Here is a 57,671-nt window from a genome sequence, read left to right as displayed (position 1 = left end):
GGGTCGCAGCGGCTTTTTCAAACTCAGCTTTGAAGTTGTCCACGGAACCGAAGTCACGCTCGATAGCGGCTTTCAGGTCGCCCTGCAGGGTGGTGCCAGTTTTCAGGCCTTTCCAGAACAGGCTGTGGTTAGCGTGACCACCTGCGTTGTTACGCAGTACGGTTTTTTTGTCGGCTGGCAGCTGGTCAAGTTTGGTGATCAGCTCTTCAACCGGCAGGTTAGCGAACTCTGGCAGGCTTTCCAGCGCAGCGTTCGCGTTGTTCACGTAAGTCTGGTGGTGTTTAGTGTGATGGATTTCCATCGTCTGCTTGTCGAAATGCGGTTCCAGTGCGTCATAGGCATACGGCAGGGATGGCAGTGTATAACTCATAATCCTCTCCATTAGTGTCGGGCGGCACAGCTGTTAATGCCGCGTAAGCAGTTGGTTCATTATAGTTAATTAAATGATATTGAAAATGATTATCAATGCCGCACTCTTTGTGTGGTTATTAATTTATTATAAATGACTGAATGACGGGGCGATCATGCCGCCTTGCGGCTGCGCTGGCGCCACTGGACCGGCGTCATGCCCACTTCGCGGTTGAACACCACGGAGAAGTAGTTACTGTCCTCAAAACCGCAGCGCATCGCCACCTCACTCACCATCAGTTCCGTGTGCTGCAACAGGTATTGTGCGTGGCAGATCCGCAGCTGGCGCAGGTAATGATTAACCGTCATACCGGTCTGCGTGCGGAACTGCTGACGCAATGCCCGCTCGCTGCACTGCTCCTGCTCGCAGAACTTCTCCAGCACAAAGCTGCGGTTCAGGCTGCCCGCCAGAGCGGTGATGAGTTTGTCGAGCAGGGCTTCCTGCTCATTCGCTGAAGGGTGATCGGTGGCGTAACGAAAGCGCTTAAGCGTCATCACCAGCTGCGCGAAAAGGAGTTCAGACATTGAGTTAGCAAGGGGATCACTCTTCTGGCTCTCTTGCTCCAGTTGGGCAATCACCTGTCGAACCTGAGTCATGCCGTTACTGCTCAGTCGCCAGTGCGGTTCGCCGCGCGCCTCAGTAAAACGCGGAATAGCCGCCGCCCAGTCGACGTTGAGCTTCAGCCTTTCAGGGCAGTAGATAACGTTCTGCAACACCAGGTCGTTAACAGAAGCGTAGGAGTGTTTATCTTCGGCGCGAATGTAAAACAGGTCACCGCGGGTGATGCGATAAGGACGGTCATTAAGCACGTGAAGCCCGTTGCCTCGCCAGACCAAAACCATTTCGCAAAACTCATGGGTATGCTCGGCAAAGACATTTTGCGGGTAGCGATCCGCCACGGCAACGGCCTGGTCGGCACCGGCAAAAAAGTCGGCTTTGCGGAGGATCAACTGAGCGGCCACGGTACACCTCAACGACTAATAACCGCTTATTATCGGCCATTTACGCTGAAAAAACGGTGATTTTCCTCGCGTTACTGAAGCGGCGTATCCCGGCCCTGGCGAATGTCGCGCGGGGACCAGTTAAATTCCCGGCGAAATAGCGTTGAAAAATGGTTACTGTCGCCGAAACCGCAGCGATAAGCGATATCTGTCACGCTCTCATCGGTGTGGCGCAACAGATGACGCGCCTTAATCAGGCGTAAACGGTTGAGATAGCGCTGTGGCGTTGACCCGGTGTGCTGTTTCAGCTGGCGATGCAGGGTGCGCAGCGAAAGCGAAAAGTTATCTGCCAGCGTTTCCCAGCACACATCTTCGGCAAAATGGTCTTCCAGCCACGCCATCAGCTGATTAAGACGCTCATCGTTATTGCCCGCCTTTTCCATCAGGCTGCTACGGCGCAGCAGGACCAGCAGCTGCATAAACAGCAACTCATAACTGGCGATCGCATGGGTATCCCCGCCAGCGTCCATCCTCTCCATCTGGCTTACCAACTGCCTCACCTGCTGTAAGGTGGACTGGTTAACACGCCAGTGCGACGGATAATGGCCGTCCTGCTCCTGCGGCAACAGCTTATTCAGTCCCGACAGAAACTGGAACGCCTCTGGCGAACGGTAGAGAACATTGGTCAGGCAGAGGTTGTCGGTATGTTCATATAAATGCCGATCATGATCGCGCACAAAGCAGACGGTACCGCCGCTAATGGTATAGGGCTGGCCGTTGAATACGTGTATGCCGGTGCCGTGTTCCACAATCACAATCTCATGAAAATCATGATGGTGTTCTGGAAACGCCGCCTGAGGAAGCCGTGGCTCGATCGCGACTGGCGAACCTCCAGAAGGGAAAAAATCCACGCTGTGCAGTACGGTCATAACGGCCCCTACGAATGAGAAATGTTCTCAAAATAGTAATTAAGCCCCTGCGAACTCACCTTAAATTTTTGACAGCAAAGTGCGCAAAGCCTGTCGGTTTTTTAAGAAACGCGCGGAAAGATCGGGAAATGCGGTCAGGGTCACATCTCCTGAATTCCCGGGGATAACTGGAAACTGTGAACTCTCTCACGTTCACCTTCGCTTTCTTGCCAGCTGCCGATTTTGCCTGTCAGTGGCAAGAAGGTCTGTTTTTCTTCCCTTTCTTACACTCTCCGCTAATGACTTAAGAAAGGATCTGACCATGACTGTTCGCCATTGTGTGGCTGTCGATTTAGGTGCCTCCAGCGGCCGCGTCATGCTGGCCCGCTATGAACCTGCTCAGCGCACACTTTCGCTACGCGAAATCCACCGCTTTGTAAACTGCCTGCAGAAGCAGGACGGTTTTGATATCTGGGATATCGATAGCCTGGAGGCGGAAATCCGTACCGGCCTGACTAAGGTGTGCGATGAGGGTATGCGTATCGACAGTATCGGCATTGATACCTGGGGAGTGGATATCGTGCTGCTGGGCCACAACGGTGAGCGCGTTGGCCTGCCTGTTTCATATCGTGATGCCCGTACAGACGGCGTCATGGCTCGTGCCGTGGAGCAGTTAGGTAAAGCCGACATCTACGGCCGCAGCGGCATTCAATTTCTCCCTTTCAACACTCTGTATCAATTGCGTGCACTGGTGGAGCAGCAGCCAGAGCTGACGGCACAGGTTGCCCATGCGCTGATGATCCCGGACTACTTCAGCTACCGGCTGACCGGGAACATGAACTGGGAGTACACCAATGCCACTACCACGCAGCTGGTGAATATCAATTCTGATACCTGGGATGAGAACCTGTTGAACTGGACGGGGGCATCTCCCCAGTGGTTTGGCACCCCGACTCACCCGGGCAACGTGATTGGCCAATGGGGCAGCCCGCAGGGCAACGCTATCCCGGTGGTGGCCGTCGCCAGCCATGATACCGCCAGCGCCGTGATTGCAGCGCCGCTGGCCGATCAGGATGCGGCGTATCTCTCTTCCGGCACCTGGTCGCTGATGGGCTTTGAGAGCAAAACCCCCTACACCTGCGAGAAGGCGCTGGCGGCCAATATCACTAACGAAGGCGGCGCCGAAGGGCGCTACCGGGTGCTGAAAAATATTATGGGGCTCTGGCTGCTTCAGCGGGTGCTGAAAGAGCAGGCCATCAGCGACCTGCCTGCGCTGATTGCAGAGACCGAAAGGCTGGTGCCCTGCCGCTTCCTGATCAACCCCAATGATGATCGTTTTATCAACCCGGCAAATATGAGCAGCGAAATCCAGAGTGCCTGCCGTGAAAGCCATCAACCGGTGCCTCATCTGCCGGCTGAATTAGCGCGCTGCATCTTCGACAGCCTCGCCCTGCTCTATGCCGACGTACTGAGCGAACTGGCGGCACTACGCGGCAAACCGTTTAGCCAGTTGCACATTGTGGGCGGCGGCTGCCAGAACGCGCTGCTGAATCAGCTTTGCGCCGACGCCTGCGGGATCACGGTGATTGCCGGGCCGATTGAAGCCTCTACGCTCGGCAATATCGGTATCCAGCTCATGACCCTGGATGAGCTGCGTAGCGTCGATGAATTCCGAACGCTGGTCAGTCACAACGACAACCTCACCACGTTCACCCCTAATTCCTGCCATGAAATTGCCCGCTACCGGGCACAGTTTCAGCAAAACCGACTGACAAAGGAGCTTTGCGCATGACCACTCAATTAGAACAAGCCTGGGAACTGGCTAAACAGCGTTTCGCCGCCGTGGGCGTGGATGTCGAGGAGGCGCTCCGTCAGCTCGATCGTCTGCCGGTCTCCATGCACTGCTGGCAGGGCGACGACGTCGCAGGCTTCGAGAACCCAGGCGGCGCACTGACGGGTGGTATTCAGGCAACCGGCAACTATCCGGGTAAAGCCCGCAACGCCGGGGAGCTGCGCGCGGATCTGGAGTTGGCCCTGAGCCTCATCCCCGGGCCTAAGCGCCTTAACCTGCATGCCATCTACCTTGAATCCGACGAGCCTGTCGCCCGTAACAAAATCAAGCCGGAACACTTTAAAAACTGGGTGGAGTGGGCAAAAGCAAACAAGCTGGGTCTGGATTTTAACCCCTCCTGCTTCTCCCACCCGCTCAGCGCGGATGGTTTTACCCTTGCCCATATTGATGACGAGATTCGCCAGTTCTGGATCGAGCACGTGCAGGCCTGTCGTCGTATCTCGGCTTACTTCGGCGAGCAGCTTGGCACGCCATCGGTGATGAACATCTGGGTCCCGGACGGCATGAAAGACATCACCGTCGACCGCCTCGCGCCGCGTCAGCGTCTGTTGAATGCGCTGGATGAGGCGATCAGCGAGAAGCTTAACCCGGCGCACCACATCGACGCCGTAGAGAGCAAGCTGTTCGGCATTGGCGCAGAGAGCTATACCGTGGGCTCCGGCGAGTTCTACATGGGTTATGCCACCAGCCGCCAGACGGCATTGTGTCTGGATGCCGGCCACTTCCACCCAACCGAAGTGATCTCCGACAAAATTTCCGCCGCCATGCTCTACGTGCCGCGCCTGCTGCTGCATGTAAGCCGCCCGGTGCGCTGGGACAGTGACCACGTCGTGCTGCTGGATGACGAGACCCAGGCCATTGCCAGCGAGATTATCCGCCACGACCTGTTCGACCGCGTGCACATCGGCCTCGACTTCTTTGATGCCTCTATCAACCGCATCGCGGCATGGGTTATCGGCACCCGCAATATGAAGAAAGCCCTGCTGCGCGCCCTGCTGGAGCCAACTGCGGAGCTGAAGAAACTGGAAGCGCAAGGCGATTACACCGCGCGTCTGGCGCTGCTGGAAGAGCAAAAATCACTGCCATGGCAGGCCGTCTGGGAGATGTACTGCCAGCGTAATGACACGCCGGCAGGCAGCCAGTGGCTGAATAACGTGCGGGCGTATGAGAAAGACGTGCTGAGTCAGCGCGGATAACTGCCCCCTCACCCCTGCCCTCTCCCCAAAGAGGAGAGGGTGTTCAAATTCCCTCCCCCCTGTGGGGAGAGGGTTAGGGTGAGGGGTGTTACCTCACCGCGATAACTGGAAAAGAAAACTATGCAGACCATCACTAACGCCTGGTTCGTCCAGGGCATGATTAAAGCCACTTCCGATGCCTGGCTGAAAGGCTGGGATGAACGCAACGGCGGTAACCTGACGCTGCGTCTTGATGACGCAGATATCGCGCCGTTTGAAGCGGATTTTCACCAGAATCCGCGCTATATCGCGCTGAGCCAGCCTATGCCTTTGCTGGCGAATACCCCTTTTATCGTGACCGGTTCCGGTAAGTTCTTCCGCAACGTGCAGCTCGACCCGACCGCAAACTTAGGCGTGGTAAAAGTGGACAGCGACGGCGCGGGGTACCACATTCTTTGGGGGCTCACAAACGAAGCGGTGCCAACCTCAGAACTGCCGGCACACTTCCTCTCCCACTGCGAGCGCATTAAGGCGACTCATGGCAAAGACCGGGTGATCATGCACTGCCACGCAACGAATCTGATCGCCCTGACCTATGTGCTGGAAAACAATACCGACTTCATTACCCGCAAACTGTGGGAAGGCAGTACCGAGTGTCTGGTGGTGTTCCCGGACGGGGTTGGCATCTTACCGTGGATGGTACCGGGCACCGATGAGATCGGCGAAGCCACTGCGCAAGAGATGCAGAAGCATTCGCTGGTGCTGTGGCCATTCCACGGGGTATTTGGCAGCGGTCCAACGCTGGATGAAACCTTCGGTCTGATCGACACCGCCGAGAAGTCCGCAGAAGTGCTGGTAAAAGTCTATTCCATGGGGGGGATGAAACAGACCATCACCCGGGAAGAGTTGATTGCGCTGGGCAAACGCTTTGACGTCACCCCTATGCAGTCGGCGTTAGATCTCTACAAATAAGAACATCGCGCCCCGCTCACAGAGACGGGGCGAAACTTACCTGCAATCCCTACAACTGACTCAAGTGGAGTAAAAGCAATGAAAATAAAGACAAGCTTGATCCTCACCGTTGCCGCGCTGGCGTTGTCCGGTTCCGCTCTGGCGGAAGTTAAAATTGCCCTGGTGGCAAAATCGTTAGGTAATGGGTTCTTCGAAGCCGCCAACGTGGGCGCGCAAGAGGCAGCCAAAGAGTTAGGTGATGTTAAAGTCATTTATACCGGGCCGACCACCACCACCGCTGAAGCGCAGATCGAAGTGCTGAACGGTTTGATCGCCCAGGGGGTGGATGCGATCGCTATCTCCGCCAACGATCCTGATGCGCTGGTGCCGGTGCTGAAAAAAGCGATGCAGCGCGGTATTAAAGTCGTTTCCTGGGACTCTGGCGTGGCGAAAGCCGGTCGTCAGATCCACCTGAATCCTTCCAATAACGCCCTGATCGGCGAAACCAACGTGAAGCTGGCAGCCGACGCGCTGAAAGCCCTGAACGCGGAAAAAGGCGAAGTGGCCGTACTGAGCGCCACCCCCACCTCAACCAACCAGAATACCTGGATTGCCGAGATGAAAAAGGTGCTGCCACAGTACCCGTCCGTCAATCTGGTGACCGTGGCCTACGGCGACGATCTTTCTGATAAGAGCTATCGCGAAGCGGTGGGCCTGCTGAAAACGTATCCGGATCTGAAAGTGATCGTCTCGCCCTCCTCCGTAGGTATTGTCGCCGCCGCCCAGGCGGTGAAAGACCAGGGCAAGATAGGCAAAGTGTACGTCACCGGTTTAGGTCTGCCGTCTGAAATGGCGGGCGCGGTGAAATCGGGCGCCAGCAAAAGCTTCGCTATCTGGAATCCGATTGACCTTGGCTACGCCGCTACCTATCTGGCGGATGACCTGGTGAAAGGCACCGCCACCAAAGGCGAAGCCAGCATGGGCAGACTGGGCAAAGTGAAGCTGGATGCCGATGGCAACGGCGCCATGGCTGAGCCGTTTGTTTACGATGCCAGCAACATTGATAAGTTCTCGAAGATTTTCTAATCCTTTCTCCCTCTCCCTGTGGGAGAGGGTTGGGGTGAGGGCATCAGACCGCACTTCCCCTAACCTTCTCCCGAGGTGAGGGGGGATAAATATGGAGAACTATCATGACACCACTCCTCCAACTGAAGGGCATCACCAAGGTCTTCCCCGGCGTGCGTGCCCTTGAGAACGTTCAGCTTGAGCTCTGGCCAGGTAAAGTCACCGCCCTTATCGGCGAAAATGGCGCGGGCAAATCCACGCTGGTGAAAGTGATGACCGGCATTTACCAGCCTGAAGAGGGCGAAATTCTCTACAAGGCAATCCCTATTCAGCTCCCGACACCGGAATCTGCGCACAAGGTCGGCATTACGGCAATTCATCAGGAAACCGTCCTGTTCGATGAACTCTCGGTCACCGAAAACATTTTTGTCGGTCAGTACCTCTATAAAGGCCTTTTTAAAAAACTCGACTGGTCAGAGATGCACCGCCGCGCGCAGGCCATCCTCACCCGACTGGAGGTACAGATTGACCCACGGGCTACGCTAAAAACCCTGAGCATCGCCCAGCGGCACATGGTGGCGATCGCCCGCGCGCTGTCTTTCGATGCGCAGGTGGTGATCCTCGACGAGCCGACCGCAGCCCTGTCGCAGCACGAAATCCTCGAGTTTTATCAGATCGTGGAGCGCTTAAAGCAGGACGGGAAAGCGATCCTCTTCATCTCGCATAAATTCGACGAAATCTTTGAGCTGGCCGACCATTACACCATTCTGCGCGATGGGGTGTATGTCGGTTCCGGCGCGATGAACGACATCACCGAAGAGCGGATGGTCGCCATGATGGTGGGCCGCGCCATCACTCAGACCTTCCCCAAAGTGGAGTGCGAAAAGGGCGAGACGGTGCTGGAGGTGAAAAACCTGTGCCACCCCACCGAGTTTGCCAACATCTCCTTTACCCTGCGCAAAGGCGAAATCCTCGGCTTTTACGGGCTGGTTGGCGCCGGGCGCACCGAGCTGATGCAGGCCCTCTCTGGCGTCTCGCGCCCCTCCTCCGGTGAAATCGTCCTGAAGGGTAAAACGCAGCATTTCCGCCAGCCGTCGGACGCCATCAAAGCCGGCATCGTCTGCGTGCCGGAAGAGCGCCAGAAGCAAGGGGCGATCATTGAGCTGTCGATTGCGCAGAACATCAGCCTGCCGCAGCTTGGCAAAATGAACCCCAACGGGGTGCTAAATCATGATCGTGAATGGCAGCTGGCGGATGAGTACGCCAGACGTCTGCAGGTGAAAGCCTTTAGCTGGAAACAGCCGGTTGAAACGCTTTCCGGCGGGAATCAGCAGAAGGTGGTGATCGGCAAATGGCTGGCGACACATCCTGACGTGATCATCCTCGATGAGCCAACAAAAGGCATTGATATTGGCTCCAAAGCCGCCGTTCATCAATTTATGTCCGAGCTTGTCGGTCAGGGTCTGGCGGTGATTATGGTCTCGTCAGAACTGCCGGAAGTGATGGGTATGGCCGATCGCATTATCGTCATGCACGAAGGGCTGATGGTGGCGGAGTATCAGGCAGGGGGCGCAACGGCAGAAACCATCGTCAGCGCCGCCAGCGGTGCAAAACAGGAGGCCGCATAATGGTCAGGCAACTGCTGAAACACCGTGAAGCGCTGCTGGGCGCGGTGATCATTTTGATGATCGTCGCCATTGGCAGTCGCGTGCCCTCGTTTATCGCCCCGGGAAACCTGGTGGAGATGTTTAACGATACCTCCATCCTCATCATTCTCGCCCTCGGCCAGATGATGGTGCTGCTCACCAAAGGCATCGATCTGTCGATGGCGGCTAACCTGGCGCTGACCGGCATGATCGTCGCGCTCATCAATTTCCATCATCCGGATGTGCCCGTCTGGGCGCTGCTAATTCTGGCCACGGCGCTCGGCCTGCTGATGGGCATGATCAACGGGCTGCTGGTGTGGAAGCTCGGTATTCCAGCCATTGTGGTGACGCTGGGTACGATGAGCATCTATCGTGGGATTATCTTTTTACTTTCTGGCGGCGGCTGGGTGAACTCCAATCAGATGGGGGCAGATTTCCTCGGCCTGCCGCGTGCGGCGGTGCTGGGCTTGCCCGTACTGAGCTGGTGTGCGATTGCCGCGCTGTTGCTGGTGGGCTATTTCCTGCGTTACAGCCGCACCGGGCGTGCGCTCTACACCGCGGGCGGTAACGCTACGGCGGCCTACTACACCGGCATCAACGCCGGGAAGATGCAGTTTGTCAGCTTCTGCCTGTCCGGTGCGCTGGCAGGGTTCTGCGGATATCTGTGGATTTCCCGCTTCGCCGTGGCCTATGTCGACGTGGCTAACGGCTTTGAGCTGCAGGTGGTGGCCGCATGCGTGATTGGCGGTATCAGCACGATGGGCGGCACCGGTCGCGTGCTCGGCTGCCTGTTCGGCGCGCTGTTCCTCGGGGTAATTAACAATGCCCTGCCGGTCATCGGCGTGTCCCCGTTCTGGCAGATGGCCATTTCCGGCACGGTGATTGTGATTGCGGTGCTGCTCAACGAGCGCGGCAATAAACGCAAAGGGCGGTTAATTCTGCGCGATGCGGCGCTGGCGCGCCAGAAACTGGCGGTGAAATCATGAGCAAAATTATGACCACTGAAGAGATGAAACCGACCCCACCCTCGACGGGTTTTTTCCAGAAACTGCTGTGTTGGGAAGGGTTCTTGCTGGCGGTCACGCTGGCGGTATTTGTGGTGAATGCCCTCGCATCGCCTTATTTCCTCGATATCTGGAACCTGTCTGACGCCACTTTTAACTTTACCGAAAAAGCGATCATCGTGCTGCCGATGGCGATGTTGATTATCGCCCGCGAGATTGACCTCTCCGTGGCCTCTACCATTGCGCTGAGCTCTACGGTGATGGGCTTTTGCGCAGCGGCGGGCGTAGATACTCCGTTGCTGGTCTGCGTGGGGCTGGGCGTCGGGCTGCTGTGCGGCCTGTTCAACGGCTGGCTGGTGACGCGCTTTAACTTATCTTCCATTGTCATCACCATCGGCACCATGAGCCTCTATCGCGGGATCACCTACATCCTGCTGGGCGATCAGGCACTGAACAGCTATCCGGAGAGCTTTGCCTGGTTTGGGCAGGGTTACGTCTGGGGCGCACTGTCGTTTGAGTTCGCGCTGTTTATCGTGCTGGCGGCGGTGTTTGCCTTTGTGCTGCATCGCACCAACTTTGGTCGCCGGACCTATGCCATTGGCAATAACCCGACCGGCGCATGGTATTCCGGCATTAACGTGAAGCGTCACAACCTGCTGCTGTTTGCTCTGGTGGGGCTGATGGCGGGTCTCGCCTCGGTGTTACTTACCTCGCGCCTGGGCAGCACGCGCCCGACGATTGCGATGGGCTGGGAGCTGGCGGTAGTGACCATGGCGGTGCTGGGCGGTGTAAACATTCTGGGCGGATCCGGCAGCATGGTGGGGGTGATTATCGCCGCCTTCCTGATGGGGCTGGTGACCTTTGGCCTGAGCCTGCTCAACGTGCCGGGGATTGTGATGTCGGTGATTATCGGCGCGATGCTGATTGTGGTGATCTCACTGCCGATTATCACCCGGCGAATTATGCAGCGGAGACGGATTTAATTTCCCCCTCACCCTAACCCTCTCCCCAGGGGAGAGGGAACTCGCTGGTGCGGCCATTTAACCTCTCCCAAAGGAGAGGAACGGGGTGAGGGGAACGGATTACCCAAAAATCATATTAAGGAGAATTATCATGAGCTTTATGTTGGCGCTTCCCAAAATCAGCCTGCATGGCGCAGGCGCAATCAGCGATATGGTCAACCTGGTGGCGAGCAAGCAGTGGGGTAAAGCCTTGATCGTGACCGATGGTCAACTGGTGAAGCTTGGCCTGCTCGACAGCCTCTTTGCCGCGCTGGACGCCCATCAAATGTCATATCACCTGTTTGACGAGGTGTTTCCCAATCCGACGGAAGCGCTGGTGCAGAAAGGGTATACCGCATACCAGGAGGCGGAATGCGACTACGTGATTGCCTTCGGCGGCGGTAGCCCCATTGATACCGCTAAAGCGATTAAAATCCTTACCGCCAACCCTGGCCCCTCTACCGCTTATTCCGGCGTCGGGAAAGTGAAAAACGCAGGCGTGCCGCTGGTTGCGATCAACACCACCGCAGGCACCGCAGCGGAGATGACCAGCAACGCGGTGATTATCGATTCCGCACGTCAGGTGAAAGAGGTGATTATTGATCCGAACATCATCCCGGATATTGCCGTGGACGATGCCAGCGTGATGCTGGGTATTCCGGCGTCCGTTACGGCCGCCACCGGCATGGATGCCCTGACCCACGCCATTGAAGCCTACGTCTCGGTCGGCGCGCACCCGCTCACCGACGCCAACGCGCTGGAAGCGATTCGCCTGATTACCCTGTGGCTGCCGAAAGCGGTCGACGAGGGCCATAATCTTGAAGCCCGCGAGCAGATGGCGTTTGGTCAGTATCTGGCTGGCATGGCGTTTAACAGCGCCGGTCTGGGTCTGGTTCATGCCCTGGCGCACCAGCCAGGCGCCACGCACAACCTACCGCACGGCGTGTGTAATGCCATCCTGCTGCCGATCATCGAAAACTTTAACCGCCCGAATGCCGTGGCCCGCTTTGCCCGCGTGGCGCAGGCGATGGGCGTCGATACCCGCACGATGAGCGACGAAGCGGCCAGCATGGAGGCCATCCATGCCATTCGCGCCCTGAGCGCTCGCGTAGGTATCCCTTCTGGTTTCAGTAAACTGGGGGTAACGAAGGCGGATATTGAGGGCTGGCTGGATAAAGCGCTCGCCGATCCCTGTGCGCCCTGTAACCCACGAACCGCCAGCCGCGACGAAGTGCGCGAGCTCTACCTGGAGGCATTATGATCCGCAAAGCCTTTGTGATGCAGGTTAACCCTGACGCACATGACGAGTACGAACGCCGCCACACGCCCATCTGGCCTGAGCTGGAGGCGGTGCTAAAAGACCACGGCGCGCATCACTACGCCATCTTCCTTGATAAGCAACGCAACCTGCTATTTGCGACCGTGGAGATTGAATCGGAAGAGCGCTGGAACGCCGTCGCCCATACCGACGTCTGCCAGCGCTGGTGGAAACATATGCGTGACGTTATGCCCGCTAACCCGGACAACAGCCCGGTGAGTACGGAGCTTAAAGAGGTGTTCTACCTCGAGTAACGACCGGTGCTGCCGCCATCGCGGCAGCACCGCTTTTCAGCTTACCTCCACGGAACTCCCCTGCACCGCCGCAGGACGCGAATGGGTAAGGGTAAACGCCGAGATTGCCGTTACCGCCAGGACAAAGCAGCCCAGCATCAGATAGGTATCCTGGAAGCCGATCCGGTCATACATATTGCCGGCGAATGCGGAGAGGAAGATTGCTGCCAACTGTTTGGCAAAATTGAAGCCAATCAGATAGATGGTGGCCGACAGGCGAGTATCAAAGACGCCGGTAATATATTTAAACGCCCCCACCAGCAGGAACGGCACCTCCAACGCGTGAAGCATCTTCAGTGCCACCACCTCCACCGCCGTAGTGGCGAATGACGAGCCGATAATACGCGTAGCCATGATCACCCCGGCAATCAGAAGGGTGTTTTTCGCGCCAATGCGGTTAATGATCCACGGCGAGCAGAACATGATGATGGCGTTGCAAAGTTCCCCTGCCGTCGTGGCAAAGCCAAACGCCCGCGTGCCCGCTTCAGGGGTCGCAAAGAACGTTTTAAAGAAGGTGGCAAACTGCTGATCAAAGACGTCATAGACGCAGGCCACGCCAATTACATACAGAATAAACATCCACATTTTGCGCTGACGGAACAGGTTCACCACGGTCTTAAGGGTAATCTGCGGCTGGTTGGCGCCCAGGGCATTCATCACCTGCGCCGTCTGGTTTGGTTTTGGTTTGGCGACCACTAACAGCAGCATGAGCAAAAGCGCCGCGCCGGACCCCATCCAGAAGACAAGCGACGGATCGATGCTGAATAGTATCCCGCCCGTCGAGGCGCACAGTCCCCAGCCCAGACAGCCGAACATACGCGCTTTGCCATATTCGAAGAAGCTGTTGCGGCTCACACGCTCAATGTAGGCCTCAATCGCCCCCGATCCCGCCGAGAAGACGAAACCGATATACAGCCCGCCGCTAAGCGCCCCCAGCCAGATATTGGTTTTCAGGAGCGGAGCAAATACGTAGAGGAAAAAGGGGGCAAACAAGAAGAGCAAGATAGCGATGATCCACAGCAGGTGTTTTTTCAGCCCCAGCTTGTCGGAAATCACCCCCAGCACGGGCTGGAAAGCGATCGCAGAGAGCGAGATGCAGGAGAAAACAATCCCGGTATGGGTTTTATTCAGACCGATGATATCCGACAGCCAGATAGGCAGAAACGGAAAGCAGGTGGCCATAATGAAGAAGTAGAGAAAAAAGAACGACCCGAAAATCCAGAAATTAGGGTTGTCTTTGTGGGTACAGGCAGTCGTGTTCATTATTTTTATCCTCAACCGGGGGCCGCCTTCACGGCCCCTCACCTTTACACGCGTTCAACGCCAATCAAAATGGCGGTTTCTGGATCGAGCACCGGCAACGCAATCCCTGCCTGCATCAACCATTCGCCGCTTACCGTTTGCGGCGCGTCCATCCATGCCGGAAGTTTGCGCATCGTATGGCCCCCCTCGCCCGTCAGGCGGATGTTAGGGTGATCGAGAAGCGTAATACGATACTGTGCGCCCGCTTCCAGCCCCGGCATGCGCAGCGGCATCATCAGGGTGTAGTCCGGCATGCGGAGCTGGCTGATGATAAACAATCCCTGCCCCTGGTCCTGGCTCACTATACCGGTAGCCAGCGTCGTGGCATCGGGCATATCGATCCGCCACTGGGTGCCGGTGTGGATCACCTCGCGCCACTGTTTGTACAGCGCGGCGTAATGGCGATAGCCTTCGCGCTCCTGCTCGTCCACCGCTAGCGGATCCAGCTCCAGCCCCATGTGGCCAAAGAGCGCCGTCAGGCCACGAAACGCGATGCTGTGCTGTCGGAAAGTGGCATGGCATTTATGATGACCGATATGCGCGCCCATCACCTCTGGCGGGAAGAAGTAACTCATGCCGCGCTGAATGGTGTTCCGCTCCAGCGCATCGTTATTATCCGACGCCCAGAAACGGTGGCAGCGGGTCAGAACTTCATAGTCGATACGCCCGCCACCTGACGAGCAAGATTCAAATTCGATATGCGGGAACCGCTCGCCCAGGACATCCAACAGGCGATAGAACTGACGGGTTTGCGCGTCGGCAGCCGCCTTGCCATTGTGGCCTGGCTGAACCAGCTCGCGGTTCATGTCCCACTTCACGTAATCCACCTGATGCTCGCCCAGCAGCCAGCTCATGCGTTCCAGAAGATAGTCAAAGGCCTGAGGAATGTTGAGGTTCAGTACCAGCTGATGGCGGCCCGTGGCCTGTTCATAGCCCGGCAGCGCCAGCACCCAGTCAGGGTGGGCACGATAGAGATCGGAGTTGGAGTTGATCATTTCCGGCTCAACCCAGATGCCAAACTCCATACCGAGCGCCTTAACGTGACGCACTACGGGAGTTAAGCCGTCCGGGTATTTTTTCTCGTCGAGGTACCAGTCCCCCAGCGCGGCATGGTCATCGTTACGCCCTTTAAACCAGCCATCGTCGATGATAAAGCGCTCCACCCCCAGCGCGGCAGCGTCGTCAGCCATGCGCATGATGTAAGCCGGGTCGTGATTAAAGTAGATCCCTTCCCAGGTGTTGAGGTGTACCGGACGCGGTTTGTTATCCGGGAAACGAATAATGTTTTCACGCAAATAGCGGTGGAACTGCTGGCTCATGCCATTCAGCCCCTGCGCGGAGTAGCTGGCGTACAGGTTCGGCGTCCAGAGGGTTTTCCCCTCGGCAATCGCTATCTCGCCGGGCAGATAGAGCGCCTCCGCCTGCAGATAACGCCGCCCGTCGGTTTTCACTTCGGCACGCAGACGGTGGTTACCACTCCAGCCGAGGTGCACGCCCCACACATCGCCCTGCATTTCATTGAAGGACGGCGTGCCGGTAATCAGCGCCGGGAAGTGTTCATGAGAGGTTTTGCCGCGGCGGTTTTCAATGACAAAGCTGTCATGTTCCAGCCGCAGGCGGTGAGGCTGGAACTCGCGGATCCAGCGGCCATGAAACGCCATGACCTCCTGCGCCCGCTCTGCCACCGGTAGAGTAATAGCCAGTCGATCCACTTGCCACGCCTGCGGCCGCAGGTTGGTCACGCCGTGGCGCACCCGCAGTACACCGCTCTCCTCCAGGTCAATCTCACTGGTCAGGCGCAGACCGGCGTGAGTATCTTCTGCCGCGATAGTCAGACTTTGGCCCTGCTGGGTGACGGCGGTGGTGGTAAAGACCGGCGAGCCATCCATCCCCTGACGATGCCCCTCAATGCCCGGGGAACCAAATAACCCGTGACCCAGTTCGGCCATCAGGGTTACAGGGGAGTCAACATCCAGTCTGCCATTGGCAACAGGACGGGAAAGCGTGGCCGCATCCTGCGGCGAAAAGTGGCGAAGGTGCGGCCCCCAGTAAAGAATCTCGGCGAACGGGTGGGTTTTTATCACCACATCCACCGTCTCGCTTACGAGTCGTAAAATGGCATCTTGCATCAGACATCTCCAGTCATCGGGATGATCTGAGTCTTGATCCGAAACGTTTCGGATACAAACTTAAACGTTTCGGTTTTGTGATCGGGTTTAGAAATTTAGAGAAATTAGGCGGTTTCGCCCGGTGAGAAGGCGGGTTGCCACAACACCTGTAATCTGGCGATATCCTCGCCGCTGATCAGCTGACGAACCATATCGGCAATCTGTCTGCCCACCCCTTCACGGGTAGACTGGATCACTGCCGCCACCTCGGTAGCGACAATGCTGTCCTGCGGTAAACCGTCGTAAACAATCAGCGCCACAGGGTTGTCGCCCGTTAATCGTCCCCTCTGGGAAAGCGCCATCGCGGCCCCATCGCCGTGGGTATTACAGTCGGTAATAATCGCCGTTGGCGGTTCGGGTAAGGCCAACAGATCGCAGGTGGCGGTATACCCCTCGCGTCGGGAAGGAGGCATAGCGCGCAGCCATTCATCTGAGAGCCCCGCCTCCTGCAACGCATCAAGATAACCCTGGCGGCGCTGAGTGATAAAGGCCTGGTTATTACTCTCTCCCAGGAATGCGATACGCCGGTGGCCTTTGGCGATGAGCCAGCGGGTGGCCTGGTGGGTACCGGCATAGTTATCGAAATCAAACCAGGCGTAAGGCTGCGGTAGCTGGCTGCGGCCGAGGGCAAGGAAGGGGAAATTTGCCGCCTGCAGTTGCTCAAGACGCGGGTCGCGATCGAGGGTATGCGCCACGATTAACGCATCCACCCGGCGGCTCTGCACCATGCGCATATAGCTGTGTTTATCGGCCAGATCGTCATCGGCAATCAGCAGCAGGTCAATCTCATGTCGCGCCAGTTCGTGGCTAATTTCGCCGACCATATCCATAAAAACGCTGTTATTGAGCGGAACAGGATGTACCGGGAAGACCAGCCCAACCGCATCAATTTTGCCCATCTTCAGACGACGGGCAAAGGTATTGGGCCGGTAACCACGACGCTGAGCTTCCGCTTCCACGCGCGCACGCGTCTCGCGAGAAACGTCATCATATCCGTTGAGGGCACGACTCACGGTGGTGACCGAGAGCCCGAGTTCTTTGGCGATGGCTTTAAGCGACATGATTATCCGTGTCTTGAAAGTTAGTTCTGTTCCGCCACCATAAGCGCAAACGTATCTGGCTCAAGGGCTTTAAAAATATGCGGCCGATCGGCGGGATAACAAATGTAATCCCCTTCGCCCAGCTCTTCCGGCGCATCGGTCAGGCCCACCACTGCCCGTCCCTGAGTGATAACAATATGCTCAACCGAACCGGGTGGATGCGGATGCGAAATACGGTCTGCGCCCGGCTGAGCCGCCAGCATATAGATATCACGTCGTGCGCCTGGCGGGCAGGTGGCTAACAAAATTGCCTCATAGTTTGCCTGCTCGGCAATCACTTTCGTCCCTTCTCCCCGGCGAATAACCTGGGTAATAGGTTGCTGTGGCTCAAGCAAGCGCGCAAAGGGAATATCCAGTGCCACACAAAGTGACCATAAGGTCTCCAGACTGGGATTGCCGTTTCCGGACTCCAGCTGCGACAGGGTAGATTTGGCGATCCCGGCGCGGCGAGCAATTTCCGCCAGAGAAAGTCCGGTTCGCATACGTTCCCGCACCAGGCTTTTGGCGATTACGCTTATTGGCTGCGTCATAAAACGGCCTCGTGTTCTATAAATCGAACGAATCGTTCATCTTGATAAACTACAATGATGCGTTCATTATAATGGATATACGTTCGATATGGCTAAAATTGTATGAAACCACATTTCTCCTGCCTGAAAGGCGACACGATAAAGGCCATTCTGCTGGTTTGTCTGGCTGTTGGCGTTGTAGGGATGTCTTACGGCTCGTTGGCAATGGCGTATGGCTTCCCCCTCTGGGTACCGTTTTTGCTCTCCATTTCCGTGCTGGCGGGCGCCTCTGAATTTATGTTTATCGGGATTGTGGCCAGCGGCGGCAATCCACTCGCTGCCGCTGCCGCGGGTCTTCTGGTGAACGCGCGCCATGTGCCTTTTGGCGTTACCGTGCGCGAGCTGGTGGGCCAGCGCGGCGCGAGCTTGCTGGGTTGTCACATTATGAATGACGAGAGCGTGGTATTTGGCCTGTCACAAAAAACGCCAGAACAGCGCAAAGCGGCCTACTGGCTCTGCGGGCTGGGTGTGGCAATTATCTGGCCGCTGGGCACCCTGCTGGGGGCGATGGTCGGCAAACTGCTGCCAGAGCCGGAAACCATCGGGCTGGATGCAGTGTTTCCGGCCATTTTACTGGCGTTAGTGGTTCCCGCCTTTAAAAACCGCACCACGCTTATTCGTGCCTTTAGCGGGGCGGCGTTGTCGCTGGCTGCGGTACCCTTTGCGCCGGTGGGCCTGCCCGTCTTGCTCTCTCTGTTTGGCCTCGCCACGAGGAAGAAATAATGGAAAACATGACCGTCTTTATTCTTGGTATCGCCCTGCTGTCGGCGGGCACCTACCTGATGCGGCTTGGCGGGGCGAAACTTGGCAGTCGGTTAGCGTTATCTGAACGCTCCCAGGCGCTGCTGTCGGATGCAGCAACCGTATTGCTGTTTTCGGTGGCGCTGGCGACCACCTTCTATGAAGGAGAGCACTTTTCGGGGATGGCGCGGGTGTTGGGCGTGGCCTTTGCGGTATTCCTTGCCTGGCGCAAGGTGCCGTTGATTTTCGTGATCATCGCCGCGGCGGTGGTAACAGCGTTATTACGCCTGGCAGGCATAAACTAAAAAAGCGCCCCGGGGGCGCTCTTTCGACAAATGCTTTGCTCTTATTTATTCAGTTCTGCAGTCATGTGCACGCGGTTACCGGCGAAGGCCTGGGTAATGGTGTAAGAAGACGCACCGGCCTGCTGTGCCTGGGCGGCGATTTTCGCTTCAGCGCCGTCGATGGTACTGGCGGAGGCGGTAACCGACTGGGCAGCGAAAGAACCGAAAGAGGTAGTCAGAGCGATTACTGCAACAAAAGTTTTGATGCTTTTCATGATATAAACCCTTTAAGTTAGTTGTCTGTGTAAGGCGCCGTGCCTTGATGTGATAAATAATAGGCCTGAACATCAACAACTGAAAGCGGAAGGATTTGCTTTAATAAATCAAAATTACTGAACAATAAATCAGCGGATCGCCAAAACAAAAAAAGCGCCCCGGGGGCGCTCTTTCGACAAATGCTTTGCTCTTATTTATTCAGTTCTGCGGTCATGTGCACGCGGTTACCCGTGAAGGCCTGAGTGATGGTGTAAGAAGACGCACCGGCCTGCTGTGCCTGGGCGGCGATTTTCGCTTCAGCGCCGTCGATGGTGCTGGCGGAGGCGGTTATTGACTGGGCTGCGAAAGAACCGAAAGAGGTAGCCAGAGCGATTACTGCAACAAAAGTTTTGATGCTTTTCATGATATAAACTCTTTAAGTTAGTTGTCTGTGTAAGGCGTTGTGCCTTGATGTGATAAATAATAGGCCCTTACACGGACTACTGAAAGCGGAAGGATTTGCTCACAATATTCAAAATTACTGATTAACAATTAAGCGCTGCGGATGGGTATAGATTGTGGCTCTTCCCGGTTTGCAGAACCCTACCAGCGTCAGGTTGCAACGCTCGGCCACCTCTACCGCCAGGGTGGTGGCAGCGGATACCGCAAACAAGATCTCAACGCCGCACATGGCCGCTTTTTGCACCATCTCGTAGCTGGCGCGGCTGGAAACCAGTGCAGCCCCCTGCTGCCAGGCTTCACTCTCATTCACTCTGCGGCCCAGCAGTTTATCCAGTGCCACATGGCGTCCGACATCTTCATGCCCACCCGCGATCTCACCCGACGGCAATACCCAGGCGGCGGCATGTGTGCATCCGCTTAACTGCCCTATCGGTTGTACATCGTTGAGATGGTGGAGAGCATGATCAAGGTGAGTGAGTTCAAAACGCTGCGTAAAAGGCAGCGGCACCACGGGTTTACCAATATCGTTAAGCTGTTCAACACCGCATACGCCGCAGCCGGTTCGCCCTGCCAGCGCACGTCGGCGCTCTTTGAGTCCCATAAAACGGCGGCTTGAGAGTTCGATTTGCACCTCAAGGCCGTTACAGGCCGGGACGACGTCCATGCCGTAGATCTCCTGCGGGTGCGTAATGATACCTTCCGATAATGAAAAACCGATGGCGAAGAGCTCCAGATCCTTGGGAGTGGCCATCATCACCACATGGGAAATGCCGTTGTAAACCAGTGCAACGGGTACCTCTTCTGCCAAAAAATCGGGGATCGCATCGTTAATATGAGGGGGTCTGTGTACCCGTTGCTCAACCACGCCAGCAGGCAGCGATGAGGGGCGGATATCACGATTCGGTTTTGACACAACGTATTTCCTGAGCAACCACGAGGGAGAAGCCTGCTATTGCACCATAAAGTGCAGGCCTCGCGCATAGTATGGATCAACTTTTCAGCCTCCATTTATCCTCAGTTTACCTACTCCGTTTGGAGTGACACAACCCGGACGCATAAACATCCCCATAACATCAGGGGTTAATTTTGTGACTAATGTCACGCTTTATAATCAATATAGTGATAATACGTTCACTTTGTTTTAACGCCGTTGGAACAGGCGTACCGACATTGTGGTATTCTGGTCAAACCCCTCGTGTAAATGAGGGATTAACGCAAATTTTCTCATTTGCGGTTAATTCTTAACCGCAAAATAAAACTACAAAGCAATGTCGTAATGAACCAAGGAGTGACCCATGCAGGTCAGCAGAAGGCAGTTCTTTAAGATCTGCGCTGGCGGTATGGCAGGCACAACGGCAGCCGCGCTGGGCTTTGCCCCCGGCGTAGCGCTGGCGGAAACACGGCAGTACAAACTGCTGCGCACCCGCGAAACCCGTAATACCTGTACGTACTGCTCCGTCGGCTGTGGGCTGTTAATGTATAGCCTCGGCGACGGTGCCAAAAACGCCAAAGCATCTATCTTCCACATTGAAGGTGACCCGGATCACCCGGTCAACCGTGGCGCGCTATGCCCGAAAGGGGCAGGTCTGGTGGACTTTATCCACTCAGAAAGCCGCCTGAAATTCCCGGAATACCGCGCGCCAGGCTCCGATAAATGGCAGCAAATTAGCTGGGAAGAGGCGTTTGACCGCATCGCGAAACATATTAAAGAAGACCGCGATGCTAACTTTATTGAGAAGAACACAGACGGCGTCACGGTTAACCGCTGGCTCTCCACCGGAATGCTGTGTGCCTCGGCCTCCAGCAACGAAACCGGCTATTTAACCCAGAAATTTACGCGTGCACTCGGTATGCTCGCGGTCGACAACCAGGCGCGTGTCTGACACGGACCAACGGTAGCAAGTCTTGCTCCAACATTTGGTCGCGGTGCGATGACCAACCACTGGGTCGACATCAAGAACGCCAACCTTATTGTGGTGATGGGCGGTAACGCCGCTGAAGCGCACCCTGTCGGGTTCCGCTGGGCGATGGAAGCCAAAATCCACAACGGTGCGAAACTGATTGTGATCGATCCCCGCTTTACGCGTACAGCGTCAGTGGCGGATTTCTACACCCCTATTCGTTCAGGTACTGACATCACTTTCCTGTCAGGCGTATTGCTGTACCTGATGACCAACGAAAAATATAACCGCGAGTACACCGAAGCCTATACCAACGCCAGCCTTATCGTGCGTGAGGATTACTACTTCGAAGATGGCCTGTTCAGCGGTTACGACGCCGAAAAACGCAAATACGACAAAACCAGCTGGCACTACGAGCTGGATGAGAACGGCTTTGCGAAGCGCGATAAGACCCTGCAACACCCGCGCTGCGTGTGGAACCTGCTGAAAGAGCACGTCTCCCGCTATACGCCAGAAGTGGTCGAAAACATCTGCGGAACGCCGAAAGCGGACTTCCTGAAGGTGTGCGAGCTGATCGCTGAAACCAGTGCGAAAGACAAAACCGCGTCGTTCCTGTACGCACTCGGCTGGACGCAGCACTCCATCGGCGCGCAGAACATCCGTACCATGGCGATGGTTCAGTTGCTACTCGGTAACATGGGGATGGCAGGCGGCGGCGTGAACGCCCTGCGCGGTCACTCCAACATTCAGGGTCTGACCGACCTCGGCCTGCTGTCGCAGAGCCTGACCGGTTATATGAACCTGCCAAGCGAAAAACAGACGGATCTGCAAACCTACCTGACGGCCAGCACGCCAAAACCGCTGCTCGAAGGCCAGGTGAACTACTGGGGCAACTATCCGAAGTTCTTCGTCTCGATGATGAAAGCCTTCTTCGGTGACAAAGCGACGGCGGAAAACAGCTGGGGCTTTGACTGGCTGCCGAAGTGGGACAAAGGCTACGACGTGCTTCAGTACTTCGAAATGATGCACCAGGGCCAGGTCAACGGCTACATCTGCCAGGGCTTTAACCCGGTGGCGTCGTTCCCGAACAAAAACAAGGTTGTCGAGTCCCTGTCGAAACTGAAGTTCCTGGTGACGATTGATCCGCTCAATACTGAAACCTCGACCTTCTGGCAAAACCACGGCGAGTCAAACGACGTCGATCCGTCAAAAATCCAGACCGAAGTGTTCCGTCTGCCTTCGACCTGCTTCGCGGAAGAGAACGGCTCTATCGTTAACTCCGGGCGCTGGCTGCAGTGGCACTGGAAAGGGGCGGACGCCCCGGGCATTGCCATGAACGACGGCGAGATCCTGGCCGGTATCTTCTTACGCCTGCGTAAGATGTACGCCTCTGAAGGCGGCGCGAATCCAGAGCCGGTGCTGAACATGACCTGGAACTACTCCACGCCGGAGAACCCCTCCCCGGAAGAGGTGGCGATGGAGAGCAACGGTAAGGCGCTGGCGGACGTTATCGATCCGGCCACCGGTGTGGTTCTGGCGAAGAAAGGCGATCAGTTGAGCACCTTCGCGCACCTGCGCGACGACGGTACCACCTCCAGCGGCTGCTGGATCTTTGCCGGTAGCTGGACGCCGAAAGGTAATCAGATGGCCAACCGCGATAACGCCGACCCATCGGGCCTCGGCAATACGCTGGGCTGGGCATGGTCGTGGCCGCTGAACCGCCGCATTCTCTATAACCGTGCCTCCGCTGACCCGCAGGGTAACCCGTGGGATCCGAAGCGTCAGTTACTGAAGTGGGACGGCGCGAAATGGGGCGGCGTGGATATTCCGGACTACAGCACCGCCGCACCAGGCAGCGATGTTGGGCCGTTTATCATGCAGCCTGAAGGGATGGGACGTCTGTTTGCTATCGATAAGATGGCGGAAGGGCCGTTCCCGGAACACTACGAGCCGTTTGAGACGCCGCTGGGCACCAACCCACTGCACCCGAACGTGGTCTCTAACCCGGCAGCACGTATCTTCAAGGGCGACTTTGAGGCGCTGGGTAAAAAAGACAAGTTCCCGTACGTGGGCACCACTTACCGTCTGACCGAGCACTTCCACTACTGGACCAAGCACGCGCTGCTTAACGCTATCGCGCAGCCAGAACAGTTTGTGGAGATCGGCGAGAAGCTGGCGAACAAGCTCGGCATTGCCCATGGCGATACCGTGAAAGTCTCCTCTAACCGTGGCTATATCAAGGCCAAGGCGGTGGTGACCAAGCGTATTCGCACGCTGAACGTTCACGGTCAGGAAGTGGATACCATCGGTATCCCGATTCACTGGGGTTACGAGGGCGTGGCGAAGAAAGGGTTCATTGCGAACACCCTGACGCCGTTCGTCGGTGATGCGAACACGCAGACGCCGGAGTTTAAAGCCTTCCTCGTGAACGTGGAAAAGGTGTAACGGAGACGACCTATGGCTTATCAATCTCAAGACATTATCCGTCGTTCCGCGACAAACAGTTTCACGCCCGCGCCTCAGGCGCGGGACCACCAGCAGGAAGTGGCAAAGCTTATCGACGTGACCACCTGTATCGGCTGTAAAGCCTGTCAGGTGGCCTGCTCGGAGTGGAACGACCTCCGCGACGAAGTGGGGCACAACGTTGGGGTGTACGACAACCCGGCAGACCTGACCGCCAAGTCCTGGACGGTGATGCGTTTCTCGGAAGTGGAGCAGAACGACAAACTGGAATGGCTGATCCGCAAAGATGGCTGTATGCACTGTGCGGATCCGGGCTGCCTGAAAGCCTGTCCGTCGGAAGGGGCTATCATTCAGTATGCCAACGGCATCGTCGACTTCCAGTCCGAGCAGTGCATTGGCTGCGGCTACTGCATCGCAGGCTGTCCGTTCGACGTGCCGCGACTGAACCCGGAAGACAACCGCGTCTACAAATGCACGCTGTGCGTTGATCGCGTTACCGTCGGCCAGGAGCCGGCATGCGTGAAGACCTGTCCAACGGGGGCTATCCACTTTGGTTCCAAAGAGGATATGAAGACGCTGGCGGCAGAGCGCGTGGGCGAGCTGAAAACCCGTGGTTACGACAACGCGGGCCTGTACGATCCGGCCGGGGTGGGCGGGACGCACGTCATGTACGTGTTGCACCACGCCGACAAGCCGAATTTGTATCATGGTCTGCCGGAGAACCCGGAAATCAGCGCCACGGTGAAGTTCTGGAAAGGCATCTGGAAACCGCTGGCAGCGGTCGGGTTTGCTGCCACCTTCGCAGCGAGCATCTTCCACTACGTCGGCGTCGGTCCGAACCGCGCGGAAGAGGAAGACGACAACCTGCATGAAGAGAAAGACGAGGTGCGCAAATGAGAAAACGTGACACCATCGTGCGCTATACCGCGCCGGAACGCATCAACCACTGGGTCACCGCCTTCTGCTTCATGCTGGCGGCGATAAGCGGGCTGGGATTCTTCTTCCCGTCCTTCAACTGGCTGATGCAGATCATGGGAACACCACAGCTGGCGCGTATACTGCACCCGTTTGTTGGCGTCATCATGTTCGCGTCGTTCATCATTATGTTTTTCCGCTACTGGCACCATAACCTAATCAATCGGGATGATATCTTTTGGGCGAAGAATATTCGTAAGATCGTCGTCAACGAGGAAGTAGGTGATACCGGGCGTTATAACTTCGGCCAGAAATGCGTATTCTGGGCGGCGATTATCTTCCTGGTCCTGTTGCTGGTCAGCGGTGTGATCATCTGGCGTCCGTACTTTGCGCCTGCTTTCTCAATCCCGGTGATCCGATTCTCGCTGATGCTGCATTCATTTGCCGCAGTGGCGTTAATTGTGGTTATCATGGTGCATATTTACGCCGCCCTCTGGGTGAAAGGCACCATTACCGCGATGGTGGAAGGATGGGTAACCAGTACGTGGGCGAAGAAACATCACCCGCGCTGGTACCGTGAAGTCCGCCAGAAACAGGAAAAGTCATCTGAATGAGTATTCGCATAATCCCGCAAGATGAGCTGGGTTCGAGCGAGAAACGCACGGCGGATTACATTCCGCCGTTGTTATTCCCCAGACTCAAGAACCTCTATAACCGCCGCGCAGAGCGTCTGCGCGAACTGGCCGAGAGCAACCCGCTGGGCGATTTTCTGCGCTTTGCGGCGCTGGTCGCTCATGCGCAGGAGGTGGTGCTGTACGACCATCCGCTGCAGATGGACCTCACCGCGCGCATTAAAGAGGCCAATGCGCAGGGCAAGCCGCCGCTGGATATTCATGTCCTGCCGCGCGACAAGCACTGGCATAAGTTGCTGCATTCGCTGATTGCCGAGCTGAAGCCGGAAATGAGCGGCACGGCGCTGGCGGTCATTGAGAACCTGGAAAAAGCCTCTGACCTGGAGCTGGAAGAGATGGCGAGCGCGCTGTTCGCCTCTGATTTCTCGCTGGTCAGCAGTGATAAAGCGCCGTTTATCTGGGCCGCGCTGTCGCTCTACTGGGCGCAAATGGCCAGCCTGATTCCGGGCAAGGCTCGGGCCGAATACGGCGAAGCGCGCCAGTTCTGCCCGGTCTGTGGCTCTATGCCGGTCACCAGCATTGTGCAAATTGGTACCACACAAGGGCTGCGTTATTTGCACTGCAACCTGTGCGAGACCGAGTGGCACGTGGTGCGCATCAAATGCAGCAACTGCGAGCAGACCCGCGATCTCAACTACTGGTCACTGGAAAACGAAGAGGCGGCGGTAAAAGCTGAAAGCTGCGGCGACTGTGGCACTTACCTGAAGATTCTGTATCAGGAAAAAGACCCGAAAGTTGAAGCCGTAGCGGACGATCTGGCAACGTTAGTGCTGGATGCGCGAATGGAGCAAGAAGGCTTTGGTCGCAGCTCGATTAACCCGTTTATGTTCCCGGGTGAAGGGGAGTAGCTTCCTGTAACAGCGCCGGGCGGCACAGAGTTGCCCGGCCTACAGGTGATAAGGTGCCCTGAAAAATCCTGACTATTGCGTGAAATTAACGGGCAATTTTTGCTCTGCGCCGTGGCCAGAATAATGGCATCCGGCAGTTTCATTCCATGCTTCTCGCAGAGCATGACATTTCAGCCTGGTGGCGTTAGCCATTAAGGCGCTACTCTTCCTCGTTCCCGCCCTCTTCGTATGCGCCGTAAGGCTTCGCAGGCAGAACAATGTAAGTGCCTTCAAATACCGCGCCCGGGGTTTCATCGCCGAAAAGCTCTACCTGCATCTGCACGCGAGCTTTGCGGCCACGCGCCAGGCGGTCGAGATCGCCGCCGAGGGCGCCCAGATCGGCCACCGCGCTTGGCTTGCCGCTAATTGGCGCACTGTAGCGAATGTGGGCATCTGCCAGGATGATGGTGCCTCCGAGGTGACGCTCACGCAGCATCAGCCAGATCAGTCCCCAGCCGGTGAGCGTTGCCAGCGAGAACAAGCTCCCGGCAAACAACGTATGGTGCGGGTTCTGGTTGCCGGTTTCCGGCATGGTGGTGATGAATTTTTGCCCGGTATACTGCTGGATACGTACGCCCATCTTTTCGCTGAGGGGGATATGTTGATACCAGGCCTGCTGCAGTTGTCCGCACCAGTCGGCACGGTGAAGAATATCGTCCAGGGTAGCGATAGGTTTGATCATCAAAAAGTGGCGGATCGGCGTGGTTTGCGGCGCGGTAATTTCGCCCTGATTAACAAAACCAAGCTTGGCGAAGAACTCCACGGCATCTTCGCGGGCGCTACAGGTGACGCGCTTAACCCCTTCCTGACGCGCAACGGACTCCAGGGTCATTGCCATCAGCGTACCTAGCCCCTTGTCCTGAACGGAGGGGTGCACCGCCATAAAACGAATGGAGGCTTCATAATCTGCGTTGATATACAAACGCCCGACGGCGACCAGGTTACCCTCTTCATCGACTACCATCTGATGGTGCGCCATGGCATCCCAGGCGTCGCGCTCTGAACCTTTCGGCTGATGTAACGGCTTGCGCAGCATCTCCCAGCGGAACTGGTAATAGACCTCTAACTCTTCTTCCGTTTGCGGTACTCGAAGGTGATACATAGGTGTACTCTCTCTTGTTAACCGCGGCCACGCCGCCAGTTGGCTCATACCTGCAGCCAGAAGGTGACAGGGCCATCGTTCACCAGCGAAACCTGCATATCTGCAGCGAATCGTCCGGTTTGCGTATGCATGTCTTGTTGGCGACAACGTTCAACAAAGTATTCATAGAGTGCTTCAGCACGATCGGGCGCAGCGCCTTTAGAAAAACTTGGGCGCATACCGCGCTCGGTATCGGCCGCCAGCGTAAACTGGGAAACGACCAGCACGCTGCCGCCTGCCTGCTGCACGTTAAGGTTCATCTTCCCGTCAGCATCGCTGAAGATGCGGTAACCCAGCACACGTTCACATAAGCGGTTGGCTTTTTGTTCGTCGTCATCCTTTTCGACACCTAACAACACCAAAAGTCCTGGGCCGATTTCACCCGTCACCTCATCCTCCACGGTGACGCTGGCACGGGTTACGCGTTGAATCAATGCAATCATGGTTGGTCTGCTTCTCGTTGTTTTTCAGCCAGTGCTTCTTGTTTGAGTTCGCGGTAGACCCCGAGAGTGACAGTTATTTCGGCGCCTAGCAAGACGATACACCAGGTCCAGTAAACCCAGACAAACAAAATGGGGATCACTGCCAGTACGCCGTAAATCAGCTGGTAAGACGGGAACATCGTGATGTAAAGGGCAAAGCCTTTCTTACCCAATTCGAAGAGCACAGCCGCCACCAGCGCCCCTACGACAGCATCGCGGTTTGGCACGCGGGTCGTTGGCACGACGCTATAGAGCAGCCAGAAAGAGAGCCATGAGAGGATAAGGGGAAAGATCCGCAGCACATCATCAATCATACTGTTGAGATCGCTGGCCCAGCGTAGCGAGAGCAAATAGGAACTTATCGCCAGACTGGCACCCGCCAGCAGCGGCCCAAGGGTTAAGATCATCCAGTAGACGGCGAAAGAGTAAACCTTAGGGCGTGCTTTCTTACTTCTCCAGATAGTATTCAGCGCACTATCAATGGCATACATCAACAGTAATGCCGTAACGATCAGCCCGCACGCCCCTACCGCGGTCATCTTGCTGGAGTTAGCGACAAACTGCTCAATATAATTCTGGATGACATCGCCGGTGGCGGGAATAAAGTTCGCAAACACGAAATGGCGAAGCTGCAGGCTGACGTCCGAAAACATGGGGAAGGCGGAAAACAGCGCAAAAATAACGGCCACCAGCGGCACCAGAGACAACAGTGACACGTAGGCAAGGTTTCCCGCCAGGGTAGTCATGTTGTCCTCATCGATACGGTGCCAGAGGAGTTTTATCCAGGCCCGGAAAGGCCGAGTGTGGTGGTCCGCTTTTTGATGAACAGTTTTTAACATAACAGCTTCGCAAAGTAGTTCGGTATCGTCTCTTTTCCGGTCACCAGAATGGAAGTCATACCACACTGGCTAGCGCCCTCTATATTATCGGCGTTATCGTCAAAAAAGACGGCATCGCTGGCCGTGAAACCTTCTGCCTGCAGCACTGCCTGGTAGATTCGCGCTTCCGGTTTGCGCATACCCATCTCCTGGGAGAGGTAAATGTGGTCTGCTGCGGCCTTCACTTCCGGATACTCGTCAGGCCAGAAGGTGGTATGCAGGCGGTTGGTATTCGAGAGAATAACGACCCGATGTCCCTGTTCGCGAAGTTTATGCATGATGTCGATCACATCCGGGCGGATCGCGACAAATACCGCCTGCCACCCGAGTGAAAACTGTTCATAACTGAGGGGCAACTCCATTTCATGGCACAGTTTTTCTGCGAAGAGTTCGTCGCTAATTTCGCCGCGCTCATGCTGATGGAAGCTTTCGCCCATCGTGAAATTTTGCTTTAGCGTCGCCAGCGGGACACGGCTCAGATCGCTCCATGCGCCCAGCACCCGATTAAAATCGATATCGACGATTACATTTCCTAAGTCAAAGATATAAAGCATGTTTATCTCCTTTTCGCCGTGAAAAGTAACTGTAGCGGGAAAAAGAAGGTTTGGCTATGCGCCAGATTCAGCTTAGAGAAAGGCACAGCCCGACCAGAATGTCGGGCCGTGAGAGGTATTAACCCGGCAGTGGGTCGCTCACAACCACCACTTCGACTTTGCTGGATTTAAGATGGGTTTGCAGCGCGGCACCCGGGCCTTCGTCGGTGAAGAGCGCCGTCGCCTGCGCCACGTTACCAATCTCGACCGCGGCAGAGGCGTGATACTTAGTATGATCGGCCGCCAGTAAAATGTGTCGGGCGTGGGCCATCATCGTTTTCACCACGCTGGCCTCGTTGACATCAAACTCCAACATCGCACCGTCCTGCTCAATCGCCCCGACGCTGGTGACCAGGTAATCCGCCCGAAAGCCCGAGACGAACGCCGTGGCGGCAGCCCCGATGATGCCCCCGTTATGCGGGCGCAAGGTCCCGCCCGGCACCATCACCTCAAAGCGCGGATTTTTGTAGAGAATGTGCGCCACCCGCAGGCTATTAGTGATGATGCGCAGATGGTTATGGTTGAGCAACGCCCGCGCAACGTGCTCTACCGTTGTACCAATGGTGATAAACACCGTCGACCCATCGGGGATGTAATCGGCGATGGCTTCGGCAATGGCCCGCTTCTCTTCCGTCAGGGAGACTTCGCGCTGTTCAAAGGCCGTGTTGACCACGCTTGACGCCCGCCCTGCGCCACCGTGATGACGCGTGATCAGCCCCTGCTCGCTCAGCTTACGAATGTCCCGTCGTATCGTCTGCGTCGAGACATCCAGCAGCTGCGCCAGTTCATCGATGTTCATATAGCCACGTTCAGCGATAAGCGTAAGCAGCCGATCGTGACGCGGGTTACCGGTCAATTCGGTAAGGCTCATGGGTTGTCCTTTGAAAACCATCACGTTGAGCATTTTATACAAAAAGTGACAAGAAAGAGCGGGTTTGATCACAGTCAGGGATCCCCGCACGTCCGCCGGGGCGGGTACACTTCAGCGCCGCGACCGCGCTGGCAAAGCGCACGGCGTCCTGTGCAGGCGCGCGCTGCGCCAGGCTGACCGCCAGCGCACCGTGAAAAACATCCCCCGCGCCCGTGGTATCCACCACATCCACGCTGAATCCTGGCTGATGGCAAAGCTGCCCACTCTCCAGCCAGTAGCACCCTTCACTGCCCTGGGTCACGTAAACATGACCATTTGTGAGCGTTTGTGCTTGTTTAAGCGCCTCCAGGGTATTCTCCTGCTGCGCTAAACGCCGCAGGCCCGGTGCGGAAAAGGCCGCATGGTCGCTTAGCGCAATCAGCTCCGCAATGTCCTGCGGCGTGACGTCCGCATCAAGCAGGGTTGGCACCCCCTGCTGGCGCGCCAGGGTGAACGCCTGCCTGGCACCGTCGTGCCAGCGCACGTCCGCCAGCACCATATCCCATTGTGAAAAATCGATATCTGCAAGCCAGTCCGCGTCTGGCGGAAGGTCAGGGCTGGGGTAGTTAGCGATAATCCGCTCCCCGTTCGCATCCACCAGTACCGCCGATTGCGAAGAGCGCGCCCCCTTCACCACGCGGGTAAAACGCGTCTTTACCCCCAGGGACTCCAGCTCCGCAAGCAGGCGGTTGCCGGTATCGTCATCACCCACCCGGCCAATAAAGTCCACGCTTGCCCCGAGCTTCGCTGCAGCGACCGCCGCCGTAGCCGCCGGGCCGCCGCCCACTTCCGTATAGTTTTGCGCGACATACTTTCCCCCTTCTTTTGGCAAATCATCGAGATACCAGATGCGATCCAGCACGGTAATGCCGACACAAACGATGCGAGTCATGGTCAATCCTTATGCGTTTTCTGATGCTCTCATTTTAATTTCACCAAATGTTTAAAAAGTGACCCGTGTCAATTTTTTGACTATAAATTACAAATACGATCAAAAACAGACAACAAAAACGCGCAATACTTGACACGATGTGACAGGAGAGAGAGATGTCAGCAATCGCATTTATCGGTTTAGGGCAGATGGGCGCGCCAATGGCGAAGAATCTGTTGAAGCACGACCATTCGCTTTGCGTCTTCGACGTAAACCCGCAGGCCGTACAGGCACTGGTGGAGTGCGGCGCGCAGGCAGCACAAACGCCTGAACAGGCAGCAAAAGGGGCCGAGTTTGTCATCACCATGCTGCCAAACGGCGACCTGGTGCGCTCGGTGCTCTTTGGCGAGCAGGGCGTGTGTAAAGGGTTATCCCGCGACGCGCTGGTCATTGATATGTCCACCATTCACCCGCTGCAAACCGACGCCCTGATCGGCGAAATGGCTGAGTCAGGCTTCAGCATGATGGACGTTCCCGTCGGACGCACCTCTGACCATGCCATCGCCGGGACATTGCTCCTGCTGGCGGGCGGCACGCCGCAGCAGGTTGAGCGCGCGACCCCGGTACTGATGGCGATGGGCAACGAGCTGGTCAATGCGGGCGGTCCGGGCATGGGGATCCGCGTGAAGCTTATTAACAACTACATGAGCATCGCCCTCAACGCGCTTTCCGCCGAGGCGGCCGTACTGTGTGAAGCACTCGGCCTCTCCTTCGATGTCGCGCTGAAGGTGATGAGCGGTACACCAGCGGGTAAAGGCCACTTCACCACCTCCTGGCCGAACAAGGTACTGAAAGGCGATCTTACGCCCGCCTTCATGATCGACCTGGCGCATAAAGATCTGGGGATCGCCCTGGATGTCGCAAACCAGCTGCACGTTCCGATGCCGCTGGGTGCCGCCTCCCGCGAGGTCTACAACCAGGCGCGCGCCGCCGGACGCGGGCGCGAAGACTGGACGGCCATTCTTGAACAGGTTCGCGCATCCGCCGGGCTGAAAAACACACACTGACAGGAAAGGATTGAGAAATGACGACGTACACCCTGAACGATATCACCCGGCCTTCCGGCGGTTTTGCAATGCTGGCCGTTGACCAGCGCGAGGCGATGCGCCTGATGTTTGCCGCGGCGGGTGCCCCGGTGCCGGTCAGCGACCAACACCTGACCGATTTTAAGGTCAACGCGGCCAAAATTCTCTCGCCTTATGCCTCTGCGATCCTGGTCGACCAGCAATTTTGCTATCGCCAGATTGTCGAGCAGCAGGCGGTAGCCAAAAGCTGCGCAATGATTGTGGCCGCCGACGAGTTTATTCCGGGGAACGGTATTCCGGTCGACAGCGTGGTGATTGATAAAAATATCGACGCACAGGCGGTTAAACGCGACGGCGGCAAGGCGCTGAAACTGCTGGTGCTCTGGCGCAGCGACGAAGATCCGCAGCAGCGTCTGGAGATGGTGAAGGCGTTTAACCGGCTGTGTCACGACAACGGATTGCTGAGCATTATCGAGCCCGTTGTTCGCCCGCCGCGTCGCGGGGCCACCTTTAACCGCGAACAGGCGATTATCGAGGCGGCAAAAGAGCTGGGCGACAGCGGTGCCGATCTCTACAAGGTGGAGATGCCCCTGTTCGGCAAAGGTTCTCAGCAGGCGCTGCTGACCGCCTCGCAGAAGCTGAACGAGAACATCGCCATGCCGTGGGTGATCCTCTCCTCCGGCGTGGACGACAAACTCTTCCCCCGCGCGGTACAGGTTGCCATGCAGGCGGGCGCATCCGGTTTCCTCGCTGGTCGGGCCGTCTGGTCATCGGTGGTGGGTCTGCCGGACACCGAAATGATGCTTCGCGATATTTCTGTACCCAAACTGCAGCGTTTGGGTGAGATCGTCGACGAAATGATGGCTCGCCGTTAAGAAAGGAGCTGAACATGAAATGGTTTAACACCCTGAGCCACAACCGCTGGCTTGAGCAAGAGACCGACCGCATTCTCGATTTCGGTAAAAATGCCGCCGTGCCGACCGGCTTCGGCTGGCTGGGCAATAACGGCCAGGTGCGTAGCGATATGGGCACCCACCTGTGGATCACCGCCCGTATGCTGCACGTTTACGCGGTTGCCGCCAACATGGGGCGTCCTGGCGCGTATGCGCTGGTTGAGCACGGCATCAACGCTCTGAACGGCCCGCTGCGCGACAGTCAGCACGGCGGCTGGTATGCCTGCGTTAACGATGAGGGCGTGATCGACGCCTCCAAGCAGGGTTATCAGCACTTCTTCGTGCTGCTGGGTGCGGCAAGCGCCGTCACCACCGGCCACCCGCAGGCGCGCCCGCTTCTCGACGAGGCCATTGCGGTGATCGAGCGCTACTTCTGGAGCGAAGAGGAGCAGATGTGCCTCGAATCCTGGGATGAAGCGTTCAGCAAGACCGAAGATTACCGCGGCGGTAATGCCAATATGCACGCCGTGGAAGCCTTCCTGATCGTCTATGACGTGACCCACGATCGTAAATGGCTCGACCGCGCCCTGCGCATTGCCTCGGTGATTATTCACGACGTGGCGCGCAAGGGAGACTATCGCGTTAACGAACATTTCGACACTCACTGGAACCCGATCCGCGATTACAACATCGATAACCCCGCCCACCGCTTCCGCGCCTACGGCGGCACGCCGGGCCACTGGATCGAGTGGGGCCGCCTGATGCTGCACCTGCGCGCCGCGCTGGAAGCCCGCTTTGAAACGCCGCCGGAGTGGCTGCTGGAAGATGCGAAAGGCCTGTTCCACGCCACCATCCGCGACGCCTGGGCGCCCGACGGGGCCGATGGTTTTGTCTACTCCGTGGGCTGGGACGGCAAGCCTATCGTGCGCGAACGCGTGCGCTGGCCGATCGTCGAGGCGATGGGCACGGCTTATGCGCTCTATACGGTCACCGGCGAGGCGCAGTACGAAGCGTGGTATCAGACGTGGTGGGATTACTGCATCAAATACCTGATGGATTACGAAAACGGTTCGTGGTGGCAAGAGCTGGATACCAATAACGAAGTGACCACCAAAGTCTGGGACGGCAAGCAGGATATCTACCATCTGCTGCACTGCCTGGTGATCCCCCGCCTGCCGCTGGCACCGGGCTTAGCCCCTGCCGTCGCCGCCGGTTTGCTGGACAGCCTGGCTAAATAATAAAAACGGAGTTTATATGCGTACCCTACACAATATTGATTTAAAGAATACTGAAACAGGTTTCACCCTGCACTGGCAGGATCGCCTGATTATCTCCCACTCCGCCGATGCGCCCTGCCTGTGGATTGGTGCCGGTGAGGCAGATATTGAGATGTTTCGCGGCAACTTCAGCATCAAAGATAACCTCAATGAGAAGATCGCGCTGACCGAAGCTACGGTTACGCAGCAAGAGGCGGGCTGGGCGATCCGCTTCACCCGCGGCGACACGGTGAGCGCCACGCTGCGGATCGGTGTGGATGTAGAAGGTCGCCTGGAACTCAGGCTGCAAAACGACGCCACCAGCCATAACCGCATCTGGCTGCGGCTGGCAGCGCAGCCAGAGGATCATATCTACGGCTGCGGGGAGCAGTTCTCCTACTTTGACCTGCGCGGCAAGCCGTTCCCATTGTGGACCAGCGAGCAGGGCGTGGGCCGTAACAAGCAAACTTACGTCACCTGGCAGGCCGACTGCAAAGAGAACGCCGGGGGCGACTACTACTGGACCTTCTTCCCGCAGCCCACCTTTGTGAGCACCCAGAAGTACTACTGCCACGTCGATAACAGCTGCTACATGAACTTCGACTTCAGCGCGCCGGACTACCATGAGCTGGCTTTCTGGGAAGATAACGCCACGCTGCGCTTTGAATGTGCAGAAACCTACGTCGATCTGCTGGAAAAACTCACCGCCCTGCTGGGCCTTCAGCCGGAACTGCCGGACTGGGTTTACGATGGCGTGACGCTCGGCATTCAGGGCGGCACCGACGTGTGTCAGCAGAAGCTCGACGCCATGCGTAACGGCGGCGTGAAGGTGAACGGTATCTGGGCGCAGGACTGGTCCGGCATTCGCATGACCTCCTTCGGCAAACGCGTGATGTGGAACTGGAAGTGGAACAGCGAGCTTTATCCGCAGCTGGATACCCGCATTCCGCAATGGAAACAGGAAGGCGTGCAGTTCCTCTCCTACATCAACCCGTACGTCGCCAGCGATCGCGACCTGTGCGAAGAAGCAGCGAAACGCGGCTATCTGACGAAAAACGCCGAGGGTAAGGATTACCACGTCGAATTCGGCGAGTTTTACGCGGGCGTTATCGACCTGACCAACCCCGAAGCCTATGACTGGTACAAAGAGGTCATCAAAAAGAACCTGATCGAACTGGGCTGCGGCGGCTGGATGGCCGATTTCGGCGAGTATCTGCCAACCGACACCTTCCTGCATAACGGCGTAAGCGCGGAAATTATGCATAACGCCTGGCCTGCGCTGTGGGCGAAGTGTAACTACGAGGCACTGGAGGAGACCGGCAAGCTTGGCGAGATCCTGTTCTTTATGCGCGCGGGCTATACCGGCAGCCAGAAGCACTCGGTGATGATGTGGGCGGGCGATCAGAACGTCGACTGGAGTCTTGACGACGGCCTGGCCTCGGTTGTTCCCGCGGCGCTCTCGCTGGCGATGACCGGCCACGGCCTGCACCACAGCGATATCGGCGGTTATACCACGCTGTTCGGGATGAAGCGCAGCAAAGAGCTGCTGCTGCGCTGGTGCGATTTCAGCGCCTTCACGCCGATGATGCGTACCCACGAAGGCAACCGCCCTGGCGATAACTGGCAGTTCGACGCCGACGCCGAAACCATCGCCCACTTCGCGCGGATGACCACGGTCTTCACCACGCTGAAGCCGTATATCAAAGCCGCGGTTGCGCAGAACGCTAAAACGGGCCTGCCGGTGATGCGCCCGCTGTTCCTGCACTACGAAGACGACGCCCGCGCCTACACGCTGAAGTATCAGTACCTGTTTGGCCGCGATCTGCTGGTGGCACCCGTTCACGAAGAGGGCCGCACCGACTGGACCCTCTACCTGCCACAAGACACCTGGGTGAATGCCTGGACGGGAGAAACCTGTCAGGGCGGTGACGTGACCGTCGAAGCCCCGCTCGGCAAAACTCCGGTCTTCTATCGCCAGCAAAGCGAATGGGCAGATCTGTTTAGCACCTTACGTCATATCTGATAAGGCTCGCCCGCAGGGAGACCTGCGGGCAGACGGAGAACAATAATGAGTCAACATACTTCTGATCCGGCAACCCTACGCCTGCCGTTTAAAGAAAAACTCGCCTACGGGATGGGCGATCTCGGCTCTAACATCCTGCTGGATATCGGCACGCTGTACCTGCTGAAGTTTTATACCGACGTGCTGGGCCTGCCTGGCACCTACGGCGGCATTATCTTCCTGATCGCCAAGTTCTTTACCGCCTTTACCGATATGGGCACCGGGATCATGCTCGACTCCCGGCGCAAGATCGGGCCGAAGGGCAAATTCCGCCCGTTCGTGCTCTATGCGGCGTTTCCGGTCACGCTGCTGGCGATTGCAAACTTCGTCGGCACGCCGTTTGAGATAACCGGCAAAACGGTGATGGCGACGGTGCTGTTCATGCTGTACGGCCTGTTCTTCAGCATGATGAACTGCTCTTACGGCGCCATGGTACCCGCCATTACCAAAAACCCGGACGAGCGCGCCGCGCTGGCGGCCTGGCGTCAGGGCGGCGCGACGCTGGGCCTGCTGCTGTGTACCGTCGGCTTTGTCCCGGTGATGAACCTGATTGAAGGCAACGATCAGCTGGGCTATATCTTTGCCGCCACCCTCTTCTCGCTGTTCGGGCTGTTCTTTATGTGGTGGTGCTATAAGGGCGTGACCGAGCGCTACGTCGAGGCGCAGCCCGCTAACCCCGCACAAAAGCCGGGCCTGCTACAGTCGTTTCGCGCCATCGCCGGCAACCGCCCGCTGTTTATTCTCTGCATTGCCAACCTCTGCACGCTGGGGGCCTTTAACGTCAAACTCGCCATCCAGGTCTACTACACGCAGTACGTGCTGAACGACCCGATCCTGCTGTCGTACATGGGCTTCTTCAGCATGGGTTGTATTTTTATCGGCGTGTTTATGATGCCCGGCGCGGTGCGTCGCTTCGGTAAGAAAAAGGTCTACATCAGCGGGCTGATGATTTGGGTGGCCGGCGATCTGCTCAACTACTTCTTCGGCGGCGGCTCGGTGAGCTTTGTGGCGTTCTCATGCCTGGCGTTCTTCGGCTCCGCGTTTGTGAACAGCCTGAACTGGGCGCTGGTGTCCGATACCGTGGAGTACGGTGAGTGGCGCACCGGTGTGCGCTCCGAGGGGACGGTCTATACCGGCTTTACCTTCTTCCGCAAGGTCTCCCAGGCGCTGGCGGGCTTCTTCCCGGGGATCATGCTGACGCAAATCGGCTATGTGCCCAACGTGGTGCAGTCTGCCGGAACGGTTGAAGGGCTACGGCAGCTGATATTTATCTACCCGAGCCTGCTGGCGGTCATCACCATCGTGGCGATGGGCTGCTTCTACAACCTCAACGAGAAGATGTATGTGCGCATCGTGGAAGAAATTGAGCTGCGCAAACGTACGGCCTGAATGACTTGAGCGCGCGCCCTGCGGGGCGCGCAGAGGATCGACCATGACACATACTCCTGATCCGTTAACCCTGAAGCTGAGCCTGCGCGAGAAGTGCGCCTATGGGATGGGCGATTTTGGCTCGAACCTGATGCTCTGTATCGGCACGCTGTATCTGCTGAAGTTTTACACCGATGAGCTGGGCATGCCCGCCTTCTATGGCGGCATTATTTTCCTGGTCGCGAAGTTTTTTACCGCCTTTACCGACATGCTGACCGGGGTGCTGCTGGATTCCCGGCGTCATATCGGCGCGAGAGGCAAATTTCGGCCATTCATTCTGTATGCCTCTGTACCGGTGGCGCTGGTTGCCACGGCGCAGTTTATGGCCAACGATTTTAGCCTGACGGTGAAGACGGCCCTCGCCACCGTGCTCTTTATGATGTTCGGCCTGTGCTATAGCCTGATGAACTGCTCTTACGGCGCGATGGTACCGGCCATCACCAAAAACCCGAACGAGCGGGCGCAGCTTGCGGCATGGCGTCAGGGCGGCGCGACGGTGGGGCTATTACTCTGCACCGTCGGCTTTATGCCCATTCAGGCGCTGTTCGTCAGCCAGCCCTCCCTCGGCTATCTGGTGGCCGCACTGGTGTTTGTCACCGGCGGTTTGTTCTGCATGTGGTGGTGCTACAGCGGCGTTAAAGAGCGGTATGTCGAGATCTCGCCCGATCACCATAAGCCCGGGATCCTGAAGTCCTTCTGCGCCATCTTTCGCAATCCACCGCTGCTGGTGCTGTGCATTGCTAACCTCTGCACCCTGGCGGCGTTTAACATCAAGCTGGCGATTCAGGTCTATTACACCCAGTACGTGCTTAACGATCTGCATTTGCTGTCGTGGATGGGCTTTTTCAGCATGGGCTGCATTCTGATTGGCGTGTTTCTGGTGCCCGGTGCCGTAAAACGCTTTGGCAAGAAGCCGGTTTATCTGGGCGGACTGGCGCTGTGGGCAGTGGGCGACGTGCTGAACTTCTTCTGGGGGACCAGCTCGCTGCTGTTCGTGCTCTTTTCCTGCATGGCCTTTTTCGGCACGGCGTTTGTGAACAGCCTGAACTGGGCGCTGGTGCCGGATACTGTAGATTACGGCGAGTGGAAAACGGGCATTCGCGCCGAAGGGTCGGTCTATACCGGCTATACCTTCTCACGCAAAATCTCCGCCGCTCTCGCCGGGTTCCTGCCGGGCATTATGTTGACGCAGATTGGGTATATACCTCATGCCGTGCAGAGCGCGGGCACGTTGCTGGGATTGCGTCAGCTTATTTTCCTCTGGCCGTGCGGCCTGGCGATTGTTGCCGCCGTGACCATGGGGCTGTTTTATAAACTCAACGAAACGCGCTTCGCGTTTATTATCGAGGAGATTGGAAAGCGGAAAAAACAGTCAGCGAATACCCCTGAGACAACCCCTAACAATAAAGCGTCAGCAGTCACTTTATAACAATAAATCCGGCCCGCAGTTCCTTCCTGATAATCAGGAGGGAGGCCTTTCTGTACTTGATACATGGACAAATTATGAAAAGAATCATCACTGTACTGATTGTGTCGTCTGTGTCCTGCCCGGTATTTGCCGGGGCGTATGTTGAAACCCGCGAAGCCTACAATACGGCCTCTGAGCTGCACGAGGTGATCCTGCGCGCGGGATATAACTTCGATATGGGCGCGGGGCTGATGTTCACCAACGCCTATAACGTGGGGAAATGGGACGAACTCAAGCACAGCTATAACGAAATAGAGGGGTGGTACCCGCTCTTTAAACCGACCGACAAACTCACCTTTCAGCCCGGCGGCCTGATTAACGACAGCAGTGCCGGTTCGGGTGGTGCCCTTTATTTTGACACTAACTATAAATTCACGGACGGGTTTAATCTGACGTTCCGCTATCGCTATAACCATAATAATTACGATACGCCGGACGATAACGGGCTAATGGATAAGAATGACACGCACGAATTCGCCAACTACTGGAATTTCAGGCTTACGGATGCGTTTTTCTACACCTTTGAACCGCACTATTTTCAGCGGGTGAATGATTACCACAGCAAAAACGGCAAGGATCATCATTGGGAAATAACGAATAAGTTCAGCTATAAGCTCGACAGAAACTGGCTGCCGTATCTCGAACTTCAGTGGCTGGATAGATGGAATGATTACAACCGGGAGCAGTATCGAATCCGTCTGGGATTACGCTACGCGTTCTAATAAAAAAGCCGCTGATCTCTCAGCGGCTTTTTAGTGTCCATCAGTGAAGATTAATCTTCTTTCGGACCGCGCATTGCGCGTTTACGGTCGTTCTCAGTCAGGTGACGTTTACGGATACGAATTGACTGTGGAGTCACTTCTACCAGTTCGTCATCATCGATGAACTCCAGAGCTTGCTCCAGGGTCATCTTGATCGGTGGAACCAGAACCGTCGCTTCGTCAGTACCGGACGCACGCATGTTGGTCAGTTTCTTACCGGTCAGGCAGTTTACAGTCAGGTCGTTAGAACGACTGTGAATACCGATGATCTGGCCTTCGTAAACTTCCGCACCGTGACCCAGGAACAGCTTACCGCGGTCCTGCAGGCTGAACAGGGCGAACGCAACCGCTTTACCCTGACCGTTAGAGATCAGAACGCCGTTGTTACGCTGGCCAACGTCGCCTGGACGAACGTCGTCGTAGTGGCTGAAGGTGGAGTACAGCAGACCGGTACCTGAAGTCATGGTCATGAACTCAGAACGGAAGCCGATCAGGCCACGGCTTGGGATCACGTAGTCGAGACGTACGCGGCCTTTGCCATCTGGATTCATGTTTTTCAGGTCGCCTTTACGCTCACCCAGAGCCTGCATCACAGAACCCTGGTGCTGCTCTTCAACGTCCAGCGTCACGTTTTCGAACGGCTCTTGTTTACGGCCGTCGATTTCGCGGAAGATAACTTTCGGACGGGAAACCGCCATTTCGAAACCTTCACGACGCATGTTTTCGATCAGAACTGACAAGTGCAGCTCACCACGACCGGAAACGCGGAAGGCGTCCGCATCAGGGGTCTCTTCAACGCGCAGCGCAACGTTGTGCACCAGCTCTTTGTTCAGGCGGTCAAGGATCTGACGAGAGGTAACGAACTTACCTTCTTTACCACAGAACGGAGAGGTGTTGACGTTGAAGAACATGGATACGGTCGGTTCATCAACGGACAGGGCTGGCAGCGCTTCAACTTTCTGCGGATCGCAGATAGTGTCGGAGATGTTCAGCTCGCCCAGACCGGTGATGGCAATGATATCGCCAGCTTCAGCGATATCGCTATCGATACGCTCCAGACCCAGGTGAGTCAGCACTTTGCCCACTTTACCGTTACGGGTTTTGCCTTCGCTATCGATGATAGTAACTTGCTGGTTAGGCTTAACTTTACCGCGCTTGATACGACCAATGCCGATAACGCCAACGTAGTTGTTGTAATCGAGCTGAGAGATCTGCATCTGCAGGGTGCCGTCGAGATCAACGTTTGGTGCAGGAACACGGTCAACAATTGTCTGATACAGCGGGGTCATGTCTTCCGCCATATCTTCGTGGTCCAGACCTGCAATACCGTTCAGCGCGGAAGCGTAAACGATAGGGAAGTCCAGCTGCTCGTCGGTCGCGTCGAGGTTAACGAACAGGTCGAATACCTGATCTACAACCCAGTCAGGACGCGCGCCAGGACGGTCAACTTTGTTGATAACAACAATTGGCTTCAGACCATGGGCGAACGCCTTTTTGGTCACAAAGCGCGTCTGCGGCATTGGGCCATCCATTGCGTCAACGACCAGCAGAACGGAGTCTACCATGGACATTACACGCTCAACTTCACCACCGAAGTCGGCGTGGCCTGGGGTATCAACGATGTTGATACGGTAGTCATTCCATTTGATGGCGGTGTTTTTGGCGAGGATGGTAATCCCACGCTCTTTCTCCAAATCGTTGGAGTCCATCACACGCTCTTGAGTTTCGGCACGAGCATCAAACGTACCGGACTGCTGCAGCAGCTTATCAACCAGGGTAGTTTTACCATGGTCAACGTGCGCGATGATGGCGATGTTACGCAAATTTTCGATCACAACTTTGCCTCAGGCATTTAGAAATAGCGCGTTATTGTACACGGATTAATCGCACTACAAAACAGGATCACAAACATCCCCCGCAAACAAGTATTGCAGAGATGCTTTGTGATCACTTTCACGGAGCGGTAAAAGGGCACTTTAACGTAAATTGCACCAATATGGTGCTTAATGTTCACATTGAAGCACTATACTGGTGCAACATGACCATCATGGTGCAGCCCTTTTGCACTATAGTGCGCATGATAACGCCTTTTTGGGGTGTTTTAAAAGTTGGCACAGATTTCGCTTTATAAAAAACATGGCATCCAGCCAGTACAAACAGAAATAGAAGACCTCGTTACCACGACGACAATGACCAATCTGGAGAGTTAAGTATGTCCGCTGAACACGTTTTGACGATGCTGAACGAACATGAAGTGAAGTTTGTTGATCTGCGCTTCACCGATACCAAAGGTAAAGAACAGCACGTCACTATTCCTGCTCATCAGGTAAACGCCGAATTCTTTGAAGAAGGCAAAATGTTTGACGGCTCCTCCATTGGTGGCTGGAAAGGCATTAACGAATCCGACATGGTTCTGATGCCAGATGCAACCACTGCGCTCATTGACCCGTTCTTCGAAGAACCAACCCTGATCATCCGTTGCGATATCCTCGAACCAGGCACGCTGCAGGGTTACGACCGCGACCCGCGCTCCATCGCGAAGCGCGCTGAAGAGTACCTGCGTTCCACCGGCATCGCAGATACCGTTCTGTTTGGGCCAGAGCCAGAGTTCTTCCTGTTTGACGACATCCGTTTCGGCGCGACCATTTCAGGTTCCCACGTGGCTATCGATGACATCGAAGGCGCATGGAACTCCTCCACCAAATACGAAGGTGGTAACAAAGGTCACCGTCCTGGCGTGAAAGGTGGTTACTTCCCGGTTCCTCCGGTCGACTCTTCACAGGACATCCGCTCTACCATGTGTCTGATCATGGAAGAGATGGGCCTGGTGGTTGAAGCACACCACCACGAAGTGGCAACGGCTGGCCAGAACGAAATCGCGACCCGCTTCAACACCATGACCAAAAAAGCGGACGAGATTCAGATCTACAAATACGTTGTTCACAACGTGGCACACCGCTTCGGTAAAACAGCGACCTTTATGCCAAAACCGATGTTTGGCGATAACGGTTCCGGTATGCACTGCCACATGTCTCTGTCCAAGAACGGTACCAACCTGTTCTCTGGCGACAAGTATGCTGGTCTGTCCGAGCAGGCGCTGCACTACATTGGCGGTGTGATCAAACACGCTAAAGCCATCAACGCCCTGGCGAACCCAACCACCAACTCCTATAAGCGTCTGGTCCCAGGCTACGAAGCGCCGGTTATGCTGGCCTACTCTGCCCGTAACCGTTCTGCTTCTATCCGTATCCCGGTTGTTGCCTCTCCGAAAGCGCGTCGTATTGAAGTGCGCTTCCCGGACCCGGCGGCTAACCCATACCTGTGCTTCGCCGCGCTGCTGATGGCTGGCCTGGACGGTATCAAGAACAAGATCCACCCTGGCGAAGCCATGGACAAAAACCTGTATGACCTGCCGCCAGAAGAAGCGAAAGAGATCCCACAGGTTGCCGGTTCTCTGGAAGAAGCCCTGCAGGCGCTGGACGCAGACCGTGAGTTCCTGACCGCGGGCGGCGTGTTCACCGATGAAGCTATCGACGCTTACATCGCGCTGCGCACTGAAGAAAACGACCGCGTGCGTATGACTCCGCACCCGGTTGAGTTCGAGCTGTACTACAGCGTTTAAGTTAGAGATGAAAACCTGGCGAATTTCTTGTCATAAAACGAAAGACGCCAGAAGATTTTTTGTTGCCGTGGAAACTTTCAGCCCATCTTCGGATGGGCTTTTTTCACCACCAACAACCTGATTTGACAAGTTTTTTACCGCGAAAACGCTATACTGCACTAAAAGAGTGCAATCAACGTCAGGAGACTGCTGAATGGCAACTGGCACGCTGCCCGATGCTGGGCAGATCCTCAATTCACTGATTAACAGCATCTTACTGGTCGATGATGAGCTGGCTGTTCATTTCGCCAACCCAGCGGCACAGCAGCTGCTCGCCCAGAGTTCACGCAAACTGTTCGGCACCCCGCTGCCGGAACTCTTAAGTTATTTTTCGCTGAATATTGGTCTGATGCAGGAGAGTCTGCAGGCGGGCCAGGGCTTTACCGATAACGAAGTGACGCTGGTGATTGACGGGCGCTCGCATATTCTCTCCCTGACCGCCCAGCGGCTGCCTGAAGGATTAATTCTGCTTGAGATGGCGCCGATGGATAATCAGCGTCGCCTGAGCCAGGAACAGCTTCAGCATGCGCAGCAGGTTGCCGCCCGCGATCTGGTGCGGGGATTGGCCCATGAAATCAAGAATCCGCTTGGCGGACTGCGGGGTGCTGCGCAACTGCTCACCAAAGCCCTGCCCGACCCTGCGCTGGCGGAATATACCAATGTCATCATTGAGCAGGCAGACCGTCTGCGTAATCTGGTGGACCGTTTGCTTGGCCCGCAGCAGCCCGGTATGCACGTCACGGAGAGCATTCACAAGGTCGCCGAGCGCGTGGTGAAACTGGTCTCTATGGAGCTGCCTGAAAACGTCACTCTGGTGCGGGATTACGATCCCAGCCTTCCCGAACTGCCACATGATCCCGACCAGGTTGAGCAGGTTCTTCTCAATATTGTGCGTAATGCCTTGCAGGCATTAGGACCTCAGGGCGGTGAAATTGTGCTGCGTACGCGTACGGCGTTTCAGCTAACGCTGCACGGGGTGCGCTATCGCCTGGCCGCGCGGATTGATGTGGAAGATAACGGCCCAGGCATTCCTTCCCAGCTGCAGGACACGATCTTTTACCCCATGGTAAGCGGTCGCGAAGGTGGCACCGGGCTGGGCTTATCCATTGCCCGTAATTTGATTGATCAGCATTCCGGCAAAATTGAATTTACCAGTTGGCCGGGTCATACCGAGTTTTCGGTTTACCTGCCGATTCGGAAATAGAGGGTTAAGTTATGCAACGAGGGATAGTCTGGGTAGTTGATGACGATAGCTCCATCCGCTGGGTGCTTGAACGCGCGCTAACCGGCGCAGGGTTACATTGCACAACCTTTGAAAGCGGCAACGACGTGCTCGACGCACTCACCACCAAAACCCCGGATGTGCTGTTATCTGACATCCGCATGCCCGGCATGGACGGGCTGGCGCTGTTGAAGCAGATAAAGCAGCGTCATCCAATGCTTCCGGTCATCATAATGACCGCACACTCGGATCTGGACGCAGCCGTTAGCGCCTATCAGCAAGGGGCCTTCGACTATCTGCCCAAGCCGTTTGATATTGATGAAGCCGTGGCGTTGGTTGAACGCGCGATTAGCCATTATCAGGAGCAGCAACAGCCACGTAACACACCGGACTTTGGCCCCACCACCGATATCATTGGCGAAGCGCCCGCAATGCAGGATGTGTTCCGCATTATCGGTCGTTTGTCGCGCTCCTCTATCAGCGTGCTGATTAACGGTGAATCGGGCACCGGTAAAGAACTGGTCGCACATGCTCTGCATCGCCACAGCCCGCGGGCAAAAGCCCCCTTTATCGCCCTGAACATGGCGGCGATCCCCAAAGACCTGATTGAGTCTGAACTCTTTGGTCACGAAAAAGGGGCCTTTACCGGCGCAAATACTATTCGTCAGGGGCGATTTGAGCAGGCCGATGGCGGCACGCTCTTCCTGGATGAGATCGGCGACATGCCGCTGGATGTACAGACACGTTTACTGCGCGTACTGGCTGATGGCCAGTTCTATCGCGTGGGCGGCTATGCCCCGGTGAAGGTGGACGTGCGTATTATTGCGGCCACCCATCAGAATCTGGAGATGCGGGTGCAGGAGGGCAAATTCCGTGAGGATCTGTTCCACCGCCTGAACGTGATTCGCGTACACCTGCCGCCGCTGCGTGAGCGTCGGGAGGACATTCCACGTCTGGCGCGTCATTTCCTGCAGGTTGCGGCCCGAGAACTGGGCGTTGAAGCGAAGTTGCTGCACCCGGAGACGGAAGCGGCATTAACGCGTCTGGCATGGCCTGGTAACGTGCGTCAGCTGGAAAATACCTGTCGCTGGCTGACGGTCATGGCAGCGGGCCAGGAAGTGCTGATTCAGGATCTGCCGCCTGAGCTGTTTGAAGCGCCTGTTCCGGAAAGCGCTGGCGGCCAGACATTGCCCGACAACTGGGCAACGCTGCTGGCCCAGTGGGCTGACCGTGCGCTGCGTTCCGGTCATCAAAACCTGCTTTCCGAGGCGCAACCGGAGATGGAACGTACTCTGCTCACCACTGCGCTGCGTCATACCCAGGGGCATAAGCAGGAGGCGGCACGCCTGCTGGGTTGGGGACGCAATACGTTAACGCGCAAGTTAAAAGAGCTGGGAATGGAGTAGTACGCGTACCGATTGTAAAAATGGGCAGTCAGGTGCAATTTGCTGCATTTTTATACTTTACTGTTCCGATGAGTTGGGTATGATCTCGCCCGAAAATCGGGGAGAGTCATCATGCTGGAATCAATTATCACTATGGCGGCAGGAAGCATCGAGGCGGGTGCAGCTGCCGGCCATACGCCGCAAACCGCAATCGCTGCGGTGCTCTGTGCGGCACTGGTTGGGCTGTTTAGCTGACCGAAACCCCTCTCCCCCTGGGAGAGGGGTACATATCAAATGACGCGCGAGAACTGCTGTAGACGCGCTTTCTGACGCAAATACGCGTCGAAACACATGCAGATATTACGAATCAATAAACGCCCTTTCGGCGTCACTTCAATTGCGTGCTCGTTAACATCCACCAGCCCATCTTTCGCCAGCGGTGCGAGCAGACTCATATCTTCTGCAAAGTAGTCGCTAAATTGCAGCTCCCATTGCGCTTCTACCTCGCTAAAGTCGAGACGGAAGTTGCAGATAAGTGCTTTGATCACATCACGACGGATGCAGTCGTCGCGCGTTAACGGGATGCCGCGCCAGAGCGCATTACCGCTTTCATCAACCTGCTGATAATAGAGCTTTAACTCTTTCTGATTTTGCGCGTAGCAGTCACCCAGCATGCTGATTGCCGAGACGCCCATCCCCAGCAGATCGGTATCGCCCTGCGTGGTATAGCCCTGGAAATTACGGTGCAGTACCCCTTCGCGCTGAGCAATTGCCAGCTCGTCATCCGGGCGGGCGAAGTGATCCATCCCGATAAACTGATAGCCGGTTTCGGTCAGCGAGGCGATGGTTTCCTGCAGGATATCCAGCTTCTGCTGGGCAGAAGGCAGATCGGCCTCTTTAATTTTGCGCTGAGCGGCAAACAGCGTCGGCAGGTGCGCATAGTTGAAGACACTCAGACGGTCCGGGTTAAGTTCGCCCACGCGCTTCAACGTGAAGGCGAAGCTCTCAGGCGTTTGCTTAGGCAGACCGTAAATCAGATCTATGTTGGTCGAGGTAAACCCGATATCACGCGCGTGGTTGAGCAGGGCAAAGATAAAGTCTTCGTCCTGCTCACGGTTAACCAGCCGCTGGACCTCTTTGTTAAAGTCCTGCACGCCCATACTCAGGCGGTTGAATCCTTCAGCGCGGAGGTGATCCAGCACATCCAGTTCGATTTCGCGTGGGTCGACTTCAATCGAGATCTCTGCGTCATCGATGAAAGCGAAGTTATTACGCAGTAGCGTCATCAAACGGCTAATCTGCGCTTTATTCAGATAGGTTGGTGTGCCGCCGCCCCAGTGCAGCTGAGTGACGTGACGACCCGCAAACAGCGGCGCACGATGCACAATTTCTTGTTCTAGCGCATCCAGATACTGATCGGCTTTATGCTGCTGGCGGGTAACAATTTTATTGCAGCCGCAGAAATAGCAGAGCTTGTGGCAGAAAGGAATATGAACATACAGGGAGAGCGGGCGCTCAGGATAACGCGCAACAGCCTGCAAAAAATCGGGTTCTTTGAACGCGTCTGAAAACTCAAGCGCGGTCGGATACGAGGTATAACGTGGCCCGGAATAGTTATATTTCTGGATCAGGGCCAGATCCCAGTCGATGGTTGGTACAGACATGCTCACTCCCTCCGTTGGTGTCGCGTTCGTTTACGGCGGCCCGGCCTGGTTCCTGTAGGCGCCAGCATCCGGGTGCGCAGCCACTTCTGTCGCCGCGACAACCGCCGTAGTTTAACGAATAACCACACCAGATAACATACAACCGGAAGGGTTATAAGCAGGACAACTGTACCTGCCGGGTGCAAATGTTAATTTCCACCTTTCAGAAGACGCATCATATCTTCTTTCTTTTCTTCTTCTTCGTCTTCTTCTTCTTCGTCGTCGTAAGACAGACCAAGCTTCTGCATCAGTTCGTCGATGCGGTCCAGTTTAGCATCTACCCAGGACTGCTCTTCGGCGGTCAGGGCTTCACCCTCTTCAAGACGTTCCAGCAGCGCGTCCAGGCGCTCATCGTTCTCCAGCATATCCAGCTCAGCCTGCGGTGAAAGCATAGGTTTCTCGCTCTTTGGTTTGTGCTGCTTAGTGACTGGGGTGTCGGTCACGCCCAGTGGAATGGGAGTTTTACTGCCAATACGCGGATCTTTCTGCTGTTTGTTCTTCGCAGAAGAACCGGATGCACCGCTTCCGCTGGCACGACTGCCCGCAGCATGACCACGATGCTTTTTATCGCGCTTACGATCGCGTGCTTCCTGATTCAGTTCTTCACGCGTTTTGCGTCGGGCTTTTGCGGGGCGCTTAGCACCTGCTGCAGAGGTCGGTTTTTTCATGGTGTTTTGTCTTTTACGTCGTTTTCTTCAGTATAGAATTGCGGCGAAATCTAGCAGAAAGCAAGCAAAGAAAAAAGGCGACAGAGCAATCTGTCGCCTTTTTTCCTGACTCTTACCCTTATCGGGTCTCACGTTCCGTGTATGCCTTCAACAAACCCTGTTTTTCCGTTAGCAGATACCGTCCGTGATATGTTCCCTTTCCTTTCCTTTTAAACGCTTCCAGGCGTTCGTCATCCTGACTATCCTGAGTCTTCGCCTCCTGGCGCTCCTGACCCTTATCCTTAAGTCCGTATCCTGTTGGCATCCTCGCCGTTGAAAGATACTTTACCGTCCTGAAGTAAACTAACAAGCCACTCGCGTTATTTAACGCTTAATTTCAGAATTGGCTGAATACCTAATCACCTGATTTTAATCATTTTGATTTTCATATGCCCTACGATTTCTCTGAAATCTCCCATAGGCTGAATGGCATATCTCTTACAAAGTTTATGGTTTTTACTTACAGAGCAAGTGCCAATGGGAAAAGCCTTTTTGTTCTGTTCAGGTATAATCCCCCTCAACGTTACGAATTTCTGGAGACAACCACGTGACCAAGCTGAATTATCACCTGACGCATTTTGTTCTGAGTGCGCCTGATATCCGTCATTTGCCTGCTGATACTGGTCTTGAAGTGGCATTTGCCGGCCGGTCAAACGCGGGGAAATCCAGCGCCCTGAACACGCTGACCAATCAAAAAAGCCTTGCCCGTACTTCTAAAACGCCGGGGCGTACGCAACTTATTAACCTGTTCGAAGTGGCGCCAGGTAAACGCCTGGTCGACTTGCCTGGCTACGGCTATGCAGAAGTTCCGGAAGAGATGAAGCTGAAATGGCAGCGCGCGCTCGGTGAATATCTGGAAAAACGTCTGTGCCTGAAAGGGTTAGTGGTACTGATGGATATCCGTCATCCGCTTAAAGATCTCGATCAACAGATGATCAACTGGGCCGTCGAGAGCGATATCCAGGTGCTAGTTTTGTTAACCAAAGCTGACAAGCTGGCCAGCGGAGCACGTAAGGCCCAGCTGAATATGGTGCGTGAGGCTGTACTGGCCTTTAACGGCGATGTTCAGGTTGAAGCGTTTTCTTCTCTGAAGAAGCAAGGCGTGGATAAGCTGCGTGAGAAGTTAGATAGCTGGTATAACGAGCTGGAACCCGCGACAGAAGCGGAAGAGTAATAATCAGCGCGGCGATGTCCGCGCTTTTTTTTGGCTCAAATATTTTCTTTGCCCCAATAAAAAACGCCCCAGTCATTACTGACTGGGGCGGCTAAAATATTCAGCCAAATCCGATTACGTGAAGTAAAAGGTCTGAAAGATAGAACATCTTACCTCTGTACCCTACGTCGTTAACTCTACTCTTTTTTGGGTTATAGACAAAGCACTTTTTGTAGTTTTTTTTCATTCTTTACATAGGTAAATCGAATGATCGTCACAAAAAGTTCTTAGTTATGTTGCTTACTTACAGGAAATTCCCTTTTCCCCCAGTATGTTTAGTGAGCTTGATCCCAGTTTTCGCCACTTCCTACTTCCACCAGCAGCGGAACATCCAGTTTCATGCTGTTTTCCATCAATTCATGGATCTTATGCGTTGCCGCCTCAAGATCGTCTTTGTGTACCTCAAAGACCAATTCATCGTGTACCTGCATGATCATATGCACCCGCGGCTTTTCCTTTTCCAGCCACGCATCGACGGCGATCATCGCGCGCTTAATAATATCCGCTGCGGTGCCCTGCATCGGGGCGTTAATCGCTGCACGCTCTGCGCCGGCACGACGCGCCGCATTGCTGGATTTGATATCCGGCAGGTACAGGCGTCGGCCATCGAGCGTTTCGACATAGCCTTGCTCTTTCGCCTGGGCGCGGGTGCGTTCCATGTACTGCAGCACGCCAGGATAACGTTCAAAGTACAGATCCATATACCGCTGGGACTCTTTACGCGGAATGTTCAGCTGACGCGACAGGCCGAATGCGCTCATACCGTAAATCAAACCGAAGTTGATCGCTTTAGCGCTGCGACGCTGGTCGTTCGTCACGCTCTCCAGCGGCAGACCAAAGACTTCGGCGGCCGTTGCGCGGTGAATGTCCTGGCCTTCAGCAAACGCCGTCAGCAAGCCTTTATCACGCGACAGATGCGCCATAATGCGCAGCTCAATTTGCGAGTAGTCCGCTGAGACGATCACGTAATCTTCCGGAGCAATAAATGCCTGGCGAATACGTCGCCCCTCTTCGTTACGTACCGGGATATTTTGCAGGTTAGGATCGGTGGAGGATAAACGACCTGTCGCCGCCACCGCCTGGTGGTACGAGGTATGCACTCGTCCGGTTTTGGGATTGATCATCAACGGCAGCTTGTCGGTATAAGTCGACTTCAGCTTCGCCAGCCCGCGATATTGCAGAATCACTTTCGGCAGCGGGTAGTCCAGCGCCAGCTCCTCAAGCACCTCTTCTGACGTCGATGGTGCGCCGCCCGGCGTTTTCTTCAGCGGTTTTATTCCCTGCTTCTCAAACAGGATGGTCTGCAGCTGTTTAGGCGAAGAGAGATTAAACGGCTCGCCGGCGAGCTCATGGGCTTTTTGCTCGAGCTCCGTCAAGCGCTGCGCCAGCTCGCCAGAATGGTTATGCAGTACCGTTGGGTCAATTTTGACGCCATTGCGTTCGATACGGGAAAGCACCGGCACTAGCGGCATCTCTACATGCTGGAATACGTTCATTGGGCCTGCCTGCTTTTGCAGTTTTGGCCACATTTTCAGATGCAGCTGCAGGGTAACATCCGCATCTTCTGCGGCATAACGGCCCGCTTCTTCAAGCGCAATCTGGTTAAAGGTAAGCTGATTCTTACCCTTACCGGCGATCGCTTCGAAGGTGATGGTTTGATGCTTCAGCCAGCGGTCAGATAGCGAATCCATATCATGACGGCCCGCCACGCTATCCAGAATGTAGGATTCCAGCATGGTATCGAAGGCGATACCGCGAAGCTCAATACCGTAATTCTGCAGTATGCCACGGTCATACTTCAGGTTTTGCCCGACCTTCAGCGCTTTGTCATCTTCCAGAATAGGTTTCAGCAGTTCAAGAACTCGTTCGCGAGAGATCTGATCCGGGGCATCCAGGTAGTCATGTGCCACAGGAACATAGGCCGCAATGCCCGGCTCCGTCGCAAACGACAGGCCTACCATATTGGCTGAAATGTTATCGAGACTATCGGTTTCGGTATCAAATGCGAAAACCGGCGCGTTTTTTAATTTCTCGATCCAGGCGACCAACCGTGACTCTTCGAGAACCGTTTCGTAGTGTTCAAAAGAGAGCGTTACGGCTTCTTCTTCTGCCTGCTCTTCAGCATCGACCACAATTGTCTCTTTCGGCTTCGCCGCGGGTTTTGCCCCTTTCGCCTGTAGCCATTTACCCGCTTCTACGTCCGCGCTCCAGCGTTTGAATTCATACTGTTTAAACAGACTCAGCAGTTCGTCTGCTGCAGGCTGTTGTACTTCAAGCTGTTCGCAGCCCAGCTCTAGCTCTACGTCGGTTTTAATGGTGGCCAGCTTATAAGAGAGATAGGCCACCTCTTTGTTATCGGCAAGCTTACCCGCCATGGTCTTCGCACCACGGAAGGTGAGACCGGCAATTTTGTCCGATTCTGCGTAGAGCGTATCCAGCCCGCCTAACCCCTGCAGCAATGCCTGGGCAGTTTTCTCACCCACACCCGGTACGCCGGGAATGTTATCCGAGGAGTCGCCCATCAGAGCGAGGAAATCGATAATCAACTCTGGCGGTACACCATATTTTGCGACCACCTCTTCTGGCCCCAGAATCGTGTTGGTCATGGTATTGATGAGGGTGATCCCTGGCGTAACCAGCTGCGCCATATCTTTATCACCCGTACTAATCAGAACCGGACGACCCATTTTTTCGGCTTCACGCGCCAGGGTACCAATCACGTCGTCTGCTTCTACACCCGATACCGCCATTAAAGGCAGACCCATCGCTTTAACCATCTTGTGCAGCGGTTCAATTTGCGCGCGCAGATCGTCTGGCATTGGCGGACGGTGAGATTTGTAGTGCTCAAACAGCTCATCACGGAAGGTTTTACCCTTGGCATCAAAGACCACAGCCGCGTGGCTGGGTTGATACTGCATGATTAAACTGCGCAGCATGTTCAGCACGCCGTACATTGCGCCGGTAGGCTCTCCGGCGCTGTTGGTCAGAGGAGGAAACGCATGATACGCCCGATACAGGTATGAAGAGCCGTCGACGAGAATAAGAGGGTTTTCTGGGATCTGAACCATAGTGTCCGTGCCTTTGAGTAATTTATGGATAAAGGATGCCACATCAGGATGAAAACATCAGTTTTTCAGGCCTAATACAGACAAAGATTTTGCGATCGTCGGGATCGTTCGCAAATCTTGCCTGTGGATAAGTTTGTGTGTAGTTTCTGGCAGCCTGGATAACTCTCCGTATCCGCGATCCTTATAAATATATTAATCATTATTTATCAGTTGCTTATATTTCGATCCCAGGCAGATTAACAGACCTGGCGACTATTTACTCCATGTGGATATTAACTACGCCAGCCTAAATAAACAGAATAAACCTCCGCTACAACAGCGTTTTCCTCACTGCCCCACGTTAAACCACCGTTCTTTTGCCTGATTTCTGGTAAAATCAGCGCCCTGCGCCTGCACCAGAGGGCGATACTCACGTAACTCTTTGAAAATACTAATCATGTCGAGACTGCTCGCTGCGATAATACTGTTGATCAGTGTCGCATTAACTATTCTGCTCACCATCGCCTGTTCTGTGCCGATCATCATTGCCGGCGTCATTAAATTGCTAATGCCGTTACCGGGCGTATGGCGCGCAGTCTCTACTTTTTGCAATTTCATGATGTATTGCTGGTGCGAAGGATTAGCTGTTCTGCTCAAACTCAACCCCCATTTAAAATGGGATGTTCAGGGCCTTGAGAGGTTAAACAAGAAAAACTGGTATTTGCTCATCTGCAACCATCATAGCTGGGCAGACATCGTAGTGTTGTGTGTGCTCTTCCGCTCGCATATTCCCATGAACAAGTATTTTCTTAAGCAGCAGCTGGCCTGGGTTCCTTTTCTGGGCCTGGCATGCTGGGCGCTCGATATGCCTTTTATGAAGCGCTATTCGCGCAGTTATCTTATTCGCCATCCTGAACGGCGTGGACAGGATGTCGACACTACCCGGCGTTCTTGCGAAAAATTTCGTGTTCATCCCACAACTATCGTGAATTTTGTGGAGGGATCGCGCTTCACAGAAGAGAAGCAGCAGCAAACGCACTCTCCTTATCGCCACCTACTGGCGCCCAAGGCAGCAGGCATCGCTATGGCTATCCATGTCCTGGGCCAGCAGTTCGATAAGTTGCTTAACGTTACGCTCTGTTATCCTGAGAATGATAAGACGCCTTTCTTTGACATGCTAAGCGGTAAGCTGACACGCATTGTAGTACGTGTGAATCTGATGCCTGTGGCGGAGGAACTGCACGGGGATTATGTTAACGACAAGAATTTTAAACGCCGTTTCCAGCTCTGGCTGAACACGTTATGGAGCGAGAAAGACGCGCTTATAGAGAACCTCAAAGCAGAATATAAAAAAGCCGGTCATTGACCGGCTGTTTTTTTACTTTTTCTCTACCAGGTATTTCACCGTATCAGCATATTGCTGTACGAAAATATCCATGCTGCTGGTGTCCATGCCCTGCATGTTCAGCTGATATTTACCGTTAACATACATTGCAGGAACGCCGCGCAATTGCATGTCGGCAGCAGCCTTTTCCTGCTGAGCTACAAGGGATTTCACCACGAAGCTATTCCAGGCCGCGTCGTACTCTTCGCCTTTCACGCCCGCGTCTACAAAGACTTTACGGATATCGGCAGTTGTCTGCACGGTCTGCGTTTTCTGCACCGCTTCGAACATTGGCGCAGTGATTTTATCTTCCACGCCCAGCGCCATCGCTACGGCCCATGCCTGCGTCAAATCTTTACCCAACGGGCCAAGAAACTCGACATGGTATTTGGTCATTTTGGTGCCTTCTGGCAGTTTTTTCTTCACGTTATCGGAAACGTGGAGAACCTGCTCGAACTCATAGCAGTGCGGGCAGTAGAAGGAGAAGAACTCAAGCACCTGAGGTTCTCCGGCGACAGGCTTTTCAAGGGTGATGTACTGTTTGCCATCGGTGAACTGCGCTGCCGATGCGCTAAATGCCAGAATCATACCTGCCAGCGCCAGCCAAATTTTTTTCATGATCACTTATCTCCTGGATGTGTCGGATTAATACATGGGCGTTAATTGTAAAGGGGGTTCCTGAAGAACCTTCACTTGTTCAACAAAGGTTGAAATCTGATTACGCCAGTAATCTTCGCCGGTAAGCCACGGGAAGTTTCTGGGGAACGCGGGATCGTCCCAACGCCTGATTAACCATGCGAGATAATATACAAAACGCATGGCGCGTAAAGGCTCAATCAGGGCAATTTCATCTGAATCGAACGGCGTAAATTCTTCATATGCTTCGATAATAGTTTCAAGCTGCATACGCTGCTCGGCTTTATCGCCGTTCAATATCATCCAGAGATCCTGAATGGCCGGGCCCATACGGGCGTCATCAAGATCGACAAACAACGGGCCCTCTCGCCAGAGAATATTCCCGGCATGACAGTCCCCATGCAGTCGCAGCGTATTGACGTTGTCGTCCCAGCGCGCAGAGACAGCAGAGATAAGTTTATCCGTCGCGCTAAGGAAAGAGGCTTTCAGGGCGGAGGGGATCAGCGAGGAGGTCTCAAAAACCTGCCGCGGTTCGTGCAGATATTCCTGCGTACCGATAGTCGGGCGAACGTTAAACGCTTTTTTCTGCCCCGTCTGATGGATTCGGCCGAGATAGCGCGCCACCCACTCCATCTGATCGATGTTATCGGCTTCAAATTGTCTGCCACCAAGACTGGGGAAGACGGCAAAAGAGAATCCCTGATGCGTTAATAGCGTTTGATTAGCGAAGGCAAGGGGGGCGGCGACCGGTACTTCATCAGCCAGCAGATCGAGCGCAAACTGATGTTCTTCCTGGATTTGCTCAGCAGTCCAGCGCTGCGGGCGGTAAAACTTCACCACGAAGCGCTGGCGATCCTCGTCCTGAAACTGGTAGACGCGATTTTCGTAGCTGTTTAAGGGAGTAAGTCCGGAGTCCACACGAATGCCCTGTTCAAACAGTGCATCCATAATGGTATCCGGATGTAAGGTCTGGAAATTGAAAGCCTGGTCGTTCATCCGATCATCCGGAAATTATACGAATGATTCAGGATATCATTTAACGACGCAAACGGTGGTGCCTCTTACAAGCTTTTACTCTTTAATTATGCCGCGCGCACGCAACAAAGCGGTTTTGAAATCCTCTTCATAATCTTTCTTAATCCCCGGAATTGCCGCGTCTTTTTCGCTATCACGCATTTTTAAGTTATAGATCAGAATGTCGTCAGAAAGGTCGGTCAGCTCGCCCTCAAAACCTGACTCCTGAGCCAGTTTCTGTAAAAATTGCATCAGGTTCAGCTCTGGCTCTTTTTGCCAGGCTGGCTGGAGAAGTTCAATGACTTCATTGAGACGTTTACATTTCATGATGATGCTCCTTTCGTTTAGAGTGACACGTTAGCAGGGTCAATCCCACAATAAAAGAGGCGATATTAGTGAGCCAGGTGAGTAATATCTGCGGCGTGATCCTTGCGGGGGGCAAAGCTTCTCGCATGGGCGGGATCGATAAAGGTCTACAAAGTCTAAACGGCAAACCGCTATGGCAGCATGTCGCGGACGCATTGCGTCGCCAGGTCGCGACGCTGGCGATCAGTGCCAACAGGAATCTCGACATTTATCAATCCAGTGGGTATCCGGTTTATCAGGATCAGTTGCCTGGTTTTCCGGGTCCCCTTGCCGGCATGTTATCGGTGATGCAGCAGTCACAGGCGGAGTGGTTTCTGTTCTGCCCCTGCGATACCCCCTTCATTCCTGCCAGTCTGGTGGAACGCTTTCTATCTGCAGCAGCAGACGCGCCGGTTGTCTGGGCGCATGACGGTGAGCGTGACCATCCCGCCGTGGCATTGTTACACCGCAGATTAATAGCACCACTAGAGGATTACCTGGCGGCTGGAGAGCGGCGTGTCATGGTTTTCCTGCGTCAATCCGGGGGGCACGCAGTGGATTTCAGCGATCTGAAATCGTCATTTATCAACATCAATACCATTGAAGAGATCATTAAGCATCAGGGGACGATATGACACCGATTCTGGCCATCGCTGCCTGGAGCGGCACAGGTAAAACGACACTGTTAAAAGCACTGATCCCGGCACTATGTGCCAGAGGGATCCGGCCAGGTCTGATTAAACACACGCATCACAATATGGATGTAGATATACCGGGTAAAGATAGCTATGAGCTACGCAAAGCCGGGGCATCGCAAACGCTGGTCGCCAGTAACAACCGTTGGGCGTTGATGACCGAGACGCCGAGCGCAGAGCCACTGGACTTGCATTACCTGGTGAGCAGAATGGATCATTCTGTATTGGATCTGGTACTGGTCGAGGGGTTTAAACATGAAGCCGTACCGAAGATTATTCTTTTCAGAAGTAATGCAGGGCACAGTCTTAGCGAACTGACGCTGGATAATCATGTTATCGCTGTAGCCAGCGATATTCAGCTGGATCTGAAGGTTCCATTGCTGAATTTGAATGACACAGACAGTCTGGTGTCGTTTATTGAGACGTGGTTAGCAGCGCAATAACCCGCATTTTGCGAATTATGACGTTATAAGAACGCAAAAAGCCCATCCTTCCGGATGGGCTCTTCACTTAATTGATGCCTGGCAGT

General features: G+C 55.4%; 54 protein-coding genes and 1 pseudogene (1 of these 55 running past the window's edge). 30 read left to right on the top strand and 25 right to left on the bottom strand.

Annotated features, from left to right (window positions below):
• The 3 genes from sodA to rhaS (B3B59_RS17130) all read right to left on the bottom strand — a co-directional run.
• Window positions 1-370 carry the 5' portion of a superoxide dismutase [Mn] gene (gene sodA, locus B3B59_RS17140; RefSeq protein ID WP_003861999.1) on the bottom strand. Its footprint begins 251 nt before the window's first position, so only the first 370 of its 621 coding nucleotides appear in the window; it begins with the start codon at window positions 368-370; its stop codon lies off the left edge, out of view.
• A 152-nt stretch (window positions 371-522) separates the two neighbouring features.
• Entirely contained in the window at window positions 523-1,371 is an 849-nt protein-coding gene (gene rhaR, locus B3B59_RS17135; RefSeq protein ID WP_233804084.1) for an HTH-type transcriptional activator RhaR, read from the bottom strand.
• Between the two features lie 71 nt (window positions 1,372-1,442).
• Entirely contained in the window at window positions 1,443-2,279 is an 837-nt protein-coding gene (gene rhaS / locus B3B59_RS17130) for an HTH-type transcriptional activator RhaS (RefSeq protein WP_286809608.1), read from the bottom strand.
• A 301-nt stretch (window positions 2,280-2,580) separates the two neighbouring features.
• Between rhaS (B3B59_RS17130) and rhaB the strand changes: the two genes are divergently transcribed.
• The 9 genes from rhaB (at window position 2,581) to rhaM (ending at window position 12,524) form a co-directional block, all read left to right on the top strand.
• A complete protein-coding gene (rhaB, locus tag B3B59_RS17125; protein WP_286809607.1) occupies window positions 2,581-4,050 on the top strand; it encodes a rhamnulokinase in 1,470 nt (489 codons plus the stop codon).
• Window positions 4,047-5,306: an L-rhamnose isomerase gene (gene rhaA, locus B3B59_RS17120; protein ID WP_286809606.1), complete on the top strand. Its 1,260-nt coding sequence runs from the start codon at window positions 4,047-4,049 to the stop codon at window positions 5,304-5,306. Before rhaB ends, rhaA begins: the two co-directional genes overlap by 4 nt.
• Window positions 5,307-5,426: 120 nt before the next feature.
• Window positions 5,427-6,257, top strand: a complete 831-nt coding sequence (rhaD, locus tag B3B59_RS17115) for a rhamnulose-1-phosphate aldolase (protein ID WP_040077991.1) — start codon at window positions 5,427-5,429, stop codon at window positions 6,255-6,257.
• Between the two features lie 78 nt (window positions 6,258-6,335).
• Entirely contained in the window at window positions 6,336-7,322 is a 987-nt protein-coding gene (gene rhaS, locus B3B59_RS17110; RefSeq protein ID WP_046886197.1) for a rhamnose ABC transporter substrate-binding protein, read from the top strand.
• Window positions 7,323-7,426: 104 nt separating this feature from the next.
• Window positions 7,427-8,929, top strand: a complete 1,503-nt coding sequence (locus B3B59_RS17105) for a sugar ABC transporter ATP-binding protein (RefSeq protein WP_040077989.1) — start codon at window positions 7,427-7,429, stop codon at window positions 8,927-8,929.
• Window positions 8,929-9,933 (top strand): ABC transporter permease, encoded by a 1,005-nt coding sequence (locus B3B59_RS17100; protein WP_286809605.1) that lies wholly within the window; start codon window positions 8,929-8,931, stop codon window positions 9,931-9,933. Before B3B59_RS17105 ends, B3B59_RS17100 begins: the two co-directional genes overlap by 1 nt.
• The gene (locus B3B59_RS17095; protein WP_207292645.1) at window positions 9,930-10,934 is read left to right on the top strand and encodes an ABC transporter permease; all 1,005 of its coding nucleotides are present in this window, start codon (window positions 9,930-9,932) and stop codon (window positions 10,932-10,934) included. Before B3B59_RS17100 ends, B3B59_RS17095 begins: the two co-directional genes overlap by 4 nt.
• Before the next feature lie 130 nt (window positions 10,935-11,064).
• Entirely contained in the window at window positions 11,065-12,213 is a 1,149-nt protein-coding gene (gene fucO / locus B3B59_RS17090) for a lactaldehyde reductase (protein ID WP_286809604.1), read from the top strand.
• On the top strand, window positions 12,210-12,524 hold the full coding sequence (gene rhaM, locus B3B59_RS17085; RefSeq protein WP_040077982.1) for an L-rhamnose mutarotase: 315 nt from the start codon (window positions 12,210-12,212) through the stop codon (window positions 12,522-12,524). The genes fucO and rhaM overlap by 4 nt, the downstream gene beginning before the upstream one ends.
• Before the next feature lie 36 nt (window positions 12,525-12,560).
• On the opposite strand, the gene B3B59_RS17080 is transcribed toward rhaM, so the two are convergent.
• From B3B59_RS17080 to B3B59_RS17065, 4 genes are all read right to left on the bottom strand, one after another.
• Complete coding sequence (locus B3B59_RS17080; RefSeq protein WP_046886193.1) at window positions 12,561-13,826, bottom strand: MFS transporter; 1,266 nt, start codon at window positions 13,824-13,826, stop codon at window positions 12,561-12,563.
• Between the two features lie 44 nt (window positions 13,827-13,870).
• Window positions 13,871-15,994: an alpha-galactosidase gene (locus tag B3B59_RS17075; protein WP_286809603.1), complete on the bottom strand. Its 2,124-nt coding sequence runs from the start codon at window positions 15,992-15,994 to the stop codon at window positions 13,871-13,873.
• Window positions 15,995-16,098: 104 nt separating this feature from the next.
• A complete protein-coding gene (locus tag B3B59_RS17070; protein ID WP_286809602.1) occupies window positions 16,099-17,094 on the bottom strand; it encodes a LacI family DNA-binding transcriptional regulator in 996 nt (331 codons plus the stop codon).
• Window positions 17,095-17,114: 20 nt separating this feature from the next.
• Complete coding sequence (locus tag B3B59_RS17065; protein WP_046886190.1) at window positions 17,115-17,663, bottom strand: helix-turn-helix domain-containing protein; 549 nt, start codon at window positions 17,661-17,663, stop codon at window positions 17,115-17,117.
• A 102-nt stretch (window positions 17,664-17,765) separates the two neighbouring features.
• Here B3B59_RS17065 and B3B59_RS17060 point away from each other — a divergent pair, with 102 nt between their 5' ends.
• Both B3B59_RS17060 and B3B59_RS17055 read left to right on the top strand, forming a co-directional pair.
• On the top strand, window positions 17,766-18,425 hold the full coding sequence (locus tag B3B59_RS17060; protein WP_040077975.1) for an AzlC family ABC transporter permease: 660 nt from the start codon (window positions 17,766-17,768) through the stop codon (window positions 18,423-18,425).
• The gene (locus tag B3B59_RS17055; RefSeq protein ID WP_040077973.1) at window positions 18,425-18,748 is read left to right on the top strand and encodes an AzlD domain-containing protein; all 324 of its coding nucleotides are present in this window, start codon (window positions 18,425-18,427) and stop codon (window positions 18,746-18,748) included. Before B3B59_RS17060 ends, B3B59_RS17055 begins: the two co-directional genes overlap by 1 nt.
• 41 nt (window positions 18,749-18,789) lie before the next feature.
• On the opposite strand, the gene B3B59_RS17050 is transcribed toward B3B59_RS17055, so the two are convergent.
• The 3 genes from B3B59_RS17050 to fdhD all read right to left on the bottom strand — a co-directional run bounded on the left by B3B59_RS17050 (window position 18,790) and on the right by fdhD (window position 20,357).
• Window positions 18,790-19,002, bottom strand: coding sequence for a YdgH/BhsA/McbA-like domain containing protein (locus B3B59_RS17050; RefSeq protein WP_286809601.1), 213 nt, complete (start codon window positions 19,000-19,002; stop codon window positions 18,790-18,792).
• Window positions 19,003-19,193: 191 nt separating this feature from the next.
• Window positions 19,194-19,406, bottom strand: a complete 213-nt coding sequence (locus B3B59_RS17045; protein WP_040077971.1) for a YdgH/BhsA/McbA-like domain containing protein — start codon at window positions 19,404-19,406, stop codon at window positions 19,194-19,196.
• A gap of 114 nt (window positions 19,407-19,520) precedes the next feature.
• Window positions 19,521-20,357, bottom strand: a complete 837-nt coding sequence (gene fdhD / locus B3B59_RS17040; protein ID WP_040077970.1) for a formate dehydrogenase accessory sulfurtransferase FdhD — start codon at window positions 20,355-20,357, stop codon at window positions 19,521-19,523.
• A gap of 382 nt (window positions 20,358-20,739) precedes the next feature.
• On the opposite strand from fdhD, the gene fdnG reads away from it, so the two are divergent.
• Genes fdnG through fdhE form a run of 4 tightly spaced genes read left to right on the top strand, consistent with a single transcriptional unit; the run spans window position 20,740 to window position 26,263 of the window.
• Window positions 20,740-23,790, top strand: a complete 3,051-nt coding sequence (fdnG, locus tag B3B59_RS17035) for a formate dehydrogenase-N subunit alpha (RefSeq protein ID WP_286809600.1) — start codon at window positions 20,740-20,742, stop codon at window positions 23,788-23,790.
• 12 nt (window positions 23,791-23,802) lie between these two features.
• Window positions 23,803-24,705, top strand: a complete 903-nt coding sequence (gene fdxH, locus B3B59_RS17030) for a formate dehydrogenase subunit beta (RefSeq protein WP_010436855.1) — start codon at window positions 23,803-23,805, stop codon at window positions 24,703-24,705.
• On the top strand, window positions 24,702-25,337 hold the full coding sequence (gene fdoI / locus B3B59_RS17025) for a formate dehydrogenase cytochrome b556 subunit (RefSeq protein ID WP_286809599.1): 636 nt from the start codon (window positions 24,702-24,704) through the stop codon (window positions 25,335-25,337). Before fdxH ends, fdoI begins: the two co-directional genes overlap by 4 nt.
• On the top strand, window positions 25,334-26,263 hold the full coding sequence (gene fdhE, locus B3B59_RS17020; RefSeq protein WP_046886186.1) for a formate dehydrogenase accessory protein FdhE: 930 nt from the start codon (window positions 25,334-25,336) through the stop codon (window positions 26,261-26,263). Before fdoI ends, fdhE begins: the two co-directional genes overlap by 4 nt.
• 56 nt (window positions 26,264-26,319) lie before the next feature.
• On the opposite strand, the pseudogene B3B59_RS20440 reads toward fdhE, so the two are convergent.
• The 7 genes and pseudogenes from B3B59_RS20440 to B3B59_RS16990 form a co-directional block, all read right to left on the bottom strand.
• A pseudogene (locus B3B59_RS20440) lies at window positions 26,320-26,433 on the bottom strand (PIN domain-containing protein); the annotation flags it as partial.
• 29 nt (window positions 26,434-26,462) lie between these two features.
• Window positions 26,463-27,404 carry a fatty acid biosynthesis protein FabY gene (gene fabY, locus B3B59_RS17015; protein WP_046886185.1) on the bottom strand — a complete coding sequence of 314 codons (942 nt, stop codon included), beginning with the start codon at window positions 27,402-27,404 and terminating at the stop codon, window positions 26,463-26,465.
• A gap of 44 nt (window positions 27,405-27,448) precedes the next feature.
• The gene (gene dtd / locus B3B59_RS17010) at window positions 27,449-27,886 is read right to left on the bottom strand and encodes a D-aminoacyl-tRNA deacylase (protein WP_040077961.1); all 438 of its coding nucleotides are present in this window, start codon (window positions 27,884-27,886) and stop codon (window positions 27,449-27,451) included.
• Complete coding sequence (locus B3B59_RS17005; RefSeq protein WP_046886184.1) at window positions 27,883-28,764, bottom strand: virulence factor BrkB family protein; 882 nt, start codon at window positions 28,762-28,764, stop codon at window positions 27,883-27,885. Before B3B59_RS17005 ends, dtd begins: the two co-directional genes overlap by 4 nt.
• Window positions 28,758-29,357, bottom strand: coding sequence for a glucose-1-phosphatase (gene yihX, locus B3B59_RS17000; protein WP_040077957.1), 600 nt, complete (start codon window positions 29,355-29,357; stop codon window positions 28,758-28,760). Before yihX ends, B3B59_RS17005 begins: the two co-directional genes overlap by 7 nt.
• Window positions 29,358-29,475: 118 nt before the next feature.
• Window positions 29,476-30,267 (bottom strand): DeoR/GlpR family DNA-binding transcription regulator, encoded by a 792-nt coding sequence (locus B3B59_RS16995; protein WP_040077956.1) that lies wholly within the window; start codon window positions 30,265-30,267, stop codon window positions 29,476-29,478.
• 34 nt (window positions 30,268-30,301) lie between these two features.
• Window positions 30,302-31,198 (bottom strand): sugar kinase, encoded by an 897-nt coding sequence (locus B3B59_RS16990; protein WP_286809598.1) that lies wholly within the window; start codon window positions 31,196-31,198, stop codon window positions 30,302-30,304.
• 155 nt (window positions 31,199-31,353) lie between these two features.
• Here B3B59_RS16990 and yihU point away from each other — a divergent pair, with 155 nt between their 5' ends.
• The 7 genes from yihU to ompL all read left to right on the top strand — a co-directional run bounded on the left by yihU (window position 31,354) and on the right by ompL (window position 40,091).
• Complete coding sequence (gene yihU, locus B3B59_RS16985; protein ID WP_286809597.1) at window positions 31,354-32,244, top strand: sulfolactaldehyde 3-reductase; 891 nt, start codon at window positions 31,354-31,356, stop codon at window positions 32,242-32,244.
• Window positions 32,245-32,261: 17 nt separating this feature from the next.
• Window positions 32,262-33,137, top strand: a complete 876-nt coding sequence (gene yihT, locus B3B59_RS16980) for a sulfofructosephosphate aldolase (RefSeq protein ID WP_286809596.1) — start codon at window positions 32,262-32,264, stop codon at window positions 33,135-33,137.
• 14 nt (window positions 33,138-33,151) lie between these two features.
• Window positions 33,152-34,393: an AGE family epimerase/isomerase gene (gene yihS, locus B3B59_RS16975; RefSeq protein WP_207292656.1), complete on the top strand. Its 1,242-nt coding sequence runs from the start codon at window positions 33,152-33,154 to the stop codon at window positions 34,391-34,393.
• 16 nt (window positions 34,394-34,409) lie between these two features.
• Window positions 34,410-36,434, top strand: a complete 2,025-nt coding sequence (locus tag B3B59_RS16970; protein ID WP_286809595.1) for an alpha-glucosidase — start codon at window positions 34,410-34,412, stop codon at window positions 36,432-36,434.
• A gap of 45 nt (window positions 36,435-36,479) precedes the next feature.
• Window positions 36,480-37,862 (top strand): MFS transporter, encoded by a 1,383-nt coding sequence (locus B3B59_RS16965; RefSeq protein WP_040077948.1) that lies wholly within the window; start codon window positions 36,480-36,482, stop codon window positions 37,860-37,862.
• A gap of 43 nt (window positions 37,863-37,905) precedes the next feature.
• On the top strand, window positions 37,906-39,330 hold the full coding sequence (locus B3B59_RS16960) for an MFS transporter (RefSeq protein WP_212478573.1): 1,425 nt from the start codon (window positions 37,906-37,908) through the stop codon (window positions 39,328-39,330).
• Window positions 39,331-39,404: 74 nt separating this feature from the next.
• Window positions 39,405-40,091, top strand: a complete 687-nt coding sequence (ompL, locus tag B3B59_RS16955) for a porin OmpL (RefSeq protein WP_046886178.1) — start codon at window positions 39,405-39,407, stop codon at window positions 40,089-40,091.
• 50 nt (window positions 40,092-40,141) lie between these two features.
• Here ompL and typA read toward each other — a convergent pair whose 3' ends face one another.
• Window positions 40,142-41,965: a ribosome-dependent GTPase TypA gene (gene typA, locus B3B59_RS16950; protein WP_046886177.1), complete on the bottom strand. Its 1,824-nt coding sequence runs from the start codon at window positions 41,963-41,965 to the stop codon at window positions 40,142-40,144.
• Window positions 41,966-42,342: 377 nt separating this feature from the next.
• Here typA and glnA point away from each other — a divergent pair, with 377 nt between their 5' ends.
• From glnA to B3B59_RS16930, 4 genes are all read left to right on the top strand, one after another.
• Complete coding sequence (gene glnA / locus B3B59_RS16945; RefSeq protein ID WP_040077943.1) at window positions 42,343-43,752, top strand: glutamate--ammonia ligase; 1,410 nt, start codon at window positions 42,343-42,345, stop codon at window positions 43,750-43,752.
• A gap of 193 nt (window positions 43,753-43,945) precedes the next feature.
• A complete protein-coding gene (gene glnL, locus B3B59_RS16940) occupies window positions 43,946-44,995 on the top strand; it encodes a nitrogen regulation protein NR(II) (RefSeq protein WP_040077941.1) in 1,050 nt (349 codons plus the stop codon).
• 11 nt (window positions 44,996-45,006) lie between these two features.
• Window positions 45,007-46,419 (top strand): nitrogen regulation protein NR(I), encoded by a 1,413-nt coding sequence (gene glnG, locus B3B59_RS16935; RefSeq protein WP_046886176.1) that lies wholly within the window; start codon window positions 45,007-45,009, stop codon window positions 46,417-46,419.
• A 111-nt stretch (window positions 46,420-46,530) separates the two neighbouring features.
• A complete protein-coding gene (locus B3B59_RS16930; protein ID WP_154298886.1) occupies window positions 46,531-46,653 on the top strand; it encodes a YshB family small membrane protein in 123 nt (40 codons plus the stop codon).
• A gap of 35 nt (window positions 46,654-46,688) precedes the next feature.
• On the opposite strand, the gene hemN is transcribed toward B3B59_RS16930, so the two are convergent.
• Together hemN and yihI are read right to left on the bottom strand one after the other, a co-directional pair.
• Window positions 46,689-48,062, bottom strand: coding sequence for an oxygen-independent coproporphyrinogen III oxidase (gene hemN / locus B3B59_RS16925; RefSeq protein ID WP_286809594.1), 1,374 nt, complete (start codon window positions 48,060-48,062; stop codon window positions 46,689-46,691).
• Between the two features lie 188 nt (window positions 48,063-48,250).
• A complete protein-coding gene (gene yihI, locus B3B59_RS16920; protein ID WP_046886174.1) occupies window positions 48,251-48,769 on the bottom strand; it encodes a Der GTPase-activating protein YihI in 519 nt (172 codons plus the stop codon).
• A 586-nt stretch (window positions 48,770-49,355) separates the two neighbouring features.
• Between yihI and yihA the strand changes: the two genes are divergently transcribed.
• Window positions 49,356-49,982: a ribosome biogenesis GTP-binding protein YihA/YsxC gene (yihA, locus tag B3B59_RS16915; protein WP_286809593.1), complete on the top strand. Its 627-nt coding sequence runs from the start codon at window positions 49,356-49,358 to the stop codon at window positions 49,980-49,982.
• Between the two features lie 314 nt (window positions 49,983-50,296).
• On the opposite strand, the gene polA is transcribed toward yihA, so the two are convergent.
• Both polA and B3B59_RS16905 read right to left on the bottom strand, forming a co-directional pair.
• A complete protein-coding gene (polA, locus tag B3B59_RS16910; RefSeq protein ID WP_046886172.1) occupies window positions 50,297-53,089 on the bottom strand; it encodes a DNA polymerase I in 2,793 nt (930 codons plus the stop codon).
• Window positions 53,090-53,416: 327 nt separating this feature from the next.
• Window positions 53,417-53,686, bottom strand: coding sequence for a hypothetical protein (locus B3B59_RS16905; protein WP_286772262.1), 270 nt, complete (start codon window positions 53,684-53,686; stop codon window positions 53,417-53,419).
• Here B3B59_RS16905 and B3B59_RS16900 point away from each other — a divergent pair.
• Complete coding sequence (locus tag B3B59_RS16900) at window positions 53,577-54,434, top strand: acyltransferase (RefSeq protein ID WP_286809623.1); 858 nt, start codon at window positions 53,577-53,579, stop codon at window positions 54,432-54,434. The two genes, B3B59_RS16905 and B3B59_RS16900, sit on opposite strands and share 110 nt — an antisense overlap.
• Before the next feature lie 12 nt (window positions 54,435-54,446).
• On the opposite strand, the gene dsbA is transcribed toward B3B59_RS16900, so the two are convergent.
• From dsbA to B3B59_RS16885, 3 genes are all read right to left on the bottom strand, one after another.
• Entirely contained in the window at window positions 54,447-55,070 is a 624-nt protein-coding gene (dsbA, locus tag B3B59_RS16895) for a thiol:disulfide interchange protein DsbA (protein ID WP_046886170.1), read from the bottom strand.
• 27 nt (window positions 55,071-55,097) lie between these two features.
• Entirely contained in the window at window positions 55,098-56,084 is a 987-nt protein-coding gene (locus B3B59_RS16890) for a serine/threonine protein kinase (RefSeq protein WP_286809592.1), read from the bottom strand.
• Between the two features lie 75 nt (window positions 56,085-56,159).
• The gene (locus tag B3B59_RS16885) at window positions 56,160-56,429 is read right to left on the bottom strand and encodes a YihD family protein (RefSeq protein WP_286809591.1); all 270 of its coding nucleotides are present in this window, start codon (window positions 56,427-56,429) and stop codon (window positions 56,160-56,162) included.
• A 68-nt stretch (window positions 56,430-56,497) separates the two neighbouring features.
• Here B3B59_RS16885 and mobA point away from each other — a divergent pair, with 68 nt between their 5' ends.
• Both mobA and mobB read left to right on the top strand, forming a co-directional pair.
• A complete protein-coding gene (gene mobA / locus B3B59_RS16880; RefSeq protein WP_233804122.1) occupies window positions 56,498-57,082 on the top strand; it encodes a molybdenum cofactor guanylyltransferase MobA in 585 nt (194 codons plus the stop codon).
• Entirely contained in the window at window positions 57,079-57,585 is a 507-nt protein-coding gene (mobB, locus tag B3B59_RS16875) for a molybdopterin-guanine dinucleotide biosynthesis protein MobB (RefSeq protein ID WP_046886166.1), read from the top strand. Before mobA ends, mobB begins: the two co-directional genes overlap by 4 nt.
• Window positions 57,586-57,671: the final 86 nt, after the last annotated feature.

Origin of the sequence: Leclercia sp. UBA2479, assembly GCF_002341985.1 — a bacterium.
Classification (GTDB): domain Bacteria; phylum Pseudomonadota; class Gammaproteobacteria; order Enterobacterales; family Enterobacteriaceae; genus Enterobacter; species Enterobacter pneumoniae.
The sequence above is the reverse complement of the archived record's forward strand: the minus strand, read 5'-3'. Positions and strand labels throughout refer to the sequence as shown.

Bases quoted from the DNA above. Each gene is read 5' to 3' on its own strand.
- rhaS (WP_286809608.1), bottom strand. From the start codon at position 2,279: ATGACCGTACTGCACAGCGTGGATTTTTTCCCTTCTGGAGGTTCGCCA.
- rhaB (WP_286809607.1), top strand. From the start codon at position 2,581: ATGACTGTTCGCCATTGTGTGGCTGTCGATTTAGGTGCCTCCAGCGGC.
- rhaA (WP_286809606.1), top strand. From the start codon at position 4,047: ATGACCACTCAATTAGAACAAGCCTGGGAACTGGCTAAACAGCGTTTC.
- rhaD (WP_040077991.1), top strand. From the start codon at position 5,427: ATGCAGACCATCACTAACGCCTGGTTCGTCCAGGGCATGATTAAAGCC.
- rhaS (WP_046886197.1), top strand. From the start codon at position 6,336: ATGAAAATAAAGACAAGCTTGATCCTCACCGTTGCCGCGCTGGCGTTG.
- B3B59_RS17105 (WP_040077989.1), top strand. From the start codon at position 7,427: ATGACACCACTCCTCCAACTGAAGGGCATCACCAAGGTCTTCCCCGGC.
- B3B59_RS17100 (WP_286809605.1), top strand. From the start codon at position 8,929: ATGGTCAGGCAACTGCTGAAACACCGTGAAGCGCTGCTGGGCGCGGTG.
- B3B59_RS17095 (WP_207292645.1), top strand. From the start codon at position 9,930: ATGAGCAAAATTATGACCACTGAAGAGATGAAACCGACCCCACCCTCG.
- fucO (WP_286809604.1), top strand. From the start codon at position 11,065: ATGAGCTTTATGTTGGCGCTTCCCAAAATCAGCCTGCATGGCGCAGGC.
- rhaM (WP_040077982.1), top strand. From the start codon at position 12,210: ATGATCCGCAAAGCCTTTGTGATGCAGGTTAACCCTGACGCACATGAC.
- B3B59_RS17080 (WP_046886193.1), bottom strand. From the start codon at position 13,826: ATGAACACGACTGCCTGTACCCACAAAGACAACCCTAATTTCTGGATT.
- B3B59_RS17075 (WP_286809603.1), bottom strand. From the start codon at position 15,994: ATGCAAGATGCCATTTTACGACTCGTAAGCGAGACGGTGGATGTGGTG.
- B3B59_RS17070 (WP_286809602.1), bottom strand. From the start codon at position 17,094: ATGTCGCTTAAAGCCATCGCCAAAGAACTCGGGCTCTCGGTCACCACC.
- B3B59_RS17065 (WP_046886190.1), bottom strand. From the start codon at position 17,663: ATGACGCAGCCAATAAGCGTAATCGCCAAAAGCCTGGTGCGGGAACGT.
- B3B59_RS17060 (WP_040077975.1), top strand. From the start codon at position 17,766: ATGAAACCACATTTCTCCTGCCTGAAAGGCGACACGATAAAGGCCATT.
- B3B59_RS17055 (WP_040077973.1), top strand. From the start codon at position 18,425: ATGGAAAACATGACCGTCTTTATTCTTGGTATCGCCCTGCTGTCGGCG.
- B3B59_RS17050 (WP_286809601.1), bottom strand. From the start codon at position 19,002: ATGAAAAGCATCAAAACTTTTGTTGCAGTAATCGCTCTGACTACCTCT.
- B3B59_RS17045 (WP_040077971.1), bottom strand. From the start codon at position 19,406: ATGAAAAGCATCAAAACTTTTGTTGCAGTAATCGCTCTGGCTACCTCT.
- fdxH (WP_010436855.1), top strand. From the start codon at position 23,803: ATGGCTTATCAATCTCAAGACATTATCCGTCGTTCCGCGACAAACAGT.
- fdoI (WP_286809599.1), top strand. From the start codon at position 24,702: ATGAGAAAACGTGACACCATCGTGCGCTATACCGCGCCGGAACGCATC.
- fdhE (WP_046886186.1), top strand. From the start codon at position 25,334: ATGAGTATTCGCATAATCCCGCAAGATGAGCTGGGTTCGAGCGAGAAA.
- fabY (WP_046886185.1), bottom strand. From the start codon at position 27,404: ATGTATCACCTTCGAGTACCGCAAACGGAAGAAGAGTTAGAGGTCTAT.
- dtd (WP_040077961.1), bottom strand. From the start codon at position 27,886: ATGATTGCATTGATTCAACGCGTAACCCGTGCCAGCGTCACCGTGGAG.
- B3B59_RS17005 (WP_046886184.1), bottom strand. From the start codon at position 28,764: ATGTTAAAAACTGTTCATCAAAAAGCGGACCACCACACTCGGCCTTTC.
- yihX (WP_040077957.1), bottom strand. From the start codon at position 29,357: ATGCTTTATATCTTTGACTTAGGAAATGTAATCGTCGATATCGATTTT.
- B3B59_RS16995 (WP_040077956.1), bottom strand. From the start codon at position 30,267: ATGAGCCTTACCGAATTGACCGGTAACCCGCGTCACGATCGGCTGCTT.
- B3B59_RS16990 (WP_286809598.1), bottom strand. From the start codon at position 31,198: ATGACTCGCATCGTTTGTGTCGGCATTACCGTGCTGGATCGCATCTGG.
- yihU (WP_286809597.1), top strand. From the start codon at position 31,354: ATGTCAGCAATCGCATTTATCGGTTTAGGGCAGATGGGCGCGCCAATG.
- yihT (WP_286809596.1), top strand. From the start codon at position 32,262: ATGACGACGTACACCCTGAACGATATCACCCGGCCTTCCGGCGGTTTT.
- yihS (WP_207292656.1), top strand. From the start codon at position 33,152: ATGAAATGGTTTAACACCCTGAGCCACAACCGCTGGCTTGAGCAAGAG.
- B3B59_RS16970 (WP_286809595.1), top strand. From the start codon at position 34,410: ATGCGTACCCTACACAATATTGATTTAAAGAATACTGAAACAGGTTTC.
- B3B59_RS16965 (WP_040077948.1), top strand. From the start codon at position 36,480: ATGAGTCAACATACTTCTGATCCGGCAACCCTACGCCTGCCGTTTAAA.
- B3B59_RS16960 (WP_212478573.1), top strand. From the start codon at position 37,906: ATGACACATACTCCTGATCCGTTAACCCTGAAGCTGAGCCTGCGCGAG.
- ompL (WP_046886178.1), top strand. From the start codon at position 39,405: ATGAAAAGAATCATCACTGTACTGATTGTGTCGTCTGTGTCCTGCCCG.
- glnA (WP_040077943.1), top strand. From the start codon at position 42,343: ATGTCCGCTGAACACGTTTTGACGATGCTGAACGAACATGAAGTGAAG.
- glnL (WP_040077941.1), top strand. From the start codon at position 43,946: ATGGCAACTGGCACGCTGCCCGATGCTGGGCAGATCCTCAATTCACTG.
- glnG (WP_046886176.1), top strand. From the start codon at position 45,007: ATGCAACGAGGGATAGTCTGGGTAGTTGATGACGATAGCTCCATCCGC.
- B3B59_RS16930 (WP_154298886.1), top strand. From the start codon at position 46,531: ATGCTGGAATCAATTATCACTATGGCGGCAGGAAGCATCGAGGCGGGT.
- hemN (WP_286809594.1), bottom strand. From the start codon at position 48,062: ATGTCTGTACCAACCATCGACTGGGATCTGGCCCTGATCCAGAAATAT.
- yihI (WP_046886174.1), bottom strand. From the start codon at position 48,769: ATGAAAAAACCGACCTCTGCAGCAGGTGCTAAGCGCCCCGCAAAAGCC.
- polA (WP_046886172.1), bottom strand. From the start codon at position 53,089: ATGGTTCAGATCCCAGAAAACCCTCTTATTCTCGTCGACGGCTCTTCA.
- B3B59_RS16905 (WP_286772262.1), bottom strand. From the start codon at position 53,686: ATGAAATTGCAAAAAGTAGAGACTGCGCGCCATACGCCCGGTAACGGC.
- dsbA (WP_046886170.1), bottom strand. From the start codon at position 55,070: ATGAAAAAAATTTGGCTGGCGCTGGCAGGTATGATTCTGGCATTTAGC.
- B3B59_RS16890 (WP_286809592.1), bottom strand. From the start codon at position 56,084: ATGAACGACCAGGCTTTCAATTTCCAGACCTTACATCCGGATACCATT.
- B3B59_RS16885 (WP_286809591.1), bottom strand. From the start codon at position 56,429: ATGAAATGTAAACGTCTCAATGAAGTCATTGAACTTCTCCAGCCAGCC.
- mobB (WP_046886166.1), top strand. From the start codon at position 57,079: ATGACACCGATTCTGGCCATCGCTGCCTGGAGCGGCACAGGTAAAACG.